General features: G+C 67.4%; 37 protein-coding genes and 1 riboswitch. Of the genes, 23 read left to right on the top strand and 14 right to left on the bottom strand.

Annotation, left to right across the window (positions count from 1 at the left end; genetic code table 11):
* Positions 1 to 503: 503 nt before the first annotated feature.
* The 3 genes from R1L06_RS14770 to hemH all read right to left on the bottom strand — a co-directional run bounded on the left by R1L06_RS14770 (position 504) and on the right by hemH (position 4,713).
* A complete protein-coding gene (locus R1L06_RS14770; RefSeq protein WP_317218080.1) occupies positions 504 to 2,609 on the bottom strand; it encodes a methyl-accepting chemotaxis protein in 2,106 nt (701 codons plus the stop codon).
* Positions 2,610 to 2,899: 290 nt separating this feature from the next.
* Entirely contained in the window at positions 2,900 to 3,754 is an 855-nt protein-coding gene (locus tag R1L06_RS14765) for an alpha/beta fold hydrolase (RefSeq protein WP_317218079.1), read from the bottom strand.
* Positions 3,751 to 4,713: a ferrochelatase gene (gene hemH, locus R1L06_RS14760; protein WP_049462244.1), complete on the bottom strand. Its 963-nt coding sequence runs from the start codon at positions 4,711 to 4,713 to the stop codon at positions 3,751 to 3,753. Before hemH ends, R1L06_RS14765 begins: the two co-directional genes overlap by 4 nt.
* 165 nt (positions 4,714 to 4,878) lie before the next feature.
* Here hemH and R1L06_RS14755 point away from each other — a divergent pair, with 165 nt between their 5' ends.
* The 4 genes from R1L06_RS14755 to tatC all read left to right on the top strand — a co-directional run bounded on the left by R1L06_RS14755 (position 4,879) and on the right by tatC (position 7,298).
* On the top strand, positions 4,879 to 5,772 hold the full coding sequence (locus tag R1L06_RS14755; RefSeq protein ID WP_317218078.1) for a lipid-binding SYLF domain-containing protein: 894 nt from the start codon (positions 4,879 to 4,881) through the stop codon (positions 5,770 to 5,772).
* A gap of 75 nt (positions 5,773 to 5,847) precedes the next feature.
* The gene (gene tatA / locus R1L06_RS14750; RefSeq protein WP_032128453.1) at positions 5,848 to 6,075 is read left to right on the top strand and encodes a Sec-independent protein translocase subunit TatA; all 228 of its coding nucleotides are present in this window, start codon (positions 5,848 to 5,850) and stop codon (positions 6,073 to 6,075) included.
* A 15-nt stretch (positions 6,076 to 6,090) separates the two neighbouring features.
* Positions 6,091 to 6,552: a Sec-independent protein translocase protein TatB gene (gene tatB, locus R1L06_RS14745; protein WP_201117686.1), complete on the top strand. Its 462-nt coding sequence runs from the start codon at positions 6,091 to 6,093 to the stop codon at positions 6,550 to 6,552.
* Positions 6,549 to 7,298, top strand: a complete 750-nt coding sequence (gene tatC / locus R1L06_RS14740) for a twin-arginine translocase subunit TatC (protein WP_317218077.1) — start codon at positions 6,549 to 6,551, stop codon at positions 7,296 to 7,298. The genes tatB and tatC overlap by 4 nt, the downstream gene beginning before the upstream one ends.
* An 86-nt stretch (positions 7,299 to 7,384) precedes the next feature.
* Here tatC and R1L06_RS14735 read toward each other — a convergent pair whose 3' ends face one another.
* Genes R1L06_RS14735 through R1L06_RS14725 form a run of 3 tightly spaced genes read right to left on the bottom strand, consistent with a single transcriptional unit; the run spans position 7,385 to position 10,900 of the window.
* Complete coding sequence (locus tag R1L06_RS14735) at positions 7,385 to 8,296, bottom strand: BPSS1780 family membrane protein (RefSeq protein WP_043399673.1); 912 nt, start codon at positions 8,294 to 8,296, stop codon at positions 7,385 to 7,387.
* Between the two features lie 50 nt (positions 8,297 to 8,346).
* Positions 8,347 to 9,093, bottom strand: a complete 747-nt coding sequence (locus tag R1L06_RS14730; protein ID WP_032128456.1) for a glutamine amidotransferase — start codon at positions 9,091 to 9,093, stop codon at positions 8,347 to 8,349.
* On the bottom strand, positions 9,065 to 10,900 hold the full coding sequence (locus tag R1L06_RS14725) for a GspE/PulE family protein (RefSeq protein WP_317218076.1): 1,836 nt from the start codon (positions 10,898 to 10,900) through the stop codon (positions 9,065 to 9,067). The genes R1L06_RS14730 and R1L06_RS14725 overlap by 29 nt, the downstream gene beginning before the upstream one ends.
* An 83-nt stretch (positions 10,901 to 10,983) precedes the next feature.
* Here R1L06_RS14725 and glyQ point away from each other — a divergent pair, with 83 nt between their 5' ends.
* The 6 genes from glyQ (at position 10,984) to R1L06_RS14695 (ending at position 25,893) form a co-directional block, all read left to right on the top strand.
* The gene (glyQ, locus tag R1L06_RS14720) at positions 10,984 to 11,895 is read left to right on the top strand and encodes a glycine--tRNA ligase subunit alpha (protein WP_006403404.1); all 912 of its coding nucleotides are present in this window, start codon (positions 10,984 to 10,986) and stop codon (positions 11,893 to 11,895) included.
* 87 nt (positions 11,896 to 11,982) lie between these two features.
* Positions 11,983 to 14,058, top strand: a complete 2,076-nt coding sequence (gene glyS, locus R1L06_RS14715; protein WP_049399153.1) for a glycine--tRNA ligase subunit beta — start codon at positions 11,983 to 11,985, stop codon at positions 14,056 to 14,058.
* 256 nt (positions 14,059 to 14,314) lie between these two features.
* The gene (locus tag R1L06_RS14710) at positions 14,315 to 16,111 is read left to right on the top strand and encodes an autotransporter assembly complex protein TamA (protein WP_080291770.1); all 1,797 of its coding nucleotides are present in this window, start codon (positions 14,315 to 14,317) and stop codon (positions 16,109 to 16,111) included.
* Complete coding sequence (locus tag R1L06_RS14705) at positions 16,108 to 19,968, top strand: translocation/assembly module TamB domain-containing protein (protein WP_317218075.1); 3,861 nt, start codon at positions 16,108 to 16,110, stop codon at positions 19,966 to 19,968. The genes R1L06_RS14710 and R1L06_RS14705 overlap by 4 nt, the downstream gene beginning before the upstream one ends.
* A gap of 171 nt (positions 19,969 to 20,139) precedes the next feature.
* On the top strand, positions 20,140 to 22,287 hold the full coding sequence (locus R1L06_RS14700) for a S46 family peptidase (RefSeq protein WP_317218074.1): 2,148 nt from the start codon (positions 20,140 to 20,142) through the stop codon (positions 22,285 to 22,287).
* A 159-nt stretch (positions 22,288 to 22,446) separates the two neighbouring features.
* Positions 22,447 to 25,893 carry a hybrid sensor histidine kinase/response regulator gene (locus tag R1L06_RS14695; protein ID WP_317218073.1) on the top strand — a complete coding sequence of 1,149 codons (3,447 nt, stop codon included), beginning with the start codon at positions 22,447 to 22,449 and terminating at the stop codon, positions 25,891 to 25,893.
* 72 nt (positions 25,894 to 25,965) lie between these two features.
* On the opposite strand, the gene R1L06_RS14690 is transcribed toward R1L06_RS14695, so the two are convergent.
* The 3 genes from R1L06_RS14690 to acs all read right to left on the bottom strand — a co-directional run bounded on the left by R1L06_RS14690 (position 25,966) and on the right by acs (position 29,683).
* The gene (locus R1L06_RS14690; RefSeq protein ID WP_032128462.1) at positions 25,966 to 26,541 is read right to left on the bottom strand and encodes a manganese efflux pump MntP; all 576 of its coding nucleotides are present in this window, start codon (positions 26,539 to 26,541) and stop codon (positions 25,966 to 25,968) included.
* A gap of 88 nt (positions 26,542 to 26,629) precedes the next feature.
* Positions 26,630 to 26,719, bottom strand: a riboswitch (yybP-ykoY riboswitch).
* Between the two features lie 233 nt (positions 26,720 to 26,952).
* Positions 26,953 to 27,618: a response regulator transcription factor gene (locus R1L06_RS14685; protein ID WP_005420420.1), complete on the bottom strand. Its 666-nt coding sequence runs from the start codon at positions 27,616 to 27,618 to the stop codon at positions 26,953 to 26,955.
* Positions 27,619 to 27,739: 121 nt separating this feature from the next.
* Positions 27,740 to 29,683: an acetate--CoA ligase gene (gene acs / locus R1L06_RS14680; protein WP_317218072.1), complete on the bottom strand. Its 1,944-nt coding sequence runs from the start codon at positions 29,681 to 29,683 to the stop codon at positions 27,740 to 27,742.
* A 245-nt stretch (positions 29,684 to 29,928) separates the two neighbouring features.
* On the opposite strand from acs, the gene R1L06_RS14675 reads away from it, so the two are divergent.
* From R1L06_RS14675 to xth, 4 genes are all read left to right on the top strand, one after another.
* Positions 29,929 to 31,356, top strand: coding sequence for a DcaP family trimeric outer membrane transporter (locus tag R1L06_RS14675; protein ID WP_071229448.1), 1,428 nt, complete (start codon positions 29,929 to 29,931; stop codon positions 31,354 to 31,356).
* Positions 31,357 to 31,466: 110 nt separating this feature from the next.
* Positions 31,467 to 33,131, top strand: a complete 1,665-nt coding sequence (locus R1L06_RS14670; protein WP_317218071.1) for an MFS transporter — start codon at positions 31,467 to 31,469, stop codon at positions 33,129 to 33,131.
* 114 nt (positions 33,132 to 33,245) lie between these two features.
* Positions 33,246 to 34,655 carry a coniferyl aldehyde dehydrogenase gene (locus tag R1L06_RS14665; protein WP_317218070.1) on the top strand — a complete coding sequence of 470 codons (1,410 nt, stop codon included), beginning with the start codon at positions 33,246 to 33,248 and terminating at the stop codon, positions 34,653 to 34,655.
* A 118-nt stretch (positions 34,656 to 34,773) separates the two neighbouring features.
* Positions 34,774 to 35,541, top strand: coding sequence for an exodeoxyribonuclease III (gene xth / locus R1L06_RS14660; RefSeq protein WP_317218069.1), 768 nt, complete (start codon positions 34,774 to 34,776; stop codon positions 35,539 to 35,541).
* A 72-nt stretch (positions 35,542 to 35,613) separates the two neighbouring features.
* Here xth and R1L06_RS14655 read toward each other — a convergent pair whose 3' ends face one another.
* On the bottom strand, positions 35,614 to 35,865 hold the full coding sequence (locus R1L06_RS14655; RefSeq protein WP_005411656.1) for a GlsB/YeaQ/YmgE family stress response membrane protein: 252 nt from the start codon (positions 35,863 to 35,865) through the stop codon (positions 35,614 to 35,616).
* An 84-nt stretch (positions 35,866 to 35,949) separates the two neighbouring features.
* On the opposite strand from R1L06_RS14655, the gene R1L06_RS14650 reads away from it, so the two are divergent.
* From R1L06_RS14650 to R1L06_RS14610, 9 genes are all read left to right on the top strand, one after another.
* The gene (locus R1L06_RS14650; RefSeq protein WP_049399162.1) at positions 35,950 to 36,549 is read left to right on the top strand and encodes a 4'-phosphopantetheinyl transferase family protein; all 600 of its coding nucleotides are present in this window, start codon (positions 35,950 to 35,952) and stop codon (positions 36,547 to 36,549) included.
* Positions 36,550 to 36,588: 39 nt separating this feature from the next.
* Positions 36,589 to 37,227, top strand: a complete 639-nt coding sequence (gene rsmG / locus R1L06_RS14645; RefSeq protein ID WP_317218068.1) for a 16S rRNA (guanine(527)-N(7))-methyltransferase RsmG — start codon at positions 36,589 to 36,591, stop codon at positions 37,225 to 37,227.
* Positions 37,228 to 37,339: 112 nt separating this feature from the next.
* Positions 37,340 to 38,137, top strand: coding sequence for a ParA family protein (locus tag R1L06_RS14640; protein ID WP_032128472.1), 798 nt, complete (start codon positions 37,340 to 37,342; stop codon positions 38,135 to 38,137).
* Complete coding sequence (locus tag R1L06_RS14635; RefSeq protein ID WP_019338308.1) at positions 38,137 to 39,060, top strand: ParB/RepB/Spo0J family partition protein; 924 nt, start codon at positions 38,137 to 38,139, stop codon at positions 39,058 to 39,060. Before R1L06_RS14640 ends, R1L06_RS14635 begins: the two co-directional genes overlap by 1 nt.
* Before the next feature lie 126 nt (positions 39,061 to 39,186).
* Positions 39,187 to 39,927, top strand: a complete 741-nt coding sequence (locus R1L06_RS14630) for a suppressor of fused domain protein (RefSeq protein WP_317218067.1) — start codon at positions 39,187 to 39,189, stop codon at positions 39,925 to 39,927.
* 46 nt (positions 39,928 to 39,973) lie between these two features.
* Positions 39,974 to 40,939 (top strand): NAD-dependent epimerase/dehydratase family protein, encoded by a 966-nt coding sequence (locus R1L06_RS14625; protein ID WP_049424262.1) that lies wholly within the window; start codon positions 39,974 to 39,976, stop codon positions 40,937 to 40,939.
* A gap of 90 nt (positions 40,940 to 41,029) precedes the next feature.
* Positions 41,030 to 41,752: a glycosyltransferase family 2 protein gene (locus R1L06_RS14620; RefSeq protein ID WP_005420380.1), complete on the top strand. Its 723-nt coding sequence runs from the start codon at positions 41,030 to 41,032 to the stop codon at positions 41,750 to 41,752.
* On the top strand, positions 41,752 to 42,099 hold the full coding sequence (locus R1L06_RS14615) for a lipid-A-disaccharide synthase N-terminal domain-containing protein (RefSeq protein WP_005414908.1): 348 nt from the start codon (positions 41,752 to 41,754) through the stop codon (positions 42,097 to 42,099). The genes R1L06_RS14620 and R1L06_RS14615 overlap by 1 nt, the downstream gene beginning before the upstream one ends.
* Before the next feature lie 269 nt (positions 42,100 to 42,368).
* Complete coding sequence (locus R1L06_RS14610; RefSeq protein WP_182266941.1) at positions 42,369 to 44,141, top strand: DUF885 domain-containing protein; 1,773 nt, start codon at positions 42,369 to 42,371, stop codon at positions 44,139 to 44,141.
* 133 nt (positions 44,142 to 44,274) lie between these two features.
* Here R1L06_RS14610 and R1L06_RS14605 read toward each other — a convergent pair whose 3' ends face one another.
* The 4 genes from R1L06_RS14605 to R1L06_RS14590 are packed head-to-tail and all read right to left on the bottom strand — an operon-like array spanning position 44,275 to position 50,342.
* Entirely contained in the window at positions 44,275 to 47,484 is a 3,210-nt protein-coding gene (locus R1L06_RS14605; RefSeq protein ID WP_317218066.1) for an efflux RND transporter permease subunit, read from the bottom strand.
* A 10-nt stretch (positions 47,485 to 47,494) separates the two neighbouring features.
* Positions 47,495 to 48,700 carry an efflux RND transporter periplasmic adaptor subunit gene (locus tag R1L06_RS14600; protein WP_317218065.1) on the bottom strand — a complete coding sequence of 402 codons (1,206 nt, stop codon included), beginning with the start codon at positions 48,698 to 48,700 and terminating at the stop codon, positions 47,495 to 47,497.
* The gene (locus R1L06_RS14595) at positions 48,697 to 49,950 is read right to left on the bottom strand and encodes a TolC family protein (RefSeq protein WP_317218063.1); all 1,254 of its coding nucleotides are present in this window, start codon (positions 49,948 to 49,950) and stop codon (positions 48,697 to 48,699) included. Before R1L06_RS14595 ends, R1L06_RS14600 begins: the two co-directional genes overlap by 4 nt.
* Positions 49,951 to 50,006: 56 nt before the next feature.
* The gene (locus R1L06_RS14590; protein ID WP_317218062.1) at positions 50,007 to 50,342 is read right to left on the bottom strand and encodes a hypothetical protein; all 336 of its coding nucleotides are present in this window, start codon (positions 50,340 to 50,342) and stop codon (positions 50,007 to 50,009) included.
* Positions 50,343 to 50,568: the final 226 nt, after the last annotated feature.

Genomic DNA, 50,568 nt, shown 5'->3' with positions numbered 1-50,568 from the left:
GCGCCGATGGTAGTGTGGCTCAAGCCATGCGAGAGTAGGTCATCGCCAGGGTTTACACCCGAGAACCCCGCTGCTCACGCAGCGGGGTTTTTCTTTGTGCGCGCGAAATGCGGGTGGTGCCGGCCGCTGGCCGGCAACCCGATGGCGTTACATCGCCCGTTAGATCCAGGCCATACGCGGATATTCTCCGCGGGTAGCCACAGCGCCAACCAAGGTTGGCGTCTACCGAGGGCATGCGGACCCACAGTAGATCCACGCCATGCGTGGATGGGCTGTCCCTGCGAAGAGCGGTGCCAACCCCGGCAGCAGGCCAGACGGTGCGCGTCGCTGTGATTGCCGGCCAGCGGCCGGCACTACCAGTAGATCCACGCCATGCGTGGATGCCCTCCGTGAGGAACCACGGCGCCAACCAAGGTTGGCAGCTACTGGCAGCAAGGCCTACGCAACAAAAAGACGGCGCCCTGCGGGCGCCGTCTTGATCAGGATCGAACTGAAGGCCCGGATCAGGCGGCCTGCGAGACCTCGTGCGGTTCCTGCTGGCGGAACACCGAAACCGCTTCGGTCAGTGTGCCGGCCTGGCTCTGCAGCTCGCGTGCGGCGGCGGTGGCTTCCTCCACCAGCGCGGCATTCTGCTGTGTGGCCTGATCCATCTGCACTACGGTCTGGTTGATCTGCTCAATGCCGATCGACTGCTCCTGCGACGCCGCGGAAATCTCGCGCATCAGGTGGCTGACATCCTCCACGCCGCCAACAATGCCCTGCATGCGTTGGCCGGCGTCAGCTACCAGCTGGGAACCCTCACCCACCTGGCGGCCGGCTTCGTCGATCAGCTTCTTGATCTCCTGGGCCGCCGCCGCAGAGCGCTGCGCCAGTACCCGCACCTCGCTGGCCACGACCGCGAAGCCTCGGCCCTGTTCGCCGGCGCGTGCCGCCTCCACGGCTGCGTTCAACGCCAGGATATTGGTCTGGAAGGCAATGCCGTCGATGACGCCGGTGATGTCGCCGATCCGCTTCGAAGCACCTTCGATGGCCTGCATGGTATTCACCACCCGCTGCATGGCCGTGTTGCCGTCACTGGCAGCGCTCTGCGTGGAAGCTGCCAACGCACTGGCCTCACGCGCATGGGCGGCGTTCTGGCGCACGGTGGCGGTGAGTTCCTCCATCGATGCTGCGGTCTCCTGCAGGTGCGCGGCCTGGCGCTCGCTGCGCTCGGACAACGCGCCGTTGCCGGCGGCAATCTCGCTGGCGGCGGAACTGATCGACGCCGCACATTCCTGGATGCGACCGACCATGCGTGCCAACTGACCGGCCGTGGCATTCGCATCGCGCTGGATGGCAGCGAAAGCACCGTGATACTCGCCGTGCATGCGCCGGTCCAGATCGCCATTGGCCAGTGCCGAGAGCATCTGCCGCACTTCGTTGACGGTGCTGCCGAGCGTATCGAGCAGCTGGTTGATGCCACCGGTCAGCCCATCGAGGAAACTGGCACCTTCAGTGGCCTGCAGGCGCTGGTCGAGATCACCGGCCGCTGCCGCAGCGACGATGCCGGCCACGGCGTTTTCCAGCGCGAGTTCATGGGTGCGGTCATGCCATTCCACGGCGAAGCCCAGGCGCACGCCCTGCGCATCGAACACCGGGGTGACCATCTGCGCGAAGTGCACCGGGCCGATCTGCACCTTGCCGTTGTGCGTGACCTGCAGGCCATTGAGGATCGCGCGGATGCGGTCCGGGTTGGCGTGGAAGCGGTGGATGCTGCTGCCGACCAGGCGCTCGGCGTCGAAGTCGGGGAAGGCCTGGCGCAGTGTTGCCTGCTGGTTGCGCAGCAGGGCCACCACCGAGCGGTTCACGTAACGGATCACGTGGTCGTTGTCGGCAATCATCATCGCGGTGCGCGAGGCGTCGAGCGCCTGGCGGATCTGCGCATTCTCGGCATGCGCGTCAGCCTCGCGCCCACGCTGCGCCTGCACGTGGCGGGCGGTATCGGCCAGTGCATGGGCCAGCGAACCGGGTGCATAGGCCGCGGTATCCGCATGTGCGCTCAGATCGGTGCCCGTCGCGATATCGCGCGCCAGTGCCGCCAGGCGGCGTGGGCCGTGGCCAAGCGCCTCGGTCTGCTGGCGCAGGCGCAGCGCGACCTGGCCGAGGAACACGGTCAGGCTGGCGAACAGGCCCGCCTGCAGCAACGTCGGTCCCACGGCTGCGCCGTGCAGCAGCGGTACCAGCAGGGCGAGGGTGCCAACACCACCGGCCAGCCATACCGGCAGGCGATCGCGGTGGCTGAGCAGCACGCCCAGCAGCAACGCGACCGGCAACGCCGGCGCCAGGCTGACGATCGCGCACAACAAGGCCAGCTGCAGCGACAACAGCAATGCCAGGCCATTGCGGGCGACGGCCCGGCCCGCCTGTGGACCGGCCAGCCAGAGGGCGGGCAGTACGGCGGCCGCGGCCAACGCAGCGCCCGGTACGTGGGGCCCACGCAGGGCCAGCACGAGGCCAGCCACAGCCAACGCCGCGCTGCCGATCAGCAGTCGACGGTCAGCGCGGCGCGCGAGCTGCTGTAGATGCGGCATGCGGGCGGTATCGGGGGGACGGGAGGATGCAACGGACATCGGCGACTCCTGGATCAGCAAACGACAACAGCCACGCCGCGGCACACGCAGGAGTGCGTGAGCAGGGCGCGAGCCGGGAATTCGGGGAATGCGGCGCGATCAGCGACGCGGAGACGGGACACCGTGGCCACATCCTGTGGGTGACGGTGCAGCAGAGCGGGCATGCGGACTTCCTTGCAGAACCAGACACACGCCGCAGGCCCGACCGGACCTGCGTGCTGCGGACGCAGGGGCCCGCAACTGATGTATCGGCCGCAAACGCGCGGAGTGAAGCGCGCGGATACGTTTGCTCAGCCGGCGTTGTCGTTGCTGAAGAAGTGCAGGATCACGCCCGCGATCTGTTCCGGGTCTTCCATGTGCAGGTGATGGTTGCCGGCAAACACCGCCAGACGGCCATCGCGCAGGTGCTGCAGGCGATCGCTGCGCATCGGCTCGGGATAGTACGACTGCGCCGGTGTGGCGTAGATCACCTGCGTCGGGCAGGCGATGGCCTGCAGCAGGTTGTCGATCTGGCCTTCGCTGAGGCGGATCGCAGTGGGCAGCATCAGGCGCGGGTCGCTGCACCAGCGGTAACCACCTTCGACCGGCTCCACGCCGCGCTCGACCAGCAGCCGTGCACAGCGCTCGCTGAGCTGGTTGGTCATCATCCGCGCGCGGATCGGCGCGGCGAGGTCGGGGAACACGCGCAGCTGCTTGCGTGCCAGTGCGCGTGTGGCATTCACATGCTCGCGCAGGCGGTTGGCGGTTTCTTCCTCAGGACCACGCAGGCCGCCGAGTGCTTCGATCGCCACCAGCCGTTCGACACGGTCGCTGACCGAGGCGGTGAGGCTGGCGATGCCGGCGCCCATCGAATGGCCGAGCAGGCTGAAACGGTCCCAGCCCAGCGCGTCGGCGACGTCGAGTACGTGACAGATTGCGGCGGCCGTGGTGTAGCTGGCACCGGCCGGCAGATGCGCGCTGTGGCCGTGGCCGGGCAGGTCGATGGCCACCAGCTGCAACGACGACAGGTGCGGCGCCAGCGGCACGAAGCTGGCCGCGTTGTCGAGCCAGCCATGCAGGGCCAGCACGCGCGGGCCATCACCGTAGTTGCGCAGGCCGGCGACGCGCGCGCCACCGACCTCGAGTTCAAACGGCTGCAGGCTCATGCCAGTGACGCCACGGCCAGCCGTGCCAGCGCACGCGCGTGCTCCGGTTCGGCGTTGAGGCAGGGGATGTAGCGCATCGTCGCGCCGCGCTCGGCCAGTGTTTCGGTGAAGCCCAGTGCCACTTCTTCCAGCGTCTCCAGACAGTCGGTGGCGAAGCCCGGGCACACCACGTCGATCTGCTTCACGCCGGATTCGGCCAGCGCCCACAGGCTGGGCTCGGCATACGGCTGCAGCCAGCGCTCGCGGCCGAAGCGCGACTGATAGCCCATCTGCCAGTCGTCCCTGCCCAGCTCCAGCGCCTTGGCGATGGCCTGCGCACTGGCCTCGCAGCGCTGCGGATACGGATCGCCGGCATCGGCCAGGCGCTGCGGAATGCCGTGGAAGGAGAACATCAGTTTCTGGCCACGACCGTGCTGTTCCCAGTAGCGGCGGATCGAGCCGGCAACGGCGTCGACCCAGCCCGGATCGACCGAATAGTCGCGCACCAGGCTCACGGTCACGCCCGGATTGCGGCGCTGCCAGGCATCGACGCGGTCTTCGACCGAGGCGGTGGTGGTGGTGGAGTACTGAGGGTAAAGCGGCAGCACCACGACGCGGCGCGCACCGTCGGCCGCCAGCCGGTCGAGTTCGCTGGCCAGCGCCGGTTCGCCATAGCGCATTGCATGGCGCACCGTCAGGGTCGGCAACAGCGCTTGCATGGCCTGCGCCAGCTGGCGCGTATGCACCATCAGCGGAGAGCCCTCCGGCAGCCAGACCTGGGCGTACTTGGCCGCTGAACGGCTGCTGCGCAGCGGCAGGATCAGTCCGCGCAGCAACGGCTGCCACAGCAGTGCCGGGATCGAGACCACGCGGGGGTCGGACAGGAATTCAGCCAGGTAACGGCGTACGGCGGGGGCCGTCGGCGTCTCGGGCGTGCCTAGGTTGACCGCCAGCACGGCGGTATCGGGTGCGTCGAGCATGAGCGGTATTGTCGCCGATCCGGTGCCGCGCCGGGATGCAGGGTTCGGATTGCAGGCATAGCGCGCATCAATGTGAGCAGGGAACGCTCATTGGGGATTCATGACAACACTACTAATTTCAGTCACTTGCTATATCTTCCTATGGACTGACTTCTGGAGCCTGCCATGCGTCGCCCGATCCAAGCCCTGCTGATCGCCGCCAGCCTGCTGTCCAGCCAGGCCATGGCCGGACCGCAGGAAGACCAGCGTGCCCGCAATGCCGTGCGCGTGCTGGCTGAAATCCAGGAAATCCCTGAACAGGGCATTCCGGACAAATTGCTCGACGAAGGCCGCGCGGTCATCGTCATTCCCGACACGATCAAGGCCGGTCTGGTCATTGGCGGTCGTCGTGGCCACGGCCTGATGTCCGTGCGCATGCCCAACGGTGCCTGGTCCAACCCGGTGTTCGTGAAGCTCACCGGCGGCAGCATCGGCTTCCAGGCCGGCGTGCAGTCCTCCGATGTGGTGCTGGTGTTCCGCAACGACCGTAGCCTGGACAACCTGGTCAACGGCAAGTTCACGCTGGGCGCCGATGCGGGTGTCGCCGCCGGCCCGGTCGGCCGCAATGCCGCCGCCGCCACCGACGGTCAGCTGAAGGCCGAAATCTGGTCCTGGTCGCGCGCCCGCGGCCTGTTCGCCGGTGTCGCCCTGGATGGTGCGGTGCTGCAGATCGACGATGCCGCCAATCTGGACGCCTACGGCAGCAACACCACGCCGCGCATGATCTTCGAAGGCCGCGCGGCCGGTTCGCCGTCGATGGATGTGGTCACGTTCCGCGACCGCCTGGAAGAGGCCACCTACGCCGCGCGCAACAACCGCAACGGCAATGGTGGCAACGCGCCGCGTCCGGCAGCGGCCCCGGCGGTTGCTCCGGCGCCTGTTCAGGCAGCGCCGGCCGCCCCGGCCGAAGCCACTACCGCACCGCTGCAGAACGTGCCGCAGAACCCGCCGCCGCAGCAGCAGGGCTTCCAGCCGGTCAACGACGGCGAAATCCGCACGGAAACGCTGGGCGGAAACTGACTTTCGTCACGCGCGCCGGCTAACACCCGGTGCGCTATGCTCGACAGCCTGATCACTAACGTAACGAGCGTCTTTATGGGCAGTTTCAGCATCTGGCATTGGTTGGTCGTGCTGGCCATCGTCCTGCTGGTGTTCGGCACCAAGCGCCTGACCAGTGGCGCCAAGGATCTCGGTTCGGCGGTCAAGGAATTCAAGAAGGGCATGCGCGACGAGGACAAGCCGAACGCGCAGCTGGGCGATGAATCGCGCAGCCAGGACGCCTCGCGCGCCGCGCAGGACGAGCACGACCGTAACGCTCGCTGATCCGGAGCGGTCGCGGTGTTTGATATCGGCTTCAGCGAACTGCTGGTGATTGCGGTGGTTGCCCTGGTGGTGCTCGGTCCTGAGCGCCTGCCCAAGGCGGCCCGCTTTGCCGGCCTGTGGGTACGTCGTGCCCGCAATCAGTGGGATTCGGTGAAACAGGAACTGGAGCGCGAACTGCAGGCCGAGGACATCAAGCGGCAGATGCAGGACGTGCGCCAGGGCATGCAGGACACCGAGAACCAGTTGCGTGCCAGCGGTGAAGCAATCCGCCGCGAAGCGCAGGAGGCCCAGCAGCAGGGCGATACGCTGGCGCAGGAAGTACGCGCGCCGGCGCCCGCAGATCTTCCGCCGTACATGAACGCCGTGCCCGACGCCGATGCGCCGGCACAGGAGAGCGTTGCTCCCGAGCCGACGCCGGCGACACCCCCTGATGCCGGTGCGACGCCGCCGCAGAGCAGCCCGGAGCGCCAGCCATGAGTGAACAGGATTTCGGCGAAAGCTCGCTGGTCGAACATCTGGTGGAACTGCGCGGCCGCCTGGTGCGCGCATTGCTGGGCCTGGGCGTGGTGCTGCTGGCGCTGCTGCCGTTTACCCAGAAGCTGTACAACGCGCTGGCCGAACCGCTGGTCTCGCAGCTGCCGAACGGGCAGACGATGATCGCCACCAACCCGGCCGGTGCGTTCTTCGCCCCGCTGAAGCTGACTTTCTTCGTGGCCCTGTTCGTGGCGGTGCCGTGGCTGCTGTACCAGCTGTGGGCGTTCGTTGCCCCGGGCCTGTATGCGCGCGAGAAGCGCCTGGCGGTGCCGTTGCTGGTGTCGTCGGTGATGCTGTTCTACGCCGGCTGTGCCTTCGCCTACTTCCTGGTGCTGCCGGCGGTATTCCACTTCCTCACCACCTTCAGCCCGGACGTGATCGCGATCACTCCGGATGCGAACGCCTACCTGGACTTCGTGCTGGCGATCTTCTTTGCCTTCGGCGGCAGTTTCGAACTGCCGGTGGCGATGGTGATCCTGGTGCTGCTGGGCTGGGTGACGCCGCAGCAGTTCAAGGAAGGCCGCGGTTACGCGATCGTCGGCATCTTCGTGGTGGCCGCAGTGCTGACCCCGCCGGACGTGGTCTCGCAGCTGATGTTGGCGATTCCGATGTGCCTGCTCTACGAACTGGGCATCCACGCCGCACGCTGGCTGGTGCCGTCGTCGGTAGTGAAGAAACCCGCCGCCTGAAAGAAAAAAAGGGGACGGAGGGGATTAAGTCGTTAGCTGCACACACTGGGCATAAACGACTTAATCCCCTCCGTCCCCTTTTTCCGTCAGGCGTGGAACACGTCGCTTGAGGTCGGCGTGGTCGGGATCGGTGGGGCCGCGCGGCTGCCGCGATGCACGAACATCTGCTTCCACGCGGCGTAGACCGCGCCGACATACAGCGGCATCAGCACCGTGGTCAGCACCAGCTGGGCGATGAAGGCCGCAGCCAGCGGGCCACCGATCAGCATCGCGATCTGGATCACGATCACGAACAGGATGTACATGCAGAACGCGGCGATCAGGCCGAGCGCGGCGAACACGAACATCGCGCCGATGTTCTCGATGCAGCCCTGTAGGCTCAGGCGCAGCGCATGCATGCCGCTCTGCTTGTCGAACACCACCAGCGCCGGCTGGGTGAACATCGCCAGCGACAGCGCCACCGCGCTCAGGAACACCAGCAGCATCCACAGCGCGATGCGCTTGGCCGGCAGGTTGGCGACCAGCGCGGCCGCATCATCCGGCTTGATCTGCTGGCCACTGCGGCTGATCTCTTCCATCTTGGTCATGACCTCGCTGAAGGCGGTGAAGCCCTCGCGGCCGATCATCATGAACAACAGTGCGCCCAGCAGCAGCACCGCCAGCACCTGGATCGCCAGCGGCACCAGCAGGTGGCTGACGCGGTGGTCGCGGATCGGCTGCAGCAGGTGCGAGGCCAGGCCCGGGCGGCCTTCGTCGATCTCGCCCACGGCATACAGCATGCCGCCGAACATGATCGGCGAAATTGCCAGGGTCATGAGCTGTACTGCCATGCCGGCGGCGCCGGGAATCAAGGTCGACAGCAGGGTCACCACCCAGCTCACCAGCAGCCAGGTCAGGCCGATCCGGGCCAGCTGCAGCGGCGCACGCCGGTACAGGGAGAACGTATCCAGCAACCACTGGGCGCCCGCCGAGGCCGGCAGCTTGCGAATCTCTTTCATGGACATCCGGGAAGGACAGGAGGGGGCCGGGCGGCTGCCCGTGCCGCCGATTATCCCTGTTTTGCCACCGGCTGGGCTGAAGACAGCCGCGCCTGGCGGACGAAGCGGCGCAACAGCTGGCGGGCCAGTGGTGCGGCGCTGACCGCGCGCTCGATGCTGCGGGCGCAGCCGCCGTGGCGGCCGATGCAGTCGGCGCGGGCGCGCACGTAGCCGCGCATGTGGTGGGTGGCGAATTCCGGATGGAACTGCACGCCCCACGCCTGGCGGCCCCAGCGGAAGGCGTGGCAGCCGTCCAGCGGCGAGCGTGCCAGCACTTCGGCACCTTCCGGGGCGCGCAGCACGGTCTGCAGGTGGGTGGCATGGGCGGCGAAATGCTGCGGCAGGCCCTGGAACAGCGGGTCCTGCGCGGCCTGCGGCTGCAGTTCCAGCTCGATCGTGCCGGACTCGCGGCCAGCCGGGTTGTAGGCCACCTCGCCACCCAGCGCGTGTGCCAGCAGCTGGTGGCCGTAGCAGATGCCGAACACCGGCAGGTCGTCGTGGGCGGTCTGGCGCAGCCATGCGGCGCTGCGCTCGCTCCACTCGGCGTGGTCGGTGACGAAGGCGGCCGAGCCGGTCACCAGCACGCCGGCGAAGGCATGTGGGTCGGGCAGGGCGCCACCGTGTTCGACATCGACCACCACCGTCTCGTGCTCTTCCAGCCCGGCGGCGACGCGGATCCAGTGCGGAAAGCGCCCGTAGCGGCGCAGCGACGGTACCGGGCGGCCGGTTTCAAGGATCAGGAACGGGGCTGGGTTCATCCGGGGGCGGCAGCACTGACAGGACTTCCTCGATTGTAGTCAGCCCCTGCGCCACCTTTTCAAGCCCGGCCTGGCGCAGGGTTCGCAGCCCTTCAGCCCGCGCAGCCCGGCTGAAACCGGCCAGATCCATGTCGGCGCGGATCTGCCCGCGCAGCCGCGAACCCAATGGCAGCAACTCATACAGGCCGATGCGGCCGAGGAATCCGGTGCGCCGGCACTCCAGGCAACCGACCGGCCGACAGGGCGTGGCGGCATCTGGATATGCGGCATGGCTATCAGCCAGCACCGCCCAGTCGGCGGCGCCGAGGCTGTGCGGCTGCTTGCAGTGCGGGCACAGCGTGCGCACCAGTCGCTGGGCGAGGATGCCGTTGAGGGTGCTGGCCAGCAGGTAGTGCGGCACGCCCAGGTCGAGCAGGCGGGTTACCGCCGAGGGCGCGTCGTTGGTATGCAGGGTGGACAGCACCAGGTGGCCGGTCAGCGAGGCCTGCACCGCCATCTGCGCGGTTTCCAGGTCGCGGATCTCGCCGATCATGATGATGTCCGGGTCCTGCCGCAGCAGGGTGCGCACGCCGCTGGCGAAATCCAGGTCGATGTTGGTCTGCACCTGCATCTGGTTGAACTCGGGCGCGATCATCTCGATCGGGTCCTCCACCGTGCACACGTTCACGTCCGGCGTGGCCAGCCGCTTCAGCGTGGAATACAGGGTGGTGGTCTTGCCCGAGCCGGTCGGGCCGGTCACCAGCACGATGCCGTGCGGACGCTCGACCAGCGCATTCCAGCCGACGGCCTCCTGCGGGCTGAAACCGAGCTGGTCGATGCTCTTGAACGCGGCATCGGGGTCGAAGATGCGCATCACGCACTTCTCGCCGAAGGCGGTGGGCATGGTCGACAGACGCATCTCGACCTCGCGGCCGCCCGGCGAACGGGTCTTGATGCGGCCATCCTGCGGGCGCCGGCGTTCGGCCAGGTCCATGCGGCCGAGCACCTTGATGCGGCTGACCACGGCGGTCATCACCGCTGGCGGCACCTCGAACACCTTGTGCAGCACGCCGTCGATGCGGAAGCGCATGCGTCCCATCTCGCGGCGCGGCTCCAGGTGGATGTCCGAGGCGCGCTGCTCGTAGGCGTACTGCAGCAGCCAGTCCACGATATGCACGATGTGCTGGTCGTCGGCATTGACGTCGCCGGTGCGGCCCAGCTCCACCAGCTGTTCGAAGCTGGGCAGGGTGGTATTGGCTTCGCCACGCACGTCGCCACGGGCGCCGCGCACCGAGCGGGTCACCCCGTAGAACTCCATGGTGTAGCGGTGCAGGTCCAGCGGGTTGACCACCGCCAGCTCGATGCGGCGGCGGGTCAGGTGCTGCAGGTCGCGGCGCCATTCCTGCACCAGTGGCTCGCTGGTGGCCACCAGCACGCGCTCGGCATCCACCGCCAACGGCAGGAAACGGTGGCGGCGCGCGTAGGCATGGGAGACCAGCGCGGTGACCGCGGCGACGTCGACCCGGGTCGGGTCGATGCGCAGGTAGCGGCTGCCGGTGCGCTGCGCCAGCCACTCGGTGAGGCGCTCCAGGGTCAGTTCGCCACCGCCGTTGGCGGCCAGCTTGAGGTTGGACAGCAGCACCAGCGGGTGCACTTCACTGGCGTTGCGTGCGCCTTGCGCGGAAAAGCGCATGCGCTCGCGGTCCTGCTCGGCCACCAGGCCATCGGCGATCAGGGCCGCGGCAATCTGCTCGAACTGCAGGCGACCCCACGGCAGCGGTACGCCGCCAGCCTCGCCGGGCGTGCCCACCGGCAGCCGATGTTCCATCTGCCTGCTCCTCCCGGGTACGGAATGCCCCGCAGGTCGGCCGTTATACTAACGCACCCCCTTGCCGGCCAAGACTCGTACGCATGTCCGCGACCCCGACCGTTCCGATCACCTTCCAGGGCCTGATCCAGACCCTGAACCAGTTCTGGGCCCAGCAGGGCTGCGTGCTCATCCAGCCGCTCGACCTGGAGGTGGGTGCCGGTACCTTCCACCCGGCCACCTTCCTGCGTGCGATTGGTCCGGAGAGCTGGAACGCGGCCTACGTGCAGCCCTCGCGCCGCCCGACCGACGGCCGCTACGGCGAGAACCCGAACCGTCTGCAGCGCTACTACCAGTACCAGGTGGCGATGAAGCCGGCGCCGGACAACATCCAGCAGCTGTACCTGGATTCGCTGAAGGCACTGGGCATCGACCCGCTGGTGCACGACCTGCGCTTCGTCGAGGACAACTGGGAATCGCCGACGCTGGGCGCCTGGGGCCTGGGCTGGGAAGTCTGGCTCAACGGCATGGAGGTGACCCAGTTCACCTACTTCCAGCAGGCCGGTGGCCTGGAGTGCCGCCCGGTGCTGGGCGAGATCACCTATGGTCTCGAGCGCCTGTGCATGTACCTGCAGAACTGCGACAACGTCTACGACCTGGTCTGGACCTACGGCCCGGACGGCCAGCCGGTGACCTACGGCGACGTCTACCACCAGAACGAGGTGGAGCAGAGCACCTACAACTTCGAATACGCCGACGTGGAAGAGATGTTCCACCGCTTCGATGCCTGCGAGCGTGAAGCGCAGAAGCTGGTGGAAGTGAACCTGCCGCTGCCGGCCTACGAGCAGGTGATGAAGGCCAGCCACACCTTCAACCTGCTGGACGCGCGCCGCGCGATCAGCGTGACCGAGCGCCAGCGCTACATCCTGCGCGTGCGCGCGCTGGCCCAGGCGGTGGCCAAGGCGTACTACGAGCAGCGCGAGAAGCTGGGCTTCCCGGGTGCGAAGAAGGCCTGACCGCCTTCCTGCACCGACCCGCTTTTCACCCACTACCCGGGGCGCCGGACGCGTTGCGCGCTGCGCCCCCACCACAGGATTGAAACGATGAGCCAACTGTCCCCCCTGCTGATCGAACTGGGCACCGAGGAGCTGCCGGTCAAGGCGCTGCCGGGCCTGGCCCAGGCGTTCTTCGACGGTGTCGTCGAAGGCCTGCGCAAGCGCGGCGTCGCACTGGAACTGGGCGATGCGCGCCCGCTGTCGACCCCGCGCCGCCTGGCCGTGCTGCTGCCGGGCGTCGGCCTGGAACAGCCGGAACAGCACAGCGAAGTGCTGGGCCCGTACCTGAACATCGCGCTGGATGCCGAAGGCCAGCCGACCAAGGCCCTGCAGGGCTTCGCCGCCAAGGCCGGGATCGACTGGACCGCGCTGGAGAAGACCACCGACAACAAGGGTGAGCGCTTCGTGCACCGCGCGGTGACCCCGGGCGCGAGCACTGCCAGCCTGCTGCCGGAGATCCTGCGCGAGGCGATTGCGGCGATGCCGATTCCCAAGCCGATGCGCTGGGGTGACCACGCCTGGGGCTTCGCGCGCCCGGCCCACTGGCTGGTGCTGCTGCACGGTGCCAACGTGGTCGAGGCCGAGCTGTTCGGCCTGCAGGCCGGTCGCGTCAGCCGTGGCCATCGTTTCCACCACGACCAGGCGGTGTCGCTGGCCCAGCCGCAGGATTATGTTGAAGCCCTGCGTGCCGCGTTCGTGCTGGTCGACCCGAGCGAACGCCGTGCGCGCATCGTTGCCGAGGTCGAGGCCGCTGCGGCCAAGGCCGGTGGCAGCGCCCGCATTACCGACGACAATCTGGAGCAGGTGGTGAACCTGGTCGAATGGCCGTCGGCAGTGCTGTGCAGCTTCGAACGCGCGTTCCTGGCGGTGCCGCAGGAAGCGCTGATCGAGACGATGGAGATCAACCAGAAGTTCTTCCCGGTGCTGGATGCCGCTGGCACCCTGACCGAGAAGTTCATCGGCATCGCCAACATCGAATCGAAGGACGTGGCCGAAGTGGCCAAGGGCTACGAGCGCGTGATCCGCCCGCGCTTCGCTGATGCCAAGTTCTTCTTCGACGAGGACCTGAAGCAGGGCCTGGTGTCGATGGGCGACGGCCTGAAAACGGTGACCTACCAGGCCAAGCTGGGCAGCGTGGCCGACAAGGTGGCGCGCGTGGCCGCTCTGGCCGAAGTGATCGCCCCCCAGGTCGGCGCCGACGCCGCGCAGGCCAAGCGGGCCGCGCAGTTGGCCAAGAACGACCTGCAGTCGCGCATGGTCAACGAATTCCCGGAACTGCAGGGCATCGCCGGCCGCCACTACGCCGTGGCCGGTGGTGAATCGCAGGAGGTGGCGCTGGCCATCGACGAGGCCTACCAGCCGCGCTTCGGCGGTGACGACATCGCGCTGTCGCCGCTGGGCAAGGTGCTGGCGATTGCTGAACGTGTCGACACGCTGGCCGGTGGCTTCGCCGCTGGCCTGAAGCCGACCGGCAACAAGGACCCGTTCGCCCTGCGCCGCAACGCGCTGGGCCTGGCCCGCACGATCATCGAAAGCGGCTTCGAGCTGGACCTGCGCGCGCTGCTGGCCAGCGCCAACGCCGGCCTGGCCGCACGCAACGTGCAGGCCGATGTCGGCGAGCTGTACGACTTCATCCTCGACCGCCTGAAGGGCTACTACGCCGACAAGGGCGTGCCGGCCACGCACTTCAACGCCGTCGCCGAGCTGAAGCCGGCCTCGCTGTACGACTTCGACCGCCGCCTGGATGCGATCGGCACCTTCGCCGCGCTGCCGGAAGCCGAGGCGCTGGCTGCGGCCAACAAGCGCATCCGCAACATCCTCCGCAAGGCCGAAGGCGACATCCCGGCCCAGATCGACCCGGCGCTGCTGCAGGAAGACGCCGAGCGCGCGCTGGCTGAAGCGGTCACCGCGGCCATCGACGACACCGGCGCCAGCCTGCAGCACAAGGACTATGTGGCTGTGCTGGCGCGCCTGGCACGCCTGCGCCCGCAGGTCGACGCGTTCTTCGATGGCGTGATGGTCAATGCCGAGGATCCGGCGCTGCGTGGCAACCGCCTGGCGCTGCTGACGATGCTGGGCGAGCGCCTGGGCAAGGTGGCAGCGATCGAGCATCTGTCGAGCTGACGCCCGTATCGGTAGTGCCGGCCGCTGGCCGGCATTGCCACCGCGCATCGGATCGATCTGTGGGTTGCCGGCCAGTGGCCGGCACTACCGGATCACCGCTGGCGGATGTCCATCGGGGTCATTGCCGGCATCGCGCACGATGCCGGCATCCTCGGCTGCGATCACGACGATCGCCACAAAGGCGCGTATTTTGACCGCCACTTAACAACCGATCCCCAATGACGTGATGCATTTCGCATCGTCACCTTCGGTCGGTATGCTGTGCCGCATGCAGCCAAAGAAATACGCCCTGCCGCTGATGGTCCTGTCGCTGGCCGCCACCTCCGTGGCCCACGCGCGCGGCACCATCGACAAGGTGGACATCAAGGGATTGGACAAGGGCGACGACGCCGCAATCATCGAGAACATCCAGGAATCGCTGTCGCTGTACGACACGATCGGCAAGGAACAGGGCGAATCGCGCCTGGAGTACCTGCTGTCACAGGCCGAGCGGCAGACCCGCCAGGCACTGGAACCGTTCGGGTACTACAACCCGGTGATCAAGGTCGAGGCGCCGCGCGAGGACGAGCACGTGCGCGTGCTGATCCATGTCGACAAGGGCACCCCGGTGACCGTCCGCCGCGAGCACATCGACATCACCGGGCCGGCGATGTACGACCAGTACCTGCAGGACGATCTGGCCGCGTTCAAGCCGCGCAAGGGCCAGCGTTTCGAACACACGCAGTACGAAGCCAGCAAGATCACCGTCACCCGTCGCCTGGCCGAACGTGGCTATTTCGATGCCGACTACACCCAGCGTCAGGTGCAGATCACCCGTGCCGACAACGCCGCCGACATCGACCTGACCTGGGACAGCGGCCGCCGCTACAACATGGGACCGGTGCGTTTCGAGCAGGACTACTTCGTCGACAAGCTGTTCGATCCGCTGGTGTACTGGGAACAGGGCAGCTACTTCCACGAGGGCAAGCTGGACCGGCTGCGCGAGTCGCTGACCAAGCTGGACTACTTCAGCGTGATCGACATCCAGCCGCGGCCCGACCAGGCCGATGCGAACGGCGAAGTGCCGGTGGATGTGAAGCTGACCCGTGCCAAGCGCACCATCTACACCGCGGGTCTGAGCTACGGCAGCGAAAGTGGCCCGGGTGTGCGCGGTGGCATCGAACGGCGGTGGCTGAACAACCGCGGCCACAAGATGAACACGCAGCTGGACTATGCGCAGAAGCGCAAGAGCCTGGTCACCAGCTACCGCATTCCGGCCTTCAACTGGCTTGATGGCTGGTACACCTTCGCTGCCAGCGCCTACGACGAGCAGACCGACTACATCGACCTGCGCAACTTCAAGCTGATCGCCAGCCGCAGCGGTGAGATCAACGAACACTGGACCGCGATCGCCTCGATCAACGCGCTGCGCGAGCGCTGGCGCTATGCCTCCGGCACCGAATTCACCGACGCGGTCTACAACACGTCGACGCTGGTGTACCCGCAGATGGTCGCCGACTACGTCAACGTCGATGACGAACTGTTCCCGCGCAAGGGCATCAGCGGTACTGCGACGATGCGTGCCGGCGTTGAAGGTGCCGGTTCGGACACCAGCTTCGTGCAGGCCAATGCCGTGCTGCGCTGGTACATCCCGGTGGGCGAAAGCAACCGCCTGATCCTGCGCGGCGAGGGTGGCACCACCTGGACCAGTGATCTGGTGGCCATGCCGCCCAGCCTGCGCTACTTCGCCGGTGGTGACCGCAGCATCCGCGGCTATGCCTATCGCGAGGTGGGCCCGCGGACCCCGGCACCGGACAAGTACGCGCTGGGCGCCAAGAACCTGGTGATCGGCTCGGCCGAGTACGAGCACTACTTCAATGGTGGCCCGTGGGGTGCGGCGGTGTTCGTCGATACCGGCAGCGCCTTCGACAACACCATCGATCTGCATACCGGCGTCGGCTTCGGCGTGCGCTGGAAATCGCCGGTGGGCCCGGTGCGCGTGGATATCGCGCATGGCCTGAACAACCCGGATTCGCAGTTCCAGCTGTACCTCAACATCGGAGCGGACCTGTGAGTACGCCCGCACCGACTCCGAACCCGACCACGCCGCCGCGCGTGCGCTTCTACCGCCGCCGCCGCTTCTGGGCCTGGTCCGGTGTGGGCGTGCTGGGCCTGGTGCTGCTGGCCCTGCTGGCGGTGTACTGGCTGCTGCAGACCGTGGCCGGCCGTGACGTGCTGCTGGCGCAGGTGGTGGCACGGCTGCCGGTGGGCGCCAGCTTCACCTGGGACAAGGTGGACGGCCCGGTGGCCGGTCCGCTGACCCTGTACAACGTCGACTTCCGCTACGACGACATCCATTTCCACGCCGAGCGCGCCCATCTGGAGCCGGACCTGCGCCCGCTGCTGGGCCGCAAGCTGCTGCTGGACAAGCTGGAGCTGACCAACGCAACGTTGAACCTGGCCAAGAGTGACGAGCCGTTCAAGCTGCCGTCGTGGCCGGATTCGCTGCCGCAGATCGAAATGCCGTTGGCGATCCAGGCCGATGCCATCGCCATCGACGGCTTCCGCATCAGCCAGGCCAACGAGCCGGTGATCGACATCAGTCGCGTGCGCGGCGGCATCGAGATCGCCAATGGCGAGTTCCAGGCACACAAACTGGTGGTGGACAGCGACATGGGCAATTTCACCGCCCAGGGTCGTTACATCCCGGCCAAGGACTACGACACCGATGTGACCGTCACCGCGGTGCTGCCGGCGCCGCGTGGCCGCACGGCCGCCACCGTCGGCCTGGTCGCGCGCGGTGACCTGTCGCACATGGAAGTGGCCGTAGCCGGGCGCGCGCCGAAGCCGCTGCACGCGATGCTGGTGTTCGATGGCCGCACCGATCCGAGCTGGAGCGCCAGCATCCGCAGTGACGAGCTGGATCTGGCGCTGCTGTCGCCGGCACTGGCCAGCTCGGCGATCGCGCCGCTGGCACTGGACTTCACCGCCGCCGGCAAGGGCGGCAACGCCAACCTGCGTGGCAAGGTGAAACAGGGCGATCAGGAACTGGAACTGGCACCGTCGGTGGTGTCGCTGCAGGACCAGGTGCTGAAAGTCTCACCGCTGCTGGTGAAGGGTCTTGGCGGTGAGGCGCGGCTGGAAGGCACCGCCGATTTCAGCCAGGAAGGCCAGCAGAAGCTCAACTTCTCGGTGGTCGCACATGACCTGACCTACGTGCCAGCGGCGGACCCGAATACCGCCGGCAGCGCCCCGGTGCCGGTCACCTTGAAGGAAGCACGCTTCGGCCTGGCCGGTACCCTGAAGGCCTGGGCGGCGATCGGCCGCGCCGAGGTCGAGCGCGACGCGCAGAAGGCACAGCTGCACTTCGATGTGCGCGGCAACGATCAGGCCGCGTCGATCCATCAGCTGCAGGCGCAGACCCCGGGTGGCCAGCTGCAGGTGGAAGGCCAGGTGGCGTGGGCACCGCAGTTGGACTGGGATGCCAAGGCCACACTGAAGGACTTTGACCCCGGCTATTTCGTGCCGGGCTGGAATGGCCGCCTGTCCGGCAACCTGGCCTCCAAGGGCCGCCAGCTGCCGCCGCCGGCAAACGCACCGCCGGGTACCGCCGGCACGTTGGAAGCCACGGTCGATCTGCCGTCGCTGAAGGGCGTGCTGCGTCAGCGCAACCTGGACGCACAGGGCAAGTTCGCGCTGCAGGGCGCGCAGGGCCAGGGTGACCTGAAGCTGTCGCTGGGCAGCAGCCGGGTGACCGCTTCGGGCAAGGTCGGTGACCGCCTCGACATCGATGCGCGTTTCGAACCGCTGCAGCTGAGTGACCTGCTGCCGGGCGCCGATGGCGGCCTGCGTGGCCAGGTACAGGTGAAGGGCCCGCGCGATGCGCCGGACATCACCGCCGACCTGGTCGGCAACAACCTCAACTGGGACGGCTACGGCGCCGAGAGCGTGAGCATCAAGGGCCACCTGCCGTGGCGCGGCGACAGCGGCACGCTGGCGATCCAGGGCCAGCAGGTCAATGCCGGCATGCTGCTGGAACGCTTGAATGTGGATGCGCAGGGCAGTGTCTCCAACCTGCGCCTGGCCGCGCAGACCCGCAACGAGATGGGCGCGATCGAGCTGCAGGGCAGCGTGCGCCAGCAGGGCGCGCAGTGGCGCGGCGAGCTGGCCGCGCTGCGCATCGCACCGGTGAAGGGCGATGCCTGGTCGCTGCGTGCACCGGCGGCGTTCGCGATCAACGGCAGCAACTACACGCTGGGCGAAGCCTGCCTGGCCGCCGCCAGCAGCGGCACACTGTGCGCACAGGCCAACTGGCCGCGCGAGGGCCTGGTGGTGCGCAGTGATGCGCTGCCACTGGCGCTGGTGCAGCCGTGGTTGCCGCCGCAGTCCGGCCGTCGCATCTACCTGCGTGGCGATGTCAGCCTGGATGCGCAGATCCGCCCGCGCGGCAACGCCTGGGAAGGCCATGTGGAAGTGCGCTCGAAGGAAGGCGGCGTGCGCCTGGGTGAGAACCGCAATGCCGTGGGCGACACCACCCGTGGCGAGCTGGTGCGCTACGACCAGTTCTCGCTCAAGCTCGACATGACCCCGGCCAGCATCAAGGGCTACCTGGGCATGGGCTTCCAGGGCAACGGCTTCGTCGATGCCAGGATGCAGACCGGTTGGGAAGCCAGCGCGCCGTTGAACGGCGAGCTCTATCTCAACATGTCGCGGCTGTACTGGCTGGAGCTGTTCTCGCCGGACATCGTGCGACCGACCGGCCTGATCGAAGGCCACGTCAGCCTGCGCGGTACGCGTGGCCAGCCCTCGCTGGGCGGTGACGCGCAGCTGAGCAACTTCAAGGGTGAATTCCCGGCACTCGGCCTGACCTTCGACCAGGGCAAGGGCAGCTTCGTGGCCCAGCCCGATGGTTCGGCCAAGATCACCGCGCAGGCCAACTCCGGCCAGGGCACGCTGTACGTGGATGGTGGCCTGTCGTGGTTCGGCGATGCACAGCCGCTGCAGTTGAAGATCCACGGCGACAACGTTCTGCTGTCCAACACCAGCGAGCTGCGCATCGTCGCCAATCCCAACCTCGACTTCACCCTGGCCAAGGCCGCGATGGAGCTGCGTGGCACCGTGCACGTGCCCGAGGCCGACATCGATCTGGAGCGCCTGGACCGCGGCACCTCGGTGTCCGAAGACGTGGTGGTGCTCGACCCGGCCGATCCGGAAGAGTCGCGTACCTCGCCGCTGGACATGGAGCTGACGGTCAGCCTCGGTGACAAGGTGAAGATGACCGGCTTCGGCCTGAAGGGCGCGCTGACCGGCAAGATGCAGGTCTGGGCCAAGCCTGGCCGCGAAATGACCGCCAATGGTGGGCTGGAAGTGAGTGGCCGCTACAAGGCGTACGGGCAGGACCTGACCATCACCCGCGGCAACCTCACCTGGAACTACAACGCGGTGTCCGACCCGCGCATCAACATCCGTGCCGAGCGCCGGATCGGTGATGTCACTGCTGGTATCGACGTGACCGGGCGTGCGCAGCAGCCGCGTGCGGACGTGTGGTCCGATCCGGCGATGTCGCAGTCCGAAGCCCTGGCTTATCTGGTGCTGGGACGCAGCCTGACCGGCGCCAGCAGCGACCAGACGCAGCAGGTCAATGCGGCCTCGGCGGCATTGTCGGCCGGCAGCGGCCTGCTGGCCTCGCAGCTGGGTGCCAAGCTGGGCCTGGACGATGCCGGCGTGAGCCAGTCGCGCGCGCTGGGTGGCTCGGTGATCGGCGTCGGCAAGTACATCTCGCCCAAGCTGTACGTCGGTTACGGCGTGTCGCTGGTCGGTGCCGGTTCGGTGATCACGCTGAAGTACCTGCTGCGCCGCGGCTTCGACGTGGAAGTGGAATCGAGCACGGTGGAAAACCGTGGGTCGATCAACTGGCGGCGGGAGAAGTAACGATGCGGTAGTGCCGGCCGCTGGCCGGCAACTGCACCGTATCTCCCGAGTTGCGTGGGTTGCCGGCCAGCGGCCGGCACTACCGTGCACGACGCCCCCAACCATCGGCCGTTGCCCCTTCCGCCCCCAGCGGCTATGGTCCCGGGCTGTTCTGTCGTACCGGATTGCCCCATGTCACCACGCAAAGCCCTTCCCACCGCCCTGGCCCTGGGCCTGACCCTCGCCGCCGGCGCCCACGCCGATGAAGGCATGTGGATGCCGACCCAGCTGCCGGAGCTGGCCAAGCCGCTGCAGGCCGCAGGCTTCAAGGGCAATCCGGCCGACCTGGCCAATGTCACCGCACCGCCGCTGAGCGCGGTGGTGCGTGCCGGTGGCGGCACCGGCTCGTTCGTATCGTCGGACGGCCTGCTGCTGACCAACCACCACGTGGCGATGGGCGTGATCCAGTACAACAGCTCGCCCGAGCACGACCTGATCAATGGTGGCTTCATCGCCAGGGACCGCGCCGACGAGCGCCCGGCCAACCCGGACTTCCGCGTGCTGGTCACCGTCGGCTTCGACAAGGTGACCGACCAGGTGCTGGCGCAGGCGCGTGGCAAGACCGGCCGTGCCTACTTCGATGCGGTGGATGCGGCCAGCAAGCAGATCGTGGCCGAGTGCGAGAAGGACGGCAGCGTGCGCTGCTCGGTGGCCAACATGTACTACGGCACCGATTTCTACCGCATCGCGCAGCTGGAACTGAGCGACGTGCGATTGGTCTACGCGCCGCCGCGTGCGATCGGCAACTACGGCGATGAGATCGACAACTTCATGTGGCCGCGCCACACCGGCGATTTCACCCTGCTGCGCGCCTATGTCGGCAAGGACGGCAAGCCGGCCGCGTACAGCAAGGACAACGTGCCCTACCAGGCGCCGGCGCACCTGCAGATGTCGGTGGAAGGTCCGAAGGAAGGTGACTACGCGATGCTGGCCGGTTACCCGGGCATCACCTATCGCCACCGTACCGCGGCCGAATTCGCTGGCCAGATCGATTCCGTGCTGCCGCGCCGCGTATCGGTGTTCCAGCAGATGATCGACACCATCGAGGCCGCCAGCGCCAAGGACGCGCAGGCGCGCACCCGCTACGCCTCGCAGCTGCAGTCGCTGAAGAACAACCGCAAGCGCGCCGCCGGTGAGCTGGAAGGCCTGTTGCGCAGTGACGCCAAGGCCCAGCGTGCCGCCGACGAGACGGCGATGCTGGCTGCCACCGACCGCAAGTACCAGGGCGATATCAAGGCGCTGCTGACCAACCTGTCGCAGGGTGCGGCGGTGGGCGAGCGTGACCTGCTGCTGGACCAGATGGCCGCACAGAGCCAGCTGCTGCGCTCGGCGCTGCTGCTGGAACGCCTGCGCATCGAATCGGCCAAGCCGGACGCGCAGCGCGAGAGTGGTTTCCAGCAGCGCGACCAGGCGATGATCGAAGGCGTGCTCAAGCAGGTCCAGCGCCGTTACGCACCGGAAGTCGAGAAGGCGCTGCTGACCACCCTGCTGACCCGCTACCAGAAGCTGCCGGACGCGCAGCGCGTGGCCGAGTTCGATACGGCCTTCGGCCGTACCCCGGAGCAGCTGGCAGCGGCGCTGGATACCCTGTACGCCGGCACCCAACTGGGTGAGGAGGCACAGCGCCTGTCCCGTTTCGCTGCTGCGCGCGAAGGCAAGGCGCTGGCTGCCGATCCGCTGATCACCGTGGCTGGCCCGCTGGTGGCCGCGCAGCTGCGCATCGAGAACGAAAGCAAGACCCGCGAAGGCGAGCAGCTGCGCCTGCGCCCGGCCTACATGCAGGCGCTGTTCGCCTGGCGTGCCAAGCAGGGCCGCGCGGTGTATCCGGATGCCAACCGCACCCTGCGCATCAGCTACGGCAAGGTCGAGGCGCTGCATCCGCGCGACGGCGTGACCTACTCGCCGGTGACCACCGTGGCCGGCATCGTCGAGAAGAACACCAACGCCTATCCGTTCGATGCGCCGAAGCCGCTGCTGGCCGCGATCGCCAAGGGTGACTTCGGCAGCACCGCCGACCCGGCGCTGAAGACCCAGACGGTCAACTTCCTGACCAACCTGGATACCACCGGCGGCAACTCCGGCTCGCCGGTGCTCAACGCCAAGGGCGAACTGATCGGCCTGAACTTCGACAGCAACTGGGAATCGGTCAGCGCCAGCTGGTGGTTCGACCCGCGCTACAAGCGCGCCGTGCACGTGGACATGCGCTACCTGCGCTGGCTGCTGGCCAAGGTCTACCCGGCGCCGGAACTGCTGAAGGAAATGGGCGTGCCGGCGGAATAAGGCCGGTTCCTGGTGGGTGCGCACCTCCTTTGGTGGGTGCCCACCGTTGGTGGGCATGGATGCCTCCGTCACGACCAACGGTCGTGACCCACCGCCGTGACCTACCCTCACGACCAACGGTCGTGATCTACTGGCCCCTGTCCTGACGGAAACGCGCGCGTGGTCTCCAGCTGGATCCTGCTGCTGGTCTCGGTTGCCTATGCCGCGCTGCTGTTCGGCGTGGCGTGGTGGGGTGACCGTCGGCCGATGTACCCCGACCGGCCGTGGCTGCGGCCGGTGGTCTACAGCCTGGCCCTGGCCGTGTACTGCTCGTCGTGGACCTTCTACGGCGCGGTCGGCACCGCCGTGCGCAACGGCGTGGGCTACCTGCCCATCTACATCGGTCCGTTGCTGCTGCTGCTGTTCGGCTGGCGCATCATCGAGCGCCTGGCGCTGATCGCGCGTAGCCAGAACGTGGTGTCCATCGCCGACTTCATCTCCTCGCGCTTCGGCCGCTCGCGCCGGCTGGCGGCGCTGGTGGCGATCATCGCGCTGATCGGCATCATTCCGTACCTCGCCCTGCAGTACAAAGCGGTGGCGATGAGCCTGCAGGTGCTGACCGGCAACACCGGCCCGACCGGCTTCTTCACCGATCCCGCGCTGTACGTGGCGCTGCTGATGGCATTGTTCGCCACCCTGTTCGGTACCCGCCAGGTCGATGCCACCGAACACCATCACGGCATGATGCTGGCGATCGCCTTCGAATCGGTGATCAAGCTGTTGGCGATGCTGGCCGTGGGCGTGTTCGCCTACCTGTGGCTGAGCAACCGCACCGACGCGGTGGTCGAATCGGTGCATACACTGTTCACCGGCCTGCCGCCGGTGGGCTTCATCTCGCAGACCCTGCTCAGCTTCCTCGCCATCATCTGCCTGCCGCGCCAGTTCCACGTGGCCGTGGTCGAGTGCGGCGATGTGCGCGATGTGCGCCGCGCGCGCTGGATGTTCGGCGGCTACCTGGTGCTGATCTCGGGCATGGTGCTGCCGATCGCCACCGCCGGCGTGACCCTGTTCGGCACCGGTGGCAGCGTCGCCGACGACTCGATGGTGCTGGCCCTGCCGCTGGCCGAGGGCCGCAACGCGCTGGCGCTGATCGCCTATGTGGGCGGCTTCTCGGCGGCCACCGGCATGGTGATCGTGTCGTCCATCGCGCTGGCCACCATGGTCAGCAACGATCTGGTGATGCCGGTGCTGCTGCGCCGGAGTGGTGACCACCAGGAGGCCGCCGACGTCGCCTCGCGCGTGCTGTGGATCCGCCGCCTGGCGATCCTGCTGCTGGCGCTGATGGCCTACAGCTACTACCGCACCAGCAGCAACGACAGCACGCTGGCCTCGTACGGCCTGATGGCGTTCGCGGCGGTGGCGCAGTTCGCGCCCGGCCTGATCGGCGGCCTGTACTGGCGCGGTGCCAGCCGGCGCGGCGTCGAGGTGGGCATGCTGCTCGGCTTCGCCACCTGGCTGTACACCCTGCTGCTGCCGGCGATGACCATGGCCGGCTGGGTCGACGCCGCATGGGTGCAGCACGGCCCGTTCGGCATCGAGTGGCTGCGCCCGCAGCAGCTGTTCGGCATGACCGGCTGGGATCCGCTGACCCACGGCACCTTCTGGTCACTGCTGGTCAACGCGGCGACGATGATGCTGGTGTCCGCGCGCTGGCGGCCCGGTGTCGACGAGCGGCTTCGAGCCGCGCCGTTCCTCGATCCGTATGCCGAGCGTCCGTCGGTGGCCGGTGGCTGGCCCGGTCACGTGCACGTGGGTGACCTGCTGGCACTGGCCTCGCGCGTGGTTGGCGAGCGCCATGCGCGGCGTTCGTTCTTCGAGCAGGCGCAGTCGCTGGGCCGCGAGCTGCAATCCTCGGCGCCCGCGGACCGGCCGTGGGTGCAGTTCACCGAGCGCCTGCTGGCCGCCTCGATCGGTGCGGCGTCGGCACGCCTGCTGCTGACCAGCCTGCTGCGTGGCTCGGGCATGGACCTGGGCGAAGTGGTGGCGGTGCTGGACGAAGCGGGGCAGGAGCTGCGCTTCAACCGCGAGATCCTGTCGACCACGCTGGAGAACATCAGCGCCGGGGTCAGCGTGGTTGATCCGGACATGCGGCTGACCGCATGGAATCGCCGCTACCAGGACATGTTCGGCTACCCCGACGGCATGCTCTACGTGGGCCGCCCGGTGGCCGACCTGATCCGCTACAACGCCGAGCGCGGCGAGCTGGGCGAGGGTGATATCGAAGTGCAGATCAACCGCCGCATCGGCTACATGCGTGCCGGTTCACCGCATGTGTTCGAGCGCACCCGCAGCGATGGCAAGGTGATCGAGATGCGTGGGCAGGCGCTGCCCGGCGGCGGTTACGTGACCAGCTACAACGACATCACCGACTACAAGCACGCGGAAAAAGCACTGCTGGAAGCCAACGAGACGCTGGAACAGCGCGTGGCCGAGCGCTCGCATGAGGCCGAGGTCGCGCAGCAGTCGAAGACCCGTTTCCTGGCGGCGATCAGCCACGACGTGCTGCAGCCGTTGAACGCTGCGCGCCTGTTCGCCTCGGCACTGCGCGACAGTGATCACGTGAGTGACGAGCAGAAGCACCTGGCCGAGCGTGTGGACGCTTCGTTGCGTGCGGCCGAAGAGCTGCTCGATGGCCTGCTGGATGTGTCGCGGCTGGATGCCGGCGGCCTGCATCCGGTGATCGGCGAGTTCGACGTGAGCGCGTTGATGCGTGAGCTGGCCGCGCAGTACACCCCGGTCGCGGCTGGCCGCGGCCTGCGCCTGGACCTGTTCGCACGCCCTGCGTGGGTGCGCAGTGACCGCCGCCTGCTGCGCCGCGTGCTGCAGAACTTCCTGGCCAATGCGCTGCGCTACACCCGCCAGGGTCGCATCGTGCTGGCCGTGCGCCAGCGCGGCGATGAAGTGGAACTGCAGGTGTGGGATACCGGCCCCGGCATTCCCGAGCACCATATGCGGCAGATCTTCGACGAGTTCCACCGCTACCAGCAACCATTCGACTGGGGCGAACAGGGCCTAGGCCTGGGCCTGTCGATCTGCCAGCGCATCTCGCGTCTGCTCGACCATCGGTTGAACGCACGCAGCCGGGTCGGCAAGGGCTCGATGTTCTCGATCATCCTGCCGCGGGTGGCGCCGCTGCCGGGTTACACCGAGCTGGCCACGCCCGCACAGACCGTCGCCGCGCCAGTACGCAGCGATTCGCTGGCGGGCCTGCGCGTGCTGTGCGTGGATAACGACGAGGAGATCCTTGACGGCATGCGCGCGCTGCTGGGCCGTTGGCAGGTGCAGGTGATCACTGCGGCCACCGTCGACCAGGCGCTGGAGAAGATCGCCGAGCGCCCGCAGGTGATGCTGGTGGATTACCACCTGCACGACCGCATGGACGGCCTGGATGCGCTGGTAGCGCTGCGCGAGGCGGCCGGTTACCCGCTGCCGGGCGCACTGCTGACCGCCGATGGCCGCGACGAGCTGAAGCGGATGGCACGCGAACGCGGCTACCGCGTGCTGACCAAGCCGATCAAGCCGGCCTCGCTGCGCGCCTTCCTGGGCGCGCTGCGCGATGCGCAGTAGATCCACGCCATGCGTGGATGTGACGTCAGGTAGTACCGGCCGCTGGCCGGCAACCACGTAATCGCGGAAGCGTTAACCCAGGCCGTGCAGGTGTTCGTACAGGATCGTCGCGCCGATGATCACCAGGATCACGCCGCCGATGATCTCGGCACGCTTGCCGACCATGCTGCCCAGCACGCGGCCGAGCATGATGCCGACGGTGACCATGGTCAGCGTGCACAGGCCGATGACCGCTGCCATCACGCCGATATGCACGTCCATGAAAGCCAGGCCGATGCCCACCGCCATCGCGTCGATGCTGGTGGCGAAACCGGTCAGCGCCAGCTTCCAGAAGCCGTGGTGCTGCGAGGGGTCTTCGTCTTCGTCGGCACTGTCCGGGCGCAGGCCGTTGTAGATCATGTGGATGCCCAGCGCGCCGAGCAGGCCGAACGCGATCCAGTGGTCGAAGGCTTCGACATACTGCAGGGCGGCGCGGCCGAGCAGCCAGCCGATGATGGGCGTGATCGCCTCGATGACGCCGAAGATGATGCCGGCACGCAGTGCGTCGCGGAACACCGGCTTGCGCATGGCCGCACCCTTGCCGATTGCAGCGGCGAAGGCATCGGTGGACATGGCAAAGCCGATCAGGAGGATCGAAATGGGGGACATGGGCGGCGGCTGAGGTCGGGCTAGGACGGACGCACGGCCTGCGCTCGCGCCCAACCTGACGTTGCGCGCGCGGGCCGCTGGTCTCGCCAACCATCATGGTTGTCCACGCCACGGCGCACTGGCCGAGTATGTTGACGTGGACGATTCCTGCGTAGGAATCCGGCTACTCCCCAAGGGGACGCGCAGCTTAGCATCGCGATTCACGCACGGCGCATTTCCAGCGAAACGCGCAGGCAGGGCTGGTTTGTATAGCGATGGCTATATCGAGAGCGCAGCGGTGCCTGGTAGTGCCGGCCGCTGGCCGGCATGTGCAACGTCAAAAGCGTGCCAAGCAAGCTTGGCACCTACCAATGCGGGTTCAGATGGTGTCGCGCGTTTTAAGGGATTGCCGGCCAGCGGCCGGCACTACCTTCAGTCTTCTTCCGGCGGCAGCACGATGGCGTCGTCGTCGATCGCCAGCTTGCCGGCCATCAGCACGGCCTGAGTGCGGTTGGTGACGCCCAGCTTGCGCAGGATGGCGGTGACGTGGGCCTTGATCGTCGCTTCGGAGACGTTGAGGTCGTAGGCGATCTGCTTGTTCAAGCGGCCGGCGCCGAGCATCTGCAAAACGCGGAACTGCTGCGGGGTCAGCTCGCGCAGGCGCTGGCCGACTTCGCGTTCCTCGCTGCCGGTGGGCGGCACGTTGTGCGCTTCCGGCGGTGCCCAGGTCTCGCCATCGAGGATGGTGCCCAGTGCATGCCCGATCGTGTCCGAGTCGGCCGACTTGGGTATGAAGCCGAGCGCGCCGTGGTCGAGCGCGCGGCGCATCACCGTGGCTTCTTCGCGCGCGGACACCACGACCACCGGCAGCTGTGGATGCAGCGAGCGCATGTGCACCAGTGCGTTGAAACCCTGCGCACCGGGCATGTTGAGGTCCATCAGGACCAGGTCGGCGTCGTTGTGCTGGTCGGCCAGCGCGTACAGCGCTTCCACGCTGTCGGCTTCGAACAGCTGCACGCCGGGGATGACCCGCTGTACCGCCCCACGCAGGGCTTCGCGGAACAGCGGGTGGTCATCGGCAATCAGGAGGGTGGTCATGGGTCGAGCTTATCGATCAGGAAAAAGAGCGACGTGATGGCAGGTGCAGGACGGGTCGGACACGGCCGGGTCCCTCCTCCCGGCCACGTCCCTGGCGCGTCCTGCGCCTGCGGTCACGCCATCAGCGCACCTTGCGCTCGTCCACCAGCGACGCCACCACCGACGGATCGGCCAGGGTCGAGGTGTCGCCAAGCTGGTCCGGTGCGTTCTCGGCGATCTTGCGCAGGATGCGGCGCATGATCTTGCCCGAGCGGGTCTTCGGCAGGCCCGGCGCCCACTGCAGGTGGTCCGGCGTGGCGATCGGGCCGATCTCCTTGCGTACCCAGGCGACCAGTTCCTTCTGCAGCTCGTCGCTCGGAGCCTCTTCGGCCACCAGGGTGACGTAGGCGTAGATGCCCTGGCCCTTCACGTCGTGCGGGAAGCCGACCACGGCCGCTTCCGCCACCTTCGGGTGCGAGACCAGAGCGCTTTCCACTTCGGCGGTGCCGATGCGGTGGCCGGACACGTTGATCACATCGTCCACGCGGCCGGTGATCCAGTAGTAGCCGTCTTCGTCGCGGCGGCAACCGTCACCGGTGAAATAGCTGCCCGGGTAGGTGCGGAAATACGTATCGATGAAGCGCTGATGGTCGCCGTACACCGTGCGCATCTGGCCCGGCCAGGAATCGCGGATGATCAGGTTGCCCTCGGTCGGGCCGTCCTGGATCTCGCCATCGGCGTTGACCAGCGCCGGCTGCACGCCGAAGAAGGGCAGGGTGGCCGAGCCCGGCTTGAGGTCCATCGCGCCGGCCAGCGGCGAGATCAGGATGCCGCCGGTTTCGGTCTGCCACCAGGTATCGACGATCGGGCAGCGGCTGTCGCCGACCACCTCGTAGTACCAGCGCCAGGCTTCCGGATTGATCGGTTCGCCGACGCTGCCGAGCAGGCGCAGCGACGCGCGCGAGGTCTTCTTCACCGGCTCCTCGCCTTCGCGCATCAGTGCGCGGATTGCGGTCGGGGCGGTGTAGAAGATGCTCACCTTGTGCTTGTCGATGACGTTCCAGAAGCGCGAGGTGTCCGGGTAGTTCGGCACGCCTTCGAACATCAGCGAGGTCGCGCCGTTGGCCAGCGGGCCGTACACGATGTAGCTGTGGCCGGTGACCCAGCCGACGTCGGCGGTGCACCAGTAGATGTCGTCCTCGCGCAGGTCGAACACCGCTTCATGGGTGTACGCCGCGTACAGCAGGTAGCCGCCGGTGGTGTGCAGCACGCCCTTCGGCTTGCCGGTGGAACCGGAGGTGTAGAGGATGAACAGCGGGTCTTCCGCGTTCATGCGTTCCGGCTCGCAGGTGGCCGGCTGGCTGTCCACCACATCGTGGAACCAGCGGTCGCGCGGCGCCTGCATGTCGACCGCGCCGCCGGTGTGACGCACCACCAGCACGGTTTCCACGGTATTGGTGCCGGGCAGCTTCAGCGCAGCATCGACGTTGGCCTTCAGCGGAATCCTGCGGCCACCGCGCAGGCCCTCGTCGGCGGTGATGATCAGCTTGCTCTGGCAGTCGCTGACGCGGTCGGCGATCGAGTTCGGTGCGAAGCCACCGAACACCACCGAGTGGATCGCACCGATGCGCGCACAGGCCAGCATGGCCACGGCGGCGTCGACGATCATCGGCAGGTAGATGGTGACCCGGTCGCCCTTCTTGACCCCGAGGTTGCGCAGCGCATTGCCGAGGCGGCAGGTGCGCTCGTACAGCTCGCGATAGGTCACGTGCTGCGCCGGTGCATCCGGGCCATCCGGCTCGAACAGCAGGGCGGTCTTGTCGCCACGCTTCTCCAGCTGGCGGTCCAGGCAGTTCACACTGGCATTGAGCTCGCCATCTTCGAACCACTTGATGTGGAAATCGGACAGGTCGTAGCTGACGTTCTTGATCTTCGTCGGCTTGCGCATCCACTCCAGGCGCTCGGCGGCCTTGGCCCAGAAACCATCCGGGTCGGTCACCGAAGCCTGGTACTGCTGTTCGTACGACGTCTTGTCGATGCGTGCCTTGGCGGCGAACTGCGGATCGACGGGGTAGATATCAGCCATGGCACCCTCACTTGCACGTTGACTTTGTATGTGCGGTCGCAGCATCGCAGCGACCGATCCCCTTCAGTTTGCCCCATCCACCCCCGGCCGCGTCACCACTCTGGTTAGACCATGGTCGAAAGTGAGCGCCCAGCAGGGCCGGGTTCGACCAATGGCGAATAGCCGCTATACATAATCGCCCCGCAGTCTCGGCTCGACCGTGCCCCACGCGCGGCATCACCTTGCCACTTGGGAGAGAGGGCAACATGAGCCACCGTACGTTGAAAGCCGTGCGCAAACCTTTGGCGGCCTGCCTGTTGGTCGCCCTGGTCGCACCGGGCATGGCGTTCGCTGAGACCGCCAAAGAGAAAGCGCTGGAAGCACGCGTTGCCGAACTGGAACGCCAGGTCCAGCTGCTGCTGTCTTCGCAGCAACAACAACAGACCCAGATCAGCCAGACCCAGCAGGCGGTGACCGAAGTCCGCACGGTGCAGGCCGAGCAGAAGCCGGTCGCCTCGGTGCCGGCGGGCAAGCAGCCGATCCAGGTCACCACCATCACCCCGGGCGCCGCACCGGGTACCACGGTCAAGATCGGCGGCTTCATCAAGGCCGACTTCCTGGCCACCCAGACCAGCGATGGCCAGCTGGCCGACGACGCCACCGGCCGCTCGCTGTACCTGCCGGGCCAGACCCCGGTAGAAGGCGCCGGCGGCAGCGGCAAGCGTTCGGGCACCGACTTCAACGCCCATGCCAAGTTCTCGCGCTTCAACCTGGGCATCGACAACGTGAGCGAATCGGGCAACAAGGCCGGTGCGTTCTTCGAGATGGACTTCTTCGGCAATTCGCTGGGCAACCAGACCGCGACCAATACCTACGGTGTGACCCTGCGCCACGCCTACATGTACTGGAACAACTGGATGGCCGGCCAGACCTGGTCCAACTTCATGGATGCGGCCGCACTGCCGGAAGCGGTCGACTTCGTCGGCCCCACCGACGGCGTGATCTTCGTGCGCCAGGCCCAGGTGCGCTACACCCAGGGTGGCTTCAGCGTCGCGCTGGAAAACCCGGAAACCACCACGCTCACCGGTACCCGCAACCCGGTTACCGGCGCCTGGACCAACGCCAGCGCCAACTCCGATCGTGGCAGCCTGCCTGATCTGACCATGCGCTATGGCTGGAAGGGGAACTGGGGCACCTTCGGCGTCGGCGGCATCGTCCGTCAGCTGAAGGTCGACAACCAGGCCACCGGCGCCAAGGCCGACAAGGTGGCTGGTGGCCTGACCCTGGGCGGCAAGTGGGTGATGGGTGACAGCGATTCGCTGCATTACCAGCTGACCGGCGGCGAAGGCATCGCCCGCTACATCGGCCTGGGCATCACCGCCGATAGTGCCTACGACGTGGCCCGCGACGAGCTCAACCCGACCGGCGTGCTTGCCGGCTACGTGGGCTGGCGGCATGCGTTCTCGCCGAAGCTGCGGACCAACCTGATCTACGCGCGCAGCGACTACGACAACGACAGCATCCTCGGCCCGCTGGTGACCAAGAGCGTGCAGAGCATCCGCGGCAACATCTTCTATTCGCCGCTGCCCAAGGTCGATATCGGTGCAGAGCTGATGTATGGCCGTCGCGAAGTGGAGAACGGCAACAAGGGTGACATCACCCGATTGCAGTTCACCACGAAGTACAGCTTCTGATCGAGTGCCGACCAACGGTCGGCACCTACTGAATTGAGTGCCGACCAAGGTCGGCACCCACCTAGATTGAATGCCGGCCAAGGCCGGCATCTACAGAGGGAAAACGTCCCATGTCCAGCACTGCATCAAGCCCGCACAATCCAGCGGGCACCCTGACCAAGGGCCACAAGAAGGTCATCTTCGCCTCGAGCCTCGGTACGGTCTTCGAGTGGTATGACTTCTTCCTGTACGGCTCGCTCGCCGCCATCATCGCCAAGCAGTTCTTCAGTGGCGTCAATGAAACCACGGGCATGATCTTCGCCCTGCTGGCCTTCGCCGCCGGCTTCTTCGTGCGTCCGTTCGGCGCGGCCTTCTTCGGCAGCCTCGGCGACCGCATCGGCCGCAAGTACACCTTCCTGGTCACCATCCTGATCATGGGCATCTCGACCTTCCTGGTCGGCGTGCTGCCCAACTACGCCTCGATCGGCTTCGCCGCACCGGTGATCCTGATCATCCTGCGCCTGGCCCAGGGCCTGGCGATGGGCGGCGAGTACGGCGGTGCCGCCACCTACGTGGCCGAGCATGCGCCGGACGACAAGCGCGGCCTGTACACCAGCTTCATCCAGTGCACCGCCACGCTCGGCCTGTTCATGTCGCTGCTGATCATCCTGGCCTGCCGCTACTTCCTCGGCAACGAAGCCTTCGAAGCCTGGGGCTGGCGCATTCCGTTCCTGGTCTCGATCCTGCTGCTGGGTGTATCCGTGTGGATCCGCCTGCAGCTGAGCGAGTCGCCGCTGTTCCAGCAGATGAAGTCCGAAGGCAAGGGTTCCAAGACCCCGTTCCGTGACAGCCTGAAGGGCGGCAACCTGAAGTTGATGCTGCTGGTCCTGCTCGGCGCTGCTGCCGGTCAGGCGGTGGTCTGGTACGGCGGCCAGTTCTACGCGCTGTTCTTCCTGAGCAGCATGCTGAAGGTCGATGCCACCACCTCCTACCTGCTGATCGCCGCCGCGCTGGCGCTGGGCGTGCCGTTCTTCATCTTCTTCGGCTGGCTGTCCGACCGTATCGGCCGCAAGAAGATCATCCTCGCCGGTTGCCTGCTGGCGGCCGTCACCTACATCCCGATCTTCAAGGGCCTGACCCACTTCGCCAACCCGGCCATCGAAGAAGCCCGCACCAACTCGCCGGCGCTGGTGGTTGCCGATCCGGCCACCTGCTCGTTCCAGTTCGATCCGGTCGGCCTGCGCAAGTTCACCAGCTCCTGCGACGTGGCTACCGCCGCGCTGACCAAGGCCGGTGTGCCGTACGACGTGCAGCCCGCCGCCGCTGGTTCGCTGGCGATGGTGAACGTGGGCAGTGCCAGCGTCACTTCGTATGAAGCCGCTGGCCTGACCAAGGAAGACGGCAAGGCCAAGGCTGATGCCTTCGGTGCGGAACTGAAGACCGCCCTGACCACCGCCGGCTACCCGGCCAAGGCCGATGGCGCACGCATCAACATCGCCGGCACCATCTTCATGCTGTGGCTGCTGGTGCTGTACGTGACCATGGTCTACGGCCCGATCGCCGCCTACCTGGTCGAACTGTTCCCGACCCGCATCCGCTACACCTCGATGTCGCTGCCGTACCACATCGGCAACGGCTGGTTCGGTGGCTTCCTGCCGGCGATCTCGTTCGCGCTGGTGGCCGGTACCGGCAACCTGTACTACGGCCTGTGGTACCCGATCATCATCGCGCTGATGTCGGTGGTGATCGGCGGCCTGTTCCTGCGCGAGACCAAGGACGTGGATATCACCAAATAACCGGCGTGGCGACCAACGGTCGGCAGCCCCATGGATCTCCGGCAGACATCGTGCATTTGCCGGCCAGCGGCCGGCACTACCATTGCGTTGCACAGCACGCCGTATAGTCGGGCCATGACCACCACCACGCCGACCGAGCTCCCCGCCATCCTGCACACCCTGCGCAGCGCCTGGCAGTCGCAGCGCCCGTCGCTGGACCAGCGCGAGCATGACCTGCGCCGCCTGCGCGAGGCATTGAAGCCGCGTCTGGACGAAATGGCCCAGGCCATCGCCGAGGACTTCGGCCACCGCGCTCACACCGAATCGAAGCTGGCCGATGGCATGAGCGTGCTGTCGGCCATCGACCACCTGCGCCGCCATCTGCGCCGCTGGTCGAAGCCGCAGCGGGTGGGCGCCGGTTGGCGACTATGGCCGGCGCGCGCGCAGCTGCGGCCGACGCCGCTGGGCGTGGTCGGGGTGATCTCGCCCTGGAACTACCCGGTTACGCTGGCACTGGTGCCGCTGGCCACCGCCATCGCCGCCGGCAACCACGTGTTGCTCAGGCCTTCGGAACACACGCCGCGCACCAGCGCGTTCCTGGCCGATCTGCTGGCCAGTGTGTTCCCGCCCGATCGGGTGGCGGTGGTGCAGGGTGGGGCGGATGTGGCGGCGGCGGTGTCATCGCTGCCGCTGGACCATCTGCTGTTCACCGGCTCGACGGCGGTTGGCCGCAAGGTGATGGCCGCCGCCGCCGAGCATCTGGTGCCGGTCACGCTGGAACTGGGCGGCAAGTCGCCGGCCATCGTCTGCCGCGATTTCCCGCTGGACAAAGCCGCTGCGCGGCTGGCTACCGGCAAGTGGTTCAACGCTGGGCAGACCTGCATCGCGCCGGATTACGTGCTGATCGACACCGCGCGCCAGCGCGAGTTCGTGCAGTCGCTGCAGCAGCAGGTACGCAAACGCTACGGCGACTTCAGCGATGCCGACGACTACACGCGCATCATCAACGAAGGCCAGTACCGGCGCCTGCAGGGTTATCTGGCGCAGGCGCGCGAACGCGGCGTGCCGGTAATTCCGCTGGCGCAGGTGGATGAGGCGCGCGCCGACCGCGAGCGCCTGCTGGTGCCGACCGTGGTGCTGGACCCGCCGGACGACTTGGACCTGATGTGCGAGGAGATCTTCGGGCCGATCCTGCCGGTGCGCGCCTACCCGGACCTGGACGGCGCGCTAGCCGATGTGCTGTCCCGTGATCGGCCGCTGGCGCTGTATCCCTTCAGCCATGACCGGGCCACGGTGGAGCGCATCCTCGGCCAGGTGGTGGCCGGCGGGGTGACGGTGAATGACACGCTGCTGCACTTCGCCGCCGATGGTTTACCGTTTGGCGGGGTGGGGGCCAGCGGCATGGGCGCGTACCACGGCCGGGCCGGGTTCGATGCGATGAGCAAGCGGCTGCCGGTACTGTGGCAGTCGCGCTGGGCGGCCAGCGACCGGCTGCGGCCGCCGTATTCGAAGATTGCGGGGTTGTTGAAGTTCCTCTTGCGGTGATCGGGTTCCGGTAGTTGCCAACCTTGGTTGGCACACGGTGATTGCTGGCGCCAACCAAGGTTGGCGTCTACGGGGGTATATGGGCGCCCATCAAAGCCCACCCGGTTAGAATGCCTCCATGAAGATCGCCTCGTGGAACGTCAATTCGCTCAATGTCCGCCTGCCGCACCTGGAGCAGTGGCTCAAGGACTTCGGCCCGGACATCGTCGGTATCCAGGAAACCAAGCTGGAGGACCACAAGTTCCCCGATTCGGCGCTGATCGCCGCGGGCTACCGCAGCGTGTTCGCCGGCCAGAAGACCTACAACGGCGTGGCGCTGCTGTCGCGTGAGCCGGCGCAGGATGTGCAGATCGGCATTCCCGGCTTCGAGGACGAGCAGAAGCGCGTCATCGCCGGTACCTTCGGCGACCTGCGGGTGATCAACCTGTACGTGGTCAACGGCCAGGACATCGGCACCGACAAGTACGATTACAAACTGCGCTGGCTGGAAGCGGTCCATGCCTGGATCGCCGAAGAACTGCAGCGGCACCCGAAGCTGATCGTGATGGGTGACTTCAACATCGCCCCGGACGCGCGCGATGTGCACGACCCGGAGGTGTGGAACGAAAACCACATCCTGACCTCCACCGCCGAGCGCGGCGCACTCAACAAGCTGCTGCAGCTGGGTCTGCACGATGGCTTCCGACTGCATAATGACGAGGCCGGTGTGTTCAGCTGGTGGGATTACCGTGCCGCCGGTTTCCGCCGGAACCTGGGCCTGCGCATCGACCTGACCCTGGTCTCCGACGCGCTGAAGGGCAGCGCGGTGGCCTCGGGCATTGATCGTGAGCCGCGCACCTGGGAACGCCCGAGTGACCACGCGCCGGCATGGGTGCAGTTGGGTTGAACGAACGGGGCCCGACGATTGCCGGGCCCGTTCTGAAACGTCTGCCGGCCAGCGGCCGGCACTACCCTCAGATCACCGTATGCTCTTGCGGGTGAACAGGTTGACGATCGCCAGCAGGATCACTGCACCGATCAGCGAGAACAGGAAGGTGCGGATGGTGATCGCTTCGTTGATGCCGCCGCCGAACAGCCAGCCGGAAATCAGCGCGCCGACGATGCCGACCACGATGTTGAGGATGATGCCCTGCTGGGCATCGCGCTTCATGATGATGCTGGCCAGCCAGCCTACGATGCCGCCGACGATCAGCCAGATGATGATGCCCATGATCGAACCTCCGGTGGGGAACTGTGACCAGTTGACGCGCACGGCCGTGAACCCGTCGTGGAATTGCGTGATGGGCGCGTGCGGATGAGCCTGCCAGCCACCCTCGACGGCCCGTGGCGCTTCGGTCCGGTGACGGTCTGGCGGCGCCCGCACGTGCCGGGCCACCGCGGCGAACCGCAGGCGCGGCAGGTGCTGGCGCAGGCGCTGGGCGCCGACCCGGACACGCTGCCGCTGGTCCGCGATGACAAGGGCCGGCCGGAGCTGAGCGGCGCGTTGGCCCACTACGGCACCGGCTGGAGCCACAGTGGCGAGGTGCTGCTGGTAGCGCTGGGCGAAGGCGTGCGGCTGGGCGTGGACCTGGAACTGCTGCGCCCGCGGCCGCGTCTTCTGGAAATCGTGCAGCGCTTCTTCCACCCCGAGGAAGTGGCCTGGCTGGAAAGCCTGGACGAGGCCGGGCGCGAGCACTGGTTCTTCCGCGTGTGGTGCGTCAAGGAGGCCATCCTGAAGGCGCACGGGCAGGGCATCTCGTTCGGCCTGCACCGCCTGCAGCTGGCGCCGGGGGCCGATGGCGCCCTGCACCTGCGCTGGTGCGACCCGGAACTGGGCGAGGCCGCGCGCTGGCACCTGCACGAATGGCAGGCCACCGGCCAGTTCCGCGCCGCATTGGCCTGGTATCCACACTGAAGCGGGGAATCAGCGCGCAAAACCGGCGATAATGGCGGCATGAGCGAACACCCACTTCCCGCCAGCGTGGCTGCCACGCTGGAACAGGGCCTGGCCAGCATGGGCCTGGACGCCGCGCTGGCGCCGCCGCTGCTGCGCTACCTGGTCCTACTGCACCGCTGGAACGGCACCTACAACCTCACCGCCATCCGCGACCCGCAGGAGATGGTCACCCGTCACCTGCTCGACTCGCTGGCGATGCAGCCGTTCGTGGCTGACGGCAGCCTGGCCGACCTCGGCACCGGCCCCGGCTTGCCTGGCATCCCGCTGGCGATCGCCTGCCCGGGCCTGCAGGTCACCCTGGTGGAGAGCAACGGCAAGAAGGCGCGCTTCATGCGCGAGGCCGTGCGCCAGCTCGGTCTGGGCAATGCCCGCGTGGCCGAATCGCGCGCCGAGGCGCTGGACGAAGCTGGCCACTACGACCAGCTGACCGCGCGTGCGATGGACACCCTGGCCGGCATCGTCCGGGTTGGTGGCCACCTGCTGCGCCCCGGTGGCGTGCTGCTGGCCATGAAGGGTGTCTACCCGCATGAAGAGATCGCGGAGCTGCCGGCTGGCTGGCAGGTGCGCGAGGTGACCCCGTTGAGCGTGCCCGGCCTGGCCGGCGAACGCCACCTGGTCACTGTTACAGGTCCCTGATTCCCGTCGCCAGCCCCTTGTGGAACAAGAGGTTGGCGATCCACGATTTCCGCAAGGGCCCGGTTGTACGCATAATGACCGGTCCCAGCACACGTCGACGAGGCACACCCGCATGGCCCGCATCATCGCCATCGCCAACCAGAAGGGTGGCGTCGGCAAGACCACGACCGCCGTCAACCTGGCCGCTTCCCTGGCCAACGCACCCAAGCGCGTGCTGTTGGTCGACCTGGATTCGCAGGGCAACGCGACCATGGGCAGTGGCGTGGACAAGCGCGAGCTGGTCTCCTCCACCTACGATCTGCTGCTGGGCGAGTCCAGCGCCGCCGATGTGCGCGTGCAGACGGCCGAAGGCTACGACCTGCTGCCGGGCAACATCGACCTGACCGCGGCCGAGATCCAGCTGATGGCGCAGAGCGAGCGCGAGCAGCGCCTGAAGCGCGCGCTGGCACCGATCCGCGACGAGTACGACTACATCCTGATCGACTGCCCGCCAGCGCTGTCGCTGCTGACGCTCAACGCGCTGGCCGCCGCCGATTCGGTGATCGTACCGATGCAGTGCGAGTACTACGCACTGGAAGGCCTGAGCGCGCTGGTGGAAACCATCGAAGCGCTGCGTGCCAACCTCAACCCGGCGCTGGAGATCGAAGGCGTGCTGCGCACCATGTTCGATGTGCGCAACAACCTGGCCAACGCGGTCTCGGCCGAGCTCACCGAGCACTTCGGCGACCGCGTGTTCCGCACCATCGTGCCGCGCAACGTGCGCCTGGCCGAGGCGCCCAGCCATGGCCAGAGCATCGTCGGCTACGACCGTGCCTCGCGCGGTGGCGTGGCCTACCTGGGCCTGGCCGGCGAGATCATCCGCCGCAACAACGAACGCAACAAGGCCGCCAAGGCCGTGGAGACCGTCTGATGACCAGCAGCAAGCCGGCAGCCAAGAAGCGAGGCCTCGGCCGTGGCCTGGATGCCCTGCTCGGTCCCAAGGGGGCGGTCAGCCAGGTGCAGGCCACCACTGCGGTGATCGAGCCGCTGCCGGGTGAGGTGCTGCGCAAGCTGGCCGTCGGCCAGCTGCAGCCGGGCAAGTACCAGCCGCGCCGCGAGATGGACGAGGGCAAGCTCTCCGAGCTGGCTGATTCGATCAAGTCGCAGGGCGTGATCCAGCCGATCCTGGTGCGCCAGCTGCCGGCGGGCAACTACGAGATCGTCGCCGGTGAACGCCGCTGGCGCGCCTCGCAGCTGGCCGGCCTGGACGAAGTGCCGGTGGTGGTGCGCGAGCTGGAAGACCGCACCGTCATCGCGATGGCGCTGATCGAGAACATCCAGCGCGAAGACCTCAACCCGCTGGAAGAAGCCGAAGCGCTGCAGCGCCTGATCAGCGAATTCACCCTGACCCATGCCGAGGCTGCCGAGGCCGTCGGCCGCTCGCGTGCGGCGGTGTCCAACCTGCTGCGCCTGCTGGAGCTGCCGGTGGCAATCCGCCTGCTGCTGGAAACCCGCCGCCTGGAAATGGGCCATGCCCGCGCGCTGCTGACCCTGGCCCCCGAGCTGGCCGGCAAGCTGGCGCAGGAAGCGGCCGATGAAGGCTGGTCGGTGCGCGAGGTCGAGCGCCGTGCGCAGGCCTTCGCCGCCGGCAAGGTGCCGAGCAACCGCCCGGTCGCCACACCGAAAGTGCAGCAGGCCGACATCGCCTCGCTGGAAACCGAACTGTCCGAAGCGCTGGGTGCCAAGGTGGCGATCAGCCACGGCCGCGGCGGCAAGGGCAAGCTGATCATCCATTACACCGACCTGGATACCCTGGACGGCGTGCTGGAAAAACTGCGTACGCGCCAGGGCTGAGCCCGGCGCAGCGCCAGGGGATGCGGCCTGTTCCTGCCGCGTCCTGCAGATGACAGGGAACGCACCGCCGCGCGCGCCGGGGGATGCACTGCTCTCCGGTCCGTGGCCTCATCCAGGGAGCAGGACATGAGCAACGAATACGAGTACGAGGACGTCAGCCCGGACGGTACCCAGATACTGAGGCACCGGCGCGAAAAGGACTTCGTGCTCGCCATCGGCGAAGAGCAGCACATCGAAGCGATCAGCGGCCATATCGAGCGCCATCTCGGACCGATCGCCACGGTCCTGCACGAACTCATTTCCGACCTGGTGCACATCGACGTGCACGTGGTGCCGGCCAATGACCACTGCCCGCACCTGCGCCTGGTCACCTCCGGCATGAGCGACCTGCCGATGACCGTGCCCGCCGACGTGGACGCGGATGTGCCGCGCTACATGGAGCTGATGGTGACCCTGCCGGCCGACTGGCCGATGTCCCAGGACGCCTTCGAGGACGAACGCAATTACTGGCCGGTGCGCCTGCTGAAGGGCATGGCGCGGCTGCCGCACGAGTACGACACGTGGCTGGGCTTCGGCCACACCATTCCCAACGGCCATCCCAGCGAGCCTTATGCGCCCGGAGCAGGCTTCGACGGTGCCATCGTGCTGATGCCGGTGACTGCTCCGGAGGACTTCGCCACGCTGGAGCTGGAGGATGGCAGGACCATCAGCTTCATGAGCTTGGTGCCGCTGTATCCGGAAGAGATGGACCTGAAGCTGAAGAAGGGCGCCGACGCCCTGCTCGACCGCTTCGATGCGAAGCAGATCAACGATGTGATCGAGCCGGGCCGGGTCAACGTCGCCAGGAAGCGTTTCGGTTTGTTCTGAGACCGGTAACATCAGGGGCCTGAATTTCTGCTTCCGGGCCCCTGCCATGACCATCCTGCTTACCGGCGCTGCCGGCTTCATCGGTGCCTACACCGCCCGCGCGCTGCTGGAGGCGGGCCAGCCGGTGGTCGGCCTGGACAACTTCAACGACTACTACGACCCGCAGATCAAGCGCGACCGCGTGGCCGCGCTGTGCCCGACGCTGGACCTGCGCACCCTGGACCTGACCGACCAGCAGGGCCTGGCTGCGCTGTTCGACGAGGTGAAGCCGACCGCGGTGATCCATCTGGCTGCACAGGCGGGCGTGCGCTATTCGCTGGAAAACCCGCAGGCCTACGTCGACAGCAATCTGGTCGGCTTCGTCAACATGCTCGAGCTGTGCCGCCACCGTGGCGTGCAGCATCTGGTGTATGCGTCGAGCAGCTCGGTCTACGGTGATTCGGCCACGCCGCCGTTCTCCGAGGACCAGCGCGTGGACCAGCCGCGCTCGCTGTATGCGGCCACCAAGGCGGCCAACGAGCTGATGGCCTACACCTACGCGCAGCTGTACGGCCTGCATGCCACCGGCCTGCGCTTCTTCACGGTGTATGGCCCGTGGGGCCGGCCGGACATGGCACCGTTGCTGTTCTCGCGCGCGGTGCTGGCCGGGCGGCCGATCGACGTGTTCAACGAAGGCCGCATGCAGCGCGACTTCACACATGTCTCCGACATCGTGTCCGGTATTCTCGGCGCGCTCGCGCATCCGGCCGATGGTCCGGTACCGCACCGGGTGTTCAACCTCGGCAACCATACGCCGGTCGAGCTGGAGCGCTTCATCAGCGTGATCGAGCAGGCCGCCGGTCGCCCCGCGCAGAAGGTCTACAAGCCGATGCAGCCGGGTGACATGGTGCGCACGATGGCCGATACCCGGCGCGCCCATGACGCATTCGGCTTCGACGCGGTGACCCCGATCGAAGCAGGGTTGCCCCCCGTCGTGCAGTGGTGCCGCGAGTATTTTGGCGACCGCGCCTGAGGAGGGATCCTCACACAGCCGGATTCATCTTCGGATAACCTTGGCTTCGGAGAATGCGCGGTCTTTGTTCCCTCTTGGCCGAGTCCCCCCATGAGCCAACCCGAGCTTTCCGTCGTCGTCCCCGTGTTCAACGAGCGCGACAACGTCGCGCCACTGGTGGCCGAAATCACCGCTGCTCTGCGTGGCCGCTTGCCGTTCGAGATCGTCTACATCGATGACCACTCGCGCGATGACACCCTGGCAGTGCTGCAGGGCCTGAAGGCCACCACCCCGGAACTGCGGGTGCTGCACCACGTGAACCAGAGTGGGCAGAGCACCGCCGTGCGCACCGGCGTCAAGCACGCACGTGCGCCGTGGATCGCGACCCTGGATGGTGACGGGCAGAATGATCCGGCCGACATTCCCAAGCTGCTGGCGGCGCGCGATGCGGCCGAGGCGCAGGTGAAGCTGTTCGCCGGCTGGCGGGTCAACCGCCAGGACAGCGGCAGCAAGCGCTGGGCCAGCAAGTGGGCCAACGCCATCCGTGCACGCATGCTGCGCGACGATACGCCCGATACCGGCTGCGGCATCAAGCTGTTCGAGCGCAGCGCGTTCCTCGACCTGCCGTATTTCGACCACATGCACCGCTACCTGCCGGCGCTGATGCAGCGCGCCGGCTGGAAGACCACCAGCGTGCCGGTCAACCACCGCCACCGTACCGCCGGTGTCTCCAAGTACAACAACCTCGGCCGCGCCCTGGTTGGCATCCGTGACCTGCGTGGCGTGGCCTGGCTGATCACCCGCAGCAAGCGCACCGCGGTGGAGGAGCGTTGATGGATCTGGAGCTGCACTGGCTCGACCAGCCGCTGACCTGGTTGTACTGGACCGGCCTGCATGTGACCGGCTGGAAGCTGATCGGCTATACCGGCGCGCTGATGTTCGGGGGCCGCTGGCTGGTCCAGTTCATCGCCTCCAAGCGTGCGGGCAAGCCGGTGATCCCACGCCTGTTCTGGTACATGAGCGTGGTCGGCAGCCTGATGACGCTGAGCTACTTCCTGTTCTCGGCCAAGCAGGACTCGGTGGGCGTGCTGCAGAACCTGTTCCCGGCGTTCACCGCGCTGTACAGCCTGCAGCTGGACATCAAGCACCGGGGCTGGAAGCGGGACAAGGCCAGCCACTAGGTCTTCGGGGCCTCATCCGGTAGCTGCCGACCTTGGTCGGCAGATCTGTATCCGGGCCCGGCCCATCCACGCATGGCGTGGATCTACTGCTTGCCTGGCTACCGTGCCTGGTAGCTGCCAACCTTGGTTGGCACACGGGGAAATCCAGCGCCAACCAAGGTTGGCCGCTACCGGGGCCCCGGTCTGCTGCGCAGGCAGGACCTTCGTCCCATGCCACGGGCCGTGGGCGGTGCCATCATCGGGGTCTGCCTTCCCGGGAACCTGTGCTCGTGAAAACCCGTCTTGCCGTTGCCCTGCTGATCGCCCTGTCCGCCCCTGCCGTAGCCCTGGCCGCACCACCTGCCGCCGCCGCACCGGCCAGCGTGGCCACCGAATCGCCCGCCGATGCCGCCTTCCGCGCGCTGTACGAGAAGGAATGGAAGTGGCGCCAGGAGGGCGGCGGCGAGGCCAGCGAGGACGAGGACGCGCCAGCCAACGCCACCCGCATGCCCGACGTCGGCCCGGCCGCGCAGCAGGCGCGCCTGAAGGTGTGGGACGAGACCCTGGCTGCACTGAAGAAGATCGACCCGAAGACGCTCTCGCCCGACAACCAGGTCAACTACGCGATCTACCGCGATCAGGTGTTCAACCTGGCCGAAGAAGTGCGCCTGCGTGGCTACGAGATGCCGTTCAACGCCGACTCCTCGTTCTGGTCCAACCTGTCCTTCATGGCCCGGCGCGAGATGAAGACCGTGCAGGACTACCAGAACTACATCGCACGCCTGAACGATGTACCGCGTTACTTCGGCCAGCAGACCGAAAACATGCGCGCCGGCCTGAAGCGAGGTTTCAGCGTGCCGCGCGCGGTGCTCGATGGCCGCGAGGTGTCCATCGCCACCGTCGCCGAGCTGATGGATCCCACCGAGTCGCCGCTGTACGCACCATTCAAGAAGCTGCCCAACAGCATTCCGGCCGCAGAGCAGGCCAGGCTGCAGGCGCAGGCGCGCGAAGCAATCAGTGGCAAGGTGGTGCCGGCGTTCCAGCAGCTGCGCACCTTCTTCGTCAACGAGTACGTGCCGCAGGCGCGCACCACCCTGGCCGCCGAAGCGATGCCGGGCGGCAAGGCGTACTACAAGCAGCAGATCCACGAATACACCACGCTGGACCTGTCGCCGGACGAGATCCACCGCATCGGTCTGGATGAAGTTGCACGCATCCAGAAGGAAATGAACGACATCATCAAGCAGGTGAAGTTCAAGGGCAGCTTCGCCGAGTTCCTGACCTTCCTGCGCACCGATCCGCAGTTCTATGCGAAGACGCCGGAAGAGCTGCTGTCGCGTGCCGCGTGGATTTCCAAGCGGGCCGATGGCCAGCTCGGCAAGTACATGACGCTGCCGCGCGCCCGCTTCACCATTGTGCCGGTGCCGCCGGATATCGCGCCGTTCTGGACCGCCGGCCGCGGTGGCATGGGCACCTACTGGCTCAACACCTACAACCTGCCGTCGCGCCCGCTGTACAACCTGCCGGCGCTGACCCTGCATGAGTCCGATCCGGGTCACGCGCTGCAGGGTGCCATTGCCGCCGAGCAGAAGAACCTGCCCGAGTTCCGCCGCAACGCCTACATTTCCGCTTATGGCGAAGGCTGGGCGCTGTACTGCGAGAAGCTGGGCGTGGAAATGGGCATCTACGAAACCCCGTATGAGGACTTCGGCCGCCTGACCTACGAAATGTGGCGCGCCACGCGCCTGGTGATCGACACCGGTGTGCACAGCAAGGGCTGGAGCCGCGAGCAGGCCTTGGCCTACCTGCGCGACCACACCGCGCTGAGCGAGCATGAAGTGACCACCGAAGTGGACCGCTACATTTCCTGGCCGGGCCAGGCGCTGAGCTACAAGCTGGGCGAGATCGCCATCGTGCGCCTGCGTGCGCAGGCCGAGAAGGAGCTGGGCGACAAGTTCGACATCAAGGGCTTCCACGACACCCTGCTCAAGCAGGGCTCCGTGCCCCTGCCGGTGCTGGAACAGCAGATCCAGGCGTACATCGCCGAACGCAAGAAGGCCTGACCGTGCAAGGGTAGTGCCGGCCGCTGGCCGGCAACCCGCATGCACCGCAAACGTTCGACATTGCCGGCCAGCGGCCGGCACTACCAGGGATCGGAAAACGGGGTCGGATCGCACGATCCGACCCCGTGGTCTTTCAGCCCACCGCCCTTGGCTTGGCCACGCGTGCTGCAAAGGTCGGCAGCACCAGCAGGGTCAGCACGGTGGCGGTGATCAGGCCACCGATCACCACCGTCGCCAGCGGCTTCTGCACCTCCGCACCGGAACCGCTGGCGATCGCCATCGGAATGAAGCCGACGATCGCCACCAGCGCCGTGGTCAGCACCGCACGGATACGGCTCGATGCACCGTTGATCGCCGCCTGCAGCGGCAGGTCACCGGCATCCAGGCGCTCGCGGATCGCCTGCATCAGCACCAGGCCGTTCAAGGTGGCCACGCCGGACACGGCGATGAAACCAACCGCCGCCGACACCGAAAACGGCATGCCACGCAGCAGCAGCGCGAGAATGCCGCCGACCAGCGCCAACGGCACGCAGCTGAACACCAGAATGGCTTCCTTGCCGCTGCGCAGCGCCATGAACAGCAGGCTGCCGATCAGCAGGAACACTACCGGCACCACCATCGCCAGCCGCTTCTCCGCGCGCTGCAGGTTCTCGAACTGGCCACCCCAGGTCAGGTAGGCACCCGGCGGCAGTGCCACGTCGGCCACCGCTGCCTGCGCTTCGCCGACGAAGCCGCCCAGGTCGCGGCCACGCACGTTGGCCTGCACCACCACGCGGCGGCTGCCGTTGTTGCGGCTGATCTGGTTCGGTCCTTCACTGACCGTGATGCGCGCCACCGACGACAGCGGAATCACCAGCCCCGACGGTGTAGCGATCGGCAGCGAAGCCAGCTGGTCCGGATCATTGCGCGAGGCATCGTCCAGGCGCACCACCACGTTGAAGCGGCGATCACCTTCGAAGATCTTGCCGGCCGCCGTGCCACCAATGCCGGTGGACAGCGCATCACTCACGTCCGCGGCAGTCAGGCCGTACTGGGCCGCCGCCACGTGGTCGATGGCCACATTGAGCGTGGGCAGGCCGGAGATCTGTTCCACCCGCACGTCGGCCGCACCGTTCACCGCACGCAGCTTCAACGCCACCTGGTCGGCCACTTTCTGCAGCTGGCTGAAGTCATCGCCGAAGATCATTACCGCCAGGTCGGTACGCACGCCGGAGATCAGTTCGTTGAAGCGCAGTTCGATCGGCTGGCTGAACTCGAAGCTGTTGCCCAGCTGCTGCCCGGCCAGCTTTTCGAAGCGTGCCACCAGTGCATCCTTGCCCAGTTTCGGATCCGGCCAGTCCTTGCGTGGCTTGAGCACGATCACGCTGTCGGAGATGTTGGTCGGCATCGGATCGATCGCCGCCTCGGCGGTACCGGTGCGCGAGAACACGGTTTCCACTTCCGGCTGCTTTGCAATCGCCTTTTCCAGTGCCAGCTGCATCGCCAGCGACTGCTCCAGCGAGGTCGACGGCACGCGCAGGGCCTGCATCGCCACGTTGCCTTCGTCCAGCGTCGGCATGAACTCGCGGCCCAGCAGCGAGAACGAACCAATGCCCACCACCACCATCATCACCGCGCCTACCACCACCGTGCGCGGATGGTCCACGGCCTTGCGGATCACCGGTTCGATGCGCGCGCGCAGCACGCGGATCAGCTTGGTCTCGTGCTCGCCATCATCGGCATGCGCATCGCCGTCCTTCACCTTGGGCTCGCGCACCAGCAGCGCGGCCATCGCCGGTACGAAGGTGAAGGAGAAGATGAAGGCACCGACCAGGGCCAGCATGAAGGTGGCCGCCATCGGGTGGAACGTTTTGCCCTCCACGCCTTCCAGGGTGAGGATCGGCGCGAACACCAGCAGGATGATCAGCTGGCCGAAGGCCGCAGGGCGCGCCATCTTCATCGCCGAATCGGCGGCGACGCGCAGGCGTTCCATCGCGGTCAACGCACGACCCAGTTCGGCGCGGCGCTGGCCCAGCATCAGCAGCGTCGACTCGACCACGATCACCGCGCCGTCCACCAGGATGCCGAAGTCCAGCGCACCCAGGCTCATCAGGTTGCCGCTGATGCCGAAGCGGTTCATGCCGATCACTGCGAACAGGAACGACAGCGGAATCACCAGCGCGGTGATCGTCGCCGCACGCAGGTTGCCCAGCAGCAGGAACAGCACCACCACCACCAGCAGCGCACCCTCGGTGAGGTTCTTGGCCACGGTCTTGATGGTGGAATTGACCAGCACGCTGCGGTCCAGCACCGGTGCTGCCACGATGTCGGGCGGCAGCGACTTGTTGACCTGTTCCAGGCGCGCCGCAGCTGCCTGCGCCACGGTGCGGCTGTTGCCGCCGGCGATCATCAGCGCGGTGCCGAGCACGGCTTCGTGGCCGTTGCGGCTGGCCGCACCCAGGCGCGGTGCGCGGCTCAGGTCAACGTCGGCCACATCGGCCACGCGCACCACCACGCCATTGCGGGTGGCCACCGGGGCCTGCGCCAGATCGTCGGTGGTCAGCGCCAGGCCATCGGCACGTACCACCAGGCCTTCGCCGGCACGCTGTACGAAGCCGGCACCGGCCTGCACGTTGGAACGCTGCAGGGCAGTGACCAGGTCGGCCAGGCCGAGCCCGTGCGCGGCCAGCTTGGCGCTGTCCGGATGCACGCCGTATTCCTTGACGTAGCCGCCGACCGTATCGACGCCGGCCAGCCCCGGGCTGGAACGCATCTGCGGCGCGATGATCCAGTCCTGCACGGTGCGCAGGTAGGTGGCACGTTCTTCCGGCGTGCGAAGCAGGTTGCCTTCCGGCGTGCGGTAGACCTCGCCGGCCTGCCAACCCGCTTCACCGGGCTTGGCCAGCCTGGCCGGATCGAACGCCGTGAAGTCCACCGTCCACATCAGTACCTCGCCGAGGCCGGTGGTGACCGGCGACAGCATCGGCGACGCGCCATCGGGCAGGTCTTCCGATGCCTCGCGCATGCGTTCGGCCACCTGCTGGCGGGCGAAGTAGATGTCGGTCGCATCAGTGAAGATCGCGGTGACCTGCGAGAAGCCATTGCGCGACAGCGAACGCGTGGTGGTCAGGCCGGGAATGCCGGCCAGCGCGGTTTCCAGCGGGTAGGTCACCTGCCGTTCGATCTGTTCCGGCGTCAGCGCCGGTGCCACCGTGTTGATCTGCACCTGGCGGTTGGTGATGTCCGGCACCGCGTCGATCGGCAGCTTGCCCAGCTGGAACAGGCCCACGGCGGCGATCAGCGCCGCCATGAACACCACCAGCCAGCGGTGGCGTACCGCTGTTTCAATGATCAGCTTGAACATGGTCGCCTCCTCAGTGGCCGTGCTCGGCTTCGCCCTTGGCCAGTTCGGCCTTGAGCAGGAAGGCGTTGCTGCCAACGATGCGCTCGCTGCCGGTCAGGCCACCGAGGATCTCAATGCGGTCACCAGCACGACGGCCAGCCAGCACCGGCTGCGCCTTGAAGCCGCCTTCGACAGCGACGAACACCGCACTGCCGCCATCGACGTTCTGCACCGCATCGGCGGGCACGCTGAGCGAGCCATCCTGGCCTTCGGTGACGACCACCGCCGATACCGGCGAACCGGCCGGCGGCAGCGCGGCATCCACCGGCGTGGCACGGATCACCGCGACGCCGCCCTGCTGGCGGACATCGGCGGCCGACCCGGTGACGGTGGCGGTGAAGCTGCCACCCGGCACGCTCACTTCCAGCTTCATGCCCGGCGTGACCTGCGCGGCCAGCGCCGGCGGTGCGGTGAACACCAGCTCGTTCATCGTCGGGTCGGCGACGTCGGCCACCGCGCTGCCGGCGGCGACCACGCCACCCGGGGTGACCTGCACGTTGCCGACGATGCCGGCTACCGGGCTGGTGATGCGCACGCGACCGCTGCTGTCCGGCGAACCGTTGGCGGCGGCTTGAGCCTGCGCGGCTGCGGCCTGGGCCTGTGCCGCCAGAGAACGTGCGCGCGAGGTTTCCATTTCCTGGCGGGCGACCACGCCCTGGTCGACCAGCGCCTGGTCGCGGCCATAGGCCAGGCGCGCGGCTTCTGCTTCGGCCGAGGCGGCCAGCGCATTGGCGCGGAACACCGCGGCCTCGCCACTGACCACGATGGCCAGTGCCTGGTTCTGCTTCACCGCCGTGCCCGGCGCGACCAGCACGCGCTCGACGCGGCCGGTCACCGTGGAGGCAACCGAAGCGCGGGCGCCCACGGTGGGCTCGACCCTGCCGGACAGCCGGGTCGAGCCACCGCCACCGCGACCGATCGCGACCACTTCGATACCGGAGGCCTTGATCTGTTCCTGGGTCAGCTGCACCACGCCTTCATCGGCGTCGGCGGGGGCTTTGACGGTTTCCGCCTTGGCCTCCTTGCTGTCGGCGGCATGGCCGTGACCATCGTCGGTGCCGGCCTTGGCCGCAGCGGGGTCTTCATTGGCAGGCGTCTGCGCGTTGCCGGCGCAGCCGGCAAGCAGGACGGTCAGCAGCACGCCGCCGATCAGCGGGAAAGTACGGGAGAGAGTCATTTGGCCTCCACAAAAGGTGCGCGCCCCTCAAGGCGGGCAAGATCGATTTCGGCGCCAACGCGCGACAGGCGCGCATCCACGGCGGTGCCGCGGGCGGCGATGAGGGCGCTGCGCGTGCTGCGCAGTTCCAGCTGCGAGATGCGTCCGGCGTCGAAGCCGACGCGGGCCAGGCGATACGCCTCTTCGGCGGCGACCACGCTTTCATCGGCGGCACGGGTCCGGCTTCCGGCGGCTTTCAGTCCGGCTACGGCGGAGAGACGTGCTGCCTCGCTGTCGCGGCGCTGCTGGTCCAGGCGGGCCTCGGCGGCGCGCTGGTCGGCATTGGCGGCGCGGATGCCCCCGCGGTTGCGGTCGAACAGCGGGATGCTGAGGCTGACCCCGAGGTTGTAGGCACGCTCGCCGCCTTCGCGGAAGCGGGTCTGTGCGGCGGTGACACTGAGGTCGGGCAGGGCGCGCTTGCGCTCCACATCGACCAGCTTGCCGGCTGCATCGGCTTCGGCTTCGGCGATGCGCACTGCCAGTGCCACGTCGGTGGCGCCACGCGGCAGCGGCGGGACACGGTCGAGCAGGCTGTCGTCGATCGACTGCACCGGCGCATCCAGCAGCGCGGCACCGGCCAGGCGGGCCAGCGCGGCGTCGCGGAAGGCCTGTGCCTCATCCAGTGAAGCACTGGCGTTGGCCACTTCGCTCTGCGCCTGCACCGCACGGAGCTGCGGTTCGCGGCCCTGCTTGACCATCGCGTTGACGGCGTTGGCGTCATCGCGGGTGAGGGTCAGTGCTTCTTCGGCCAGGGTGTAGCGGCGCAGTGCGCTTTCCGCCTGTGCGTAGACCACCGCCAGCTGGCTGGCCACGTCGCTGCGGCTTTGGGCACCACGCAGGTTGGCGGCCTGTGCCTCGGCGCGGGCGGCACGGACACGCGCGCCACGCTGGCCCCAGACCTCCAGCGGCTGGGACAGGGTGAGCACGGTATCGGCCTTGCCCATGCCGCCATAGGAGCCGGTGCCCCAGGCGTTTTCGGCGGAGTAGGAGAGGGAAGGATTGGGCAACGCACGGGCCTGGTCGGCACGCGCATCGGCGGCCTCGGCCAGTGCCGTACCCACACGGGTACCGGGCAGCTGGTCCAGGCGTTCAAGCAGGGTGTCGTAGGAGGGGGCGGCTTGCGCCATCACCGATGCCGCCGGGGCCAGGCCCAGCAACACGGCGACGACCAGCCCGGCCGCGCGCGGCGACCGAGGTGTCAGGATCGACATAGGGGGATTCCGGTTGTGAGTGAAACGGGAGCCCGCGATTGCGGGACGCGCTCAACTCACGCCCGGGGGGGACGCGTCAATTCATCCTGGGCGACCGCATAGGTCGCCACGTCGCCGGCATTCATCCAGCGCGCCGGCAGCGGCGTACCGAAGGCCGCGAAATCGTTCGTCGGCAGGCTCAGCGTGGAGTGGTGGCAGTGGTTATGCGTGCAGGCACCCGTGTGCTTGCTGTCGCTGTCACCGCCTGCATCGTCCGCGAGGGATTCGACATGGGCGCTGCTGGCATGCGGTTCCACCGCACACACCAGTGCGTCGGCCACCGGCACGACCACGAATGCCGCCATCAGCAGCATCATCAGGTACGTACGCAGTTGGCGGGTGATCCGGCGCATGGAAGGGAGGCTAGCAAGCGGTTTTCGCCGGATACAATATCAATGGTGACCTCGGGAATTCGTCGGAACCTCCCGTTCAGGTGGGCCGGGCACGCCAGCTCTGGCAGGTGCCGACCTCCTGCCCTGGTGGGTGTCGACCTTCGTCGACACGCTTTTCGACCCCCGACACATTGCCGGCCAGCGGCCGGCACTACCGGTCTGCAGGCAGCTTCGCGATCACCTTGAT

The sequence above is a fragment of the Stenotrophomonas mexicanensis genome (assembly GCF_032911605.1).
GTDB lineage: Bacteria > Pseudomonadota > Gammaproteobacteria > Xanthomonadales > Xanthomonadaceae > Stenotrophomonas > Stenotrophomonas maltophilia_A.
This window is presented reverse-complemented; position numbering and strand designations above follow the sequence as displayed.

Bases quoted from the DNA above. Each gene is read 5' to 3' on its own strand.
- R1L06_RS14770 (WP_317218080.1), bottom strand. From the start codon at position 2,609: ATGTCCGTTGCATCCTCCCGTCCCCCCGATACCGCCCGCATGCCGCAT.
- R1L06_RS14765 (WP_317218079.1), bottom strand. From the start codon at position 3,754: ATGAGCCTGCAGCCGTTTGAACTCGAGGTCGGTGGCGCGCGCGTCGCC.
- hemH (WP_049462244.1), bottom strand. From the start codon at position 4,713: ATGCTCGACGCACCCGATACCGCCGTGCTGGCGGTCAACCTAGGCACG.
- R1L06_RS14755 (WP_317218078.1), top strand. From the start codon at position 4,879: ATGCGTCGCCCGATCCAAGCCCTGCTGATCGCCGCCAGCCTGCTGTCC.
- tatA (WP_032128453.1), top strand. From the start codon at position 5,848: ATGGGCAGTTTCAGCATCTGGCATTGGTTGGTCGTGCTGGCCATCGTC.
- tatC (WP_317218077.1), top strand. From the start codon at position 6,549: ATGAGTGAACAGGATTTCGGCGAAAGCTCGCTGGTCGAACATCTGGTG.
- R1L06_RS14735 (WP_043399673.1), bottom strand. From the start codon at position 8,296: ATGAAAGAGATTCGCAAGCTGCCGGCCTCGGCGGGCGCCCAGTGGTTG.
- R1L06_RS14730 (WP_032128456.1), bottom strand. From the start codon at position 9,093: ATGAACCCAGCCCCGTTCCTGATCCTTGAAACCGGCCGCCCGGTACCG.
- R1L06_RS14725 (WP_317218076.1), bottom strand. From the start codon at position 10,900: ATGGAACATCGGCTGCCGGTGGGCACGCCCGGCGAGGCTGGCGGCGTA.
- glyQ (WP_006403404.1), top strand. From the start codon at position 10,984: ATGTCCGCGACCCCGACCGTTCCGATCACCTTCCAGGGCCTGATCCAG.
- glyS (WP_049399153.1), top strand. From the start codon at position 11,983: ATGAGCCAACTGTCCCCCCTGCTGATCGAACTGGGCACCGAGGAGCTG.
- R1L06_RS14710 (WP_080291770.1), top strand. From the start codon at position 14,315: ATGCTGTGCCGCATGCAGCCAAAGAAATACGCCCTGCCGCTGATGGTC.
- R1L06_RS14700 (WP_317218074.1), top strand. From the start codon at position 20,140: ATGTCACCACGCAAAGCCCTTCCCACCGCCCTGGCCCTGGGCCTGACC.
- R1L06_RS14690 (WP_032128462.1), bottom strand. From the start codon at position 26,541: ATGTCCCCCATTTCGATCCTCCTGATCGGCTTTGCCATGTCCACCGAT.
- R1L06_RS14685 (WP_005420420.1), bottom strand. From the start codon at position 27,618: ATGACCACCCTCCTGATTGCCGATGACCACCCGCTGTTCCGCGAAGCC.
- acs (WP_317218072.1), bottom strand. From the start codon at position 29,683: ATGGCTGATATCTACCCCGTCGATCCGCAGTTCGCCGCCAAGGCACGC.
- R1L06_RS14675 (WP_071229448.1), top strand. From the start codon at position 29,929: ATGAGCCACCGTACGTTGAAAGCCGTGCGCAAACCTTTGGCGGCCTGC.
- R1L06_RS14670 (WP_317218071.1), top strand. From the start codon at position 31,467: ATGTCCAGCACTGCATCAAGCCCGCACAATCCAGCGGGCACCCTGACC.
- R1L06_RS14665 (WP_317218070.1), top strand. From the start codon at position 33,246: ATGACCACCACCACGCCGACCGAGCTCCCCGCCATCCTGCACACCCTG.
- xth (WP_317218069.1), top strand. From the start codon at position 34,774: ATGAAGATCGCCTCGTGGAACGTCAATTCGCTCAATGTCCGCCTGCCG.
- R1L06_RS14655 (WP_005411656.1), bottom strand. From the start codon at position 35,865: ATGGGCATCATCATCTGGCTGATCGTCGGCGGCATCGTAGGCTGGCTG.
- R1L06_RS14650 (WP_049399162.1), top strand. From the start codon at position 35,950: ATGAGCCTGCCAGCCACCCTCGACGGCCCGTGGCGCTTCGGTCCGGTG.
- rsmG (WP_317218068.1), top strand. From the start codon at position 36,589: ATGAGCGAACACCCACTTCCCGCCAGCGTGGCTGCCACGCTGGAACAG.
- R1L06_RS14640 (WP_032128472.1), top strand. From the start codon at position 37,340: ATGGCCCGCATCATCGCCATCGCCAACCAGAAGGGTGGCGTCGGCAAG.
- R1L06_RS14635 (WP_019338308.1), top strand. From the start codon at position 38,137: ATGACCAGCAGCAAGCCGGCAGCCAAGAAGCGAGGCCTCGGCCGTGGC.
- R1L06_RS14630 (WP_317218067.1), top strand. From the start codon at position 39,187: ATGAGCAACGAATACGAGTACGAGGACGTCAGCCCGGACGGTACCCAG.
- R1L06_RS14625 (WP_049424262.1), top strand. From the start codon at position 39,974: ATGACCATCCTGCTTACCGGCGCTGCCGGCTTCATCGGTGCCTACACC.
- R1L06_RS14620 (WP_005420380.1), top strand. From the start codon at position 41,030: ATGAGCCAACCCGAGCTTTCCGTCGTCGTCCCCGTGTTCAACGAGCGC.
- R1L06_RS14615 (WP_005414908.1), top strand. From the start codon at position 41,752: ATGGATCTGGAGCTGCACTGGCTCGACCAGCCGCTGACCTGGTTGTAC.
- R1L06_RS14605 (WP_317218066.1), bottom strand. From the start codon at position 47,484: ATGTTCAAGCTGATCATTGAAACAGCGGTACGCCACCGCTGGCTGGTG.
- R1L06_RS14600 (WP_317218065.1), bottom strand. From the start codon at position 48,700: ATGACTCTCTCCCGTACTTTCCCGCTGATCGGCGGCGTGCTGCTGACC.
- R1L06_RS14595 (WP_317218063.1), bottom strand. From the start codon at position 49,950: ATGTCGATCCTGACACCTCGGTCGCCGCGCGCGGCCGGGCTGGTCGTC.
- R1L06_RS14590 (WP_317218062.1), bottom strand. From the start codon at position 50,342: ATGCGCCGGATCACCCGCCAACTGCGTACGTACCTGATGATGCTGCTG.